Here is a 56943-nt window from a genome sequence, read left to right as displayed (position 1 = left end):
TAGCCGTTCACCATCGGTCGACGTCCGCTATGATTCTTCGGATCTACATCCTCAGACCTGTGGCCCATGAATCCATTCACTGTCCCCTGCCCTGTTTGTCATGAATAGCCCGCGTCGGCGTGAAAGCCGCGAGCCCAGTCAGGTGCAGCGCCTGTTTCGGCGATTGGGGCGTGAGTGGTTGTGGATAAGTCTAGTGCTATTGCCACTGACTGCCCTGTTGTCGTATCGCGCGCAGATTAGTCTGCACGATACGTCAGCGGTTTGGAGCGCGTTGCTTTCCGTGGGATGGGTGGCGGTTGTCCTCGGTTTGCTGCCGTGGCGTCCGCGATGGGCGATCTGGGTAACGCTGGGCGGGGTGGCGGGTGTGCTGCTCACCAGCGCCGCACTGGCGGAAGTTCGACACTGGTGGTCACCAACGCCGGCAGCGCTTGGCATATTGTTCGGCTACCTGGTCTGGAACTGGCGGCGCCTGAGCGTGGTGCTGACGTACTTTGGCTGGGAGCTGGCACGGCTGGATCGCGAGCCGAAAGTATTCCCGGAACGGCGCCGCGCGCAATTCACCAGCGCTGACCAACTGCAGGGCCAGATCATGGCACTGGAGCAAGCCATGAGCCGCACGCGCGATACCCGGCGCTTCATTGCCGACGGTCTGGAGTACCTGCCGGTGGCGACGCTGATCAGCGATCCCAAGGGACAGATCCTGCTGGGTAATCGCAAGGCCCGCGTATTGTTCGATGACCCACTGGTCGGTGACGACGTTGTCGAGCAACTGGCCCGCCTCGGTTACCCGGAGTTGTCCACAGAACCACGCCCGGCGCTGTCCGACCTGGCGCTGCTGGAGTTTCGCGATCACAAGGAACGCAGCCTGCGTCTGGAGCGCGCGGCTTTGCTGCCGGTGGATGGCGATACCCCCATCGGCTGGCTGCTGAGCCTCACCGACCTGAGTGCCGAACGCGCCGCCGAAGAACAGCGTGGGGTCTTGTTGCGGTTTCTTTCCCACGACCTGCGCGCCCCACATTCAGCGATTTTGGCCCTGCTCGATGTGCATCGCCATCAAGCCGGAGCGGACTCACCGCTGTTCGAACAGATCGAACGCCAGGTACGCCGCGCGCTGGAATTGACCGATGGTTTCGTGTTGCTGGCCCGTGCGGAATCCGAGGCTTACCAGTTTCAACCCAGTCTGTTCGCGATGCTGGTGCTGGACGTGCTGGATCAGGCGCTGCCCATTGCCCAGCAGAAAAGCATCAAACTGTTGCACGCAATGGATGAGCAATCCCAGGAACGCCTGATCAGCGCGGATCAAGGCCTGTTGACCCGGGCCTTGTTCAACCTGTTGGAAAACGCCATCAAGTACAGCCCGGCAGGCACCACGATCCGGTTGGGCGTCAGTTGCCAAGGCGAGTGGCTGTGCTGTGAATTGACCGATCAGGGCAAAGGCATTGCCGCCGAGGAACTGCCGAATCTGTTCACTCAATACCGACGGTTTTCATCGGCGCAGGGAATTGATGGCGTCGGTCTGGGGCTGTCGATGGTCAAGGCAGTGATCGATCATCATGGCGGTCGCATCGAGTGCCATAGCATCGTCGATGAAGGCACTACGTTCCGGCTGCAGCTACCGTTGATGGCCGAGTGAACAGGCACAAAAAAACCGGCTATATCAGCCGGTTTCTTTACTTCCGAAAAAAACTTATGCACCTTTCACGGTGTTTTATGAGCTTGAGAAATATATAAGTAAATCAACAAGTTAATTTCAATATTCAGGCTTTTTCTACAAAACCGTACACAGGTTATCCACAAATCTCAGACAGCTACCTGATCATTCGCGGCAGGTGCCTGCGGCGCCGGTGGCAGCGAACCCATTTCGCGCTGAGTCTGTTCATTCCAGGCCTGTACCCGGTCGTTCAGATCGGCAATGGCGCGAGGTCCAGTGCCTTCGGCGTACATCGGCTGACCGATGACCACGGTGATCACACCCGGCTTCTTGCCCCAGCCGATTTTCGGCCAGAACTTGCCGGCATTGTGTGCAATCGGCAGGACCGGAAGCGCCGCATTCACCGCCAAGGCGCTGCCACTGCGCGAGAACTTGCCAATAGTGCCGTGGGGAACGCGGGTGCCTTCCGGGAAGATTAATACCCAGACGTTGTCCTTGAGCAGCTCATCGCCTTTGGCTGCGACTTGCTTGAGTGCGGCTTTCGGGTTGTCGCGGTCAATCGCGATCGGCCGCAGCATGGCCATGGCCCAGCCGAAGAACGGGACGTACAGCAATTCGCGCTTGAGCACCTGGCTCAAGGGCGAGAAATAAGCGGAGAGAAAGAACGTCTCCCAGGTGCTCTGATGGTTCGACTGAATCACGCAGGGCCGGTCCGGCACGTTTTCCGCACCTTTGATTTCGTAACGAATGCCGAGAAACACCTGGGTCAACCACAAGGCGCAACGGCACCAGTACACGTTGATAAAACGATAACGCGCCTTGAACGGCAGAAAGGGCGCGATAAAAAAGCTCAGGCTGCACCACAGCAAGGCAGTGGTGCCCAGCAGCAGGTAAAAGAGAAAAATTCTGATGGCCTGCAGTATCGACATGGCGACGTTTACCGTTACGGGCACTGCCCGACTGTTCAAGCGCACTCCCGATCAATCCCTGGTCAGGAACTTCAGAAGCACTCTAGTTGTGGATAAGTTCTGCGGCAATCGCCGCCAGATCGTCAAAAATCAGGGTGCCGACCGGAAGGGTCTTGCCCAGAGTTTTTTCGCCTTTCCCGGTCTTTACCAAAACGGGCTGTGAATCGACGGCTTTGGCGGCCTCCAGGTCACCAAGGCTGTCGCCGACGAACCAGACATTCGTCAGCGCCACGTCGTAATGCGCCGCGATGGTTTGCAACATCCCCGGTTTCGGCTTGCGACAGTCGCAACCTTCGTCCGGCCCGTGCGGGCAATACACGATCAGCCCGACTTCACCGCCCTGCTCCGCCACCAGCGCGCGCAAGCGCGCGTGCATGGCGTCGAGGGTGGCGAGGTCGTAGTAGCCGCGAGCAATGCCCGACTGGTTGGTGGCGACCGCCACCGTCCAGCCGGCCTTGCTCAACTGCGCAATCGCTGCGATCGAACCGGGCAGCGGAATCCACTCTTCCACCGACTTGATGTAAGCATCGGAGTCGTAATTGATCACACCGTCCCGATCGAGAATCAGCAGTTTCAACAGCAGTCCCTCAACCCAGCAGCGAAATGTCGGCAACCCCGAGGAACAGACCACGCAGGCGCGCCAGCAGCGCGTAGCGGTTGGCCCGGACCTTGGCGTCTTCGGCATTGACCATGACGGCGTCGAAGAACGCATCCACCGGCTCGCGCAATGCCGCCAGACGCGCCAGCGATTCGTTGTACTGACGCGCTGCGGCCATTGGCTGCACCGCCTGATCCGCTTGCTGGATCGCCGAATACAGCGAGAACTCGTTGGCGTTGTCGAAGTATTTGGCCTCGACCACGGTCGGCACCGAGCCTTCGACTTTGCTCAACAGGTTCGATACACGCTTGTTGACCGCCGCCAGCGCCGCCGCTTCCGGCAGTTTGCGGAAGGCCTGCACCGCTTGCACACGCTGGTCGAAGTCCAGCGCCGAACCCGGCTTCAGGGCACGGACCGACAGGTAGGTGGCGACATCCACGCCTTCGTCCTCGTAACGCGCACGCAGACGGTCGAAGATGAACTCCAGCACCGAATCGGCCAGACCGGCAGCCTTGACCTTGGCGCCGAACGCAGTCACGGCGAAGGCCACGGCGTCGTTCAAGTCCAGATCCAGTTGTTTCTCGATCAGGATGCGCAGCACACCCAGCGCCGCACGGCGCAGGGCATACGGGTCTTTGCTGCCGGTTGGCAGCATGCCGATACCGAAGATACCGACCAGCGTGTCGAGTTTGTCGGCGATAGCGACAGCGGCACCGGTCAGGGTGGCCGGCAGTTCAGCACCGGCACCGCGTGGCATGTACTGCTCGTTCAGCGCCAGCGCGACATCTTCCGGCTCGCCGTCATTGAGCGCGTAGTAGTAACCGGCGACACCTTGCATCTCCGGGAACTCGCCGACCATTTCGGTGGCCAGGTCGCATTTCGACAGCAAGCCGGCACGGGCCGCCCACGAAGCGTTGCCGCCGATGCGCGCGGCAATGTACGCCGCGAGTTTTGAAACGCGCTCGGCCTTGTCGTAGACGCTGCCGAGTTTTTCCTGGAACACCACGTTCTGCAGGCGCAGGTTGAACTCTTCGAGTTTCTGCTTCTTGTCTTGCTTGAAGAAGAACTCGGCGTCGGTCAGACGTGGGCGAACCACTTTCTCGTTACCGGCGATGATCTGCTGCGGGTCTTTGCTTTCGATGTTGGCCACGGTGATGAAACGCGGCAGCAACTTGCCCTCGGCATCCAGCAGGCAGAAGTACTTCTGGTTGTCCTGCATGGTGGTGATCAGTGCTTCCTGCGGCACGTCGAGGAAACGTTCCTCGAACGAGCACACCAGCGGCACCGGCCATTCAACCAGCGCGGTCACTTCGTCGAGCAGCGCCGGCGGCACGATTGCAGTGCCTTCCTGACGGGTCGCCAGTTCTTCGGTGCGCTTGCTGATGATCTCGCGACGCTCGTTGGCGTCGGCCAATACATAAGCGGCACGCAGGTCGGCCAGGTAGCTCGACGGCGAGCCGATGCGCACGTTTTGTGGATGGTGGAAACGGTGACCACGGGAGTCGCGGCCCGCTTTCTGCGCAAGGATGGTGCAGTCGATGACCTGGTCACCGAGCAGCATCACCAGCCATTGGGTCGGACGCACGAACTCTTCCTTGCGCGCACCCCAACGCATGCGTTTCGGGATCGGCAGGTCGTTCAGCGAATCTTCGACGATGGTCGGCAGCAGGCTCGCGGTCGGCTTGCCGGCGATGTTCTGGCTGTAGCGCAGTTTCGGACCGCTCTGGTCGATTTCGCTCAGCTCGACGCCGCACTTCTTGGCAAAGCCCAGGGCGGCCTGAGTCGGGTTGCCTTCAGCGTCGAAGGCGGCCTGACGTGGCGGGCCGTCGAGGTTGATGCTGCGATCCGGCTGCTGGGTGGCCAGCGCGGTGATCAGCACGGCCAGGCGACGCGGCGCAGCGTAGACGGTTTTGCTTTCGTAGCTCAGGCCGGCAGCTTGCAGGCCCTTGTCGATACCGGCGAGGAACGCTTCAGCCAGGGTGTTCAGGGCTTTTGGCGGCAGTTCTTCAGTGCCCAGTTCAACCAGAAAATCTTGAGCACTCATTGTGCAGCCTCCAGCTTGGCCAGTACTTCGTCACGCAGGTCCGGGGTCGCCATCGGGAAGCCCAGCTTGGCGCGCGCCAGCAGGTAGGCTTGCGCAACGGAACGCGCCAGGGTGCGAACGCGCAGAATGTATTGCTGACGCGCGGTCACCGAGATCGCCCGGCGCGCATCCAGCAGGTTGAAGGTGTGCGAGGCCTTCAGGACCATTTCGTAGCTTGGCAACGGCAGCGGCTGGTCGAGTTCGATCAGGCGCTTGGCTTCGCTTTCATAGAAGTCGAACAGTTCGAACAGTTTGTCGACGTTGGCGTGTTCGAAGTTGTAGGTGGACTGCTCCACTTCGTTCTGGTGGAACACGTCGCCGTAGGTCACTTTGCCGAACGGACCGTCAGCCCAGACCAGGTCGTAGACCGAATCCACGCCCTGCAGGTACATGGCCAGACGTTCCAGACCGTAAGTGATCTCGCCGGTCACCGGGTAGCACTCGATGCCGCCAGCCTGCTGGAAGTAAGTGAACTGAGTCACTTCCATGCCGTTGAGCCAGACTTCCCAGCCCAGACCCCAGGCGCCGAGGGTCGGCGATTCCCAGTTATCTTCGACGAAGCGAATGTCGTGGACCAGCGGGTCCAGGCCGACATGCTTGAGCGAGCCCAGGTACAGTTCCTGGAAATTGTCCGGGTTCGGCTTCAGCACCACCTGGAACTGATAGTAGTGCTGCAGACGGTTCGGGTTTTCCCCGTAGCGGCCGTCAGTCGGGCGGCGGCTTGGCTGCACGTACGCGGCGTTCCAGGTTTCCGGGCCGATGGCGCGCAGGAAGGTCGCGGTGTGGAAAGTGCCGGCGCCTACTTCCATATCGTAGGGCTGAAGTACCACACAACCTTGCTCGGCCCAGTATTGCTGGAGCGCGAGGATCAAGTCTTGGAAGGTACGCACGGCTGGCGTAGGCTGGCTCACGAAATTCACCTGTTTCTTGGGCTGCGATTTAAAGAGCGGGAGTATACCCGATTCAGTCGCACCTCCACCCCCTGGAGCCTTATGCCACGCTGCTTTTGGTGTACCGAAGATCCGCTGTACATGGCTTATCACGATCAGGAGTGGGGCACGCCGCTACGCGATGCGCAGGGTTTGTTCGAGTTGCTTTTGCTCGAAGGGTTCCAGGCCGGGCTGTCGTGGATCACCGTGTTGCGCAAACGCGAGCGCTACCGCGAGGTGTTGTACGGCTTCGATGTGCAGCGTGTGGCGCAGATGAGCGACGCCGAAATCGCTGAATTGATGCTCGATCCGGGGATCATCCGCAACCGTCTCAAACTCAATGCCGCCCGGCGCAATGCCCAGGCCTGGCTGGCGCTGGAAGACCCGGTGGCGTTTCTCTGGTCGTTTGTCGGCGATCGCCCGATCATCAATCATTTCAAGGATCGCAGCGAAGTCCCGGCGATCACGGCCGAAGCGCTGGCAATGAGCAAGGCCCTGAAAAAGGCCGGTTTCACCTTCGTCGGCCCGACCATTTGCTACGCGTTGATGCAGGCCTCGGGCATGGTCATGGATCACACTCAGGACTGCGACCGCTACGCGCAGTTGGTCAACGGCGGTTAGAATGGCCGCCTCGCGCACAGCACAAGATCAGGAGTGACCTGTGGAAAAGTTTAAAGGCGCCTTGCTGGTAGGCGCTCTGCGGCTGTTTGCCCTGCTGCCATGGCGGGCCGTGCAGGCCGTGGGTTCGGCGATCGGCTGGATCATGTGGAAAACCCCCAACCGTTCCCGCGACGTGGTGCGGATCAACCTTTCCAAATGTTTTCCACAGATGGATCCGGCCGAACGTGAGCGTCTGGTCGGCCAGAGCCTGAAAGACATCGGCAAATCCCTGACCGAAAGCGCCTGCGCCTGGATCTGGCCGGCCCAGCGTTCAATCGATCTGGTACGCGAAGTCGAAGGCCTCGACATCCTCAAGGAGGCGCTGGCCTCGGGCAAAGGCGTGGTCGGCATCACCAGCCACCTGGGCAACTGGGAAGTGCTCAACCACTTCTATTGCAGCCAGTGCAAACCGATCATTTTCTACCGCCCGCCGAAGCTCAAGGCGGTGGATGAATTACTGCGCAAGCAACGCGTGCAGCTGGGCAACAAGGTCGCTGCCTCCACCAAGGAAGGCATTCTCAGCGTCATCAAGGAAGTGCGCAAAGGTGGTGCAGTGGGCATTCCGGCTGACCCGGAACCGGCCGAATCCGCCGGGATTTTCGTGCCGTTCTTCGCCACCCAGGCGCTGACCAGCAAATTCGTGCCGAACATGCTCGCCGGCGGCAAAGCGGTCGGCGTGTTCCTGCACGCCCTGCGTCTGCCGGACGGTTCCGGCTACAAAGTGATCCTCGAGGCGGCGCCGGAAGCCATGTACAGCACCGATACCGAGGAGTCCTGTGCAGCGATGAGCAAAGTCGTTGAACGCTACGTTGCCGCGTATCCAAGCCAATACATGTGGAGCATGAAGCGCTTCAAAAAACGTCCACCGGGCGAAGCGCGCTGGTACTGAGCAAGTTGGCACACTCTGTGGATAACCTGCAGGAGCTGCCGCAGGCTGCGATCTTTTGATCTTGCTCCTTCAGTTATCCACAACCGTTCATCAAAGGGCGCAACAAGATGTCCGAACAGCGCAAATCCTTCCGCATCAAGATCACCCACGACAGCTTCGGTGAATGCCTGGGGCAGACGCGCAATCTGTCGGCCACCGGCGTGTATGTGCAGCATCCGCGTCTGGCGTCATTGCCCAAGGGGGCAGTGGTTTATGGCCAGGTGCAGGATTTGCCCACCGGCGCGCCACGGGTGCGAATGGAAGTGGTGACGGTGGATGCCGAGGGCATCGGCCTGCGATATCTCTAACTTATTGCGCCTGGCGGTCGAGCTTCTTCAGAAACACGGTCATTTCCTTCTCCGCCTGCTTGTCGCCATGGGCGCGGGCGGCTTCCAGACCTTGCTCCCACGCCTGCCGCGCGGCGGCGAGATCGCCCAGTGCAAGCTGGGCCTTACCCAATAGCTTCCACGCCGCCGAGTACTTCGGATCGAAGCCGACGCAGCGCTGAAAATGTTCGGCAGCCTTGGCGTTCTCTCCCAGATCCAGATAACCCTTGCCCAGGCCGAAGCGCAGCAATGAGTTATCCACACCCTTGGCGAGCATTTTTTCCAGGGATTCGAGCATGGGTGGAGTCCTTTTCTAGTGCGTCAGAAAGATCTGCGGTGCCGCCATCGCTGGCAAGCCAGCTCCCACAAGGATCTCGGGTGCACATCACATGTGTGAACAACCGAAAAACCTGTGGGAGCTGGCTTGCCAGCGATGGGGCCAATGAAGGCACCGCTCATTCAGGATCAGAAAAAGCTCAGACCCACATGAAACAGCTTCTCCACATCGCGGATATGCTTTTTATCCACAAGGAACAGAATCACATGGTCACCCGTTTCGATCACCGTATCGTCGTGGGCGATGATCACTTCTTCGTTGCGGATGATCGCACCGATCGTGCTGCCCGGCGGCAGGCCGATTTTCTCGATCGGCCGGCCGATGACCTTGCTCGACTTCGCATCGCCGTGGGCAATCGCCTCGATGGCTTCCGCCGCACCCCGACGCAGTGAGTGCACGCTGACGATATCGCCACGCCGTACGTGAGCGAGCAAAGTGCCGATGGTCGCCAGTTGCGGACTGATGGCGATGTCGATGTCGCCACCCTGGATCAGGTCGACGTACGCCGGGTTGTTGATGATCGTCATCACCTTCTTCGCCCCCAGCCGTTTGGCCAGCAGTGACGACATGATGTTGGCTTCGTCATCGTTGGTCAGCGCGAGGAAGATGTCGGCGTCGGCAATGTTCTCCTCCAGCAGCAGGTCACGGTCCGACGCACTGCCCTGCAACACCACGGTGCTGTCGAGGGTGTCGGAGAGATAGCGGCAGCGTGCCGGGTTCATCTCGATGATCTTTACCTGATAGCGGCTTTCGATGGCCTCGGCCAGACGCTCGCCGATCTGCCCGCCACCGGCAATCACGATGCGCTTGTAGGTTTCGTCGAGACGGCGCATTTCGCTCATCACCGCGCGAATATTCTCACGGGCGGCGATGAAGAAAACTTCGTCATCGGCCTCGATCACCGTATCGCCCTGCGGCAGGATCGGCCGGTCACGGCGGAAAATCGCCGCGACCCGCGTCTCCACATTCGGCATGTGCTCGCGCAACTGGCGCAGTTGTTGACCCACCAGCGGTCCGCCGTAATAGGCGCGCACCGCCACCAGTTGCGCCTGGCCTTCGGCGAAATCGATCACTTGCAGCGCGCCCGGATGCTGGATCAGGCGCTTGATGTAGTTGGTCACCACTTGCTCGGGGCTGATCAGCACGTCGACCGGAATCGCTTCATTCTGGAACAGCTGTTCTTCGCGATTGAGGTAGGACGCTTCGCGCACCCGGGCGATCTTGGTCGGGGTGTGGAACAGCGTGTGCGCGACCTGGCAGGCGACCATGTTGGTCTCGTCACTGTTGGTCACCGCCACGAGCATGTCGGCATCGTCGGCGCCAGCCTGACGCAGCACCGACGGCAGCGAGCCGCGGCCCTGAATGGTGCGGATGTCGAGACGGTCGCCGAGGTCGCGCAGGCGTTCGCCGTCGGTGTCGACCACGGTGATGTCGTTGGCTTCGCTCGCCAGGTGTTCGGCCAGCGAACCGCCGACCTGCCCCGCACCGAGGATGATGATTTTCATCCAGTCACTCCGTTGAATCCGTTTAGCCGCGCGCGGCAGCGATCTTGATCAGCTTGGCGTAGTAGAACCCGTCATGCCCGCCCTGCTGGGCCAGCAATTGGCGACCGTGGGGCTGCTTGATCCCGGCGGTGGTCGCCAGATCCAGTTCGCGGGCACCCGGCGTGCGCTCGAGAAACGCGGCGATGACGTCGGTGTTCTCGGTTGGCAAGGTCGAGCAAGTGGCGTAGAGCAAAATGCCGCCGACTTCGAGGGTTTTCCACAGGGTGTCGAGCAGCTCGCCTTGCAGTTGCGCGAGGGCGGCGATGTCGTCGGCCTGACGGGTCAGCTTGATGTCCGGATGGCGGCGGATCACGCCGGTGGCCGAGCACGGCGCGTCGAGCAGGATGCGCTGGAACGGCTTGCCGTCCCACCATGCTGCGGTATCGCGTCCGTCAGCGGCGATCAGTTCGGCGCTCAGGCCCAGCCGATCAAGGTTCTCCTTTACGCGCACCAGACGTTTGGCTTCCAGATCCACGGCCACCACACCGGCCAGCGCCGGTTCGGCTTCGAGGATGTGGCAGGTTTTGCCACCGGGGGCGCAGCAGGCGTCGAGCACCCGTTGGCCCGGCGCCAGATCGAGCAGATCGGCGGCCAGTTGCGCGGCTTCGTCCTGCACGCTGATCCAGCCTGCGGCAAAACCCGGCAGGCTGCGCACGTCGGTGGCGGCTTCGAGGACGATGCCGTCGCGGCTGTAAACACACGGCGTGGCAGCGATGCCAGCGTCGCTGAGCATGCCGAGGTAGGCGTCGCGGCTGTGATGCCGGCGGTTGACCCGTAGGATCATCGGCGGATGCGCGTTGTTCGCGGCGCAGATCGCTTCCCACTGTTCTGGCCAGAAGGCTTTCAGGGATTTTTGCAGCCAGCGCGGGTGGGCGGTGCGCACCACCGGGTCGCGCTCAAGTTCCGCGAAAATCGTCTCGCTTTCGCGCTGGGCGTTGCGCAGCACGGCGTTGAGCAACCCCTTGGCCCACGGCTTTTTCAGCTTGTCGGCGCAACCGACGGTTTCGCCGATCGCCGCGTGCGGCGGCACGCGGGTGTAGAGCAATTGATAGAGACCGACCAGTAGCAGCGCCTCGACATCGGCGTCGGCAGCCTTGAACGGCTTCTGCAAAAGCTTTTCCGCCAGTGCCGACAGCCGTGGCTGCCAGCGCGCAGTGCCGAACGCCAGATCCTGGGTGAAACCGCGATCACGGTCTTCGACCTTGTCCAGTTGCGTTGGCAGGGAGCTGTTCAACGACGCCTTGCCACTGAGCACGGCGGCGAGTGCCTTGGCGGCGGCCAGACGCGGGTTCATTGCGCGGCCACCGCAGCACCCAACACAGTGCCGACGGCAAATTTCTCGCGGCGGCTGTTGAACAGATCGGCGAAGTTCAGCGCCTTGCCGCCGGGCAGTTGCAGGCGGGTCAGGCACAACGCCTGCTCACCGCAGGCGACGATCAGGCCGTCCTTGCTGGCGCTGAGGATTTCACCCGGTGCGCCTTTGCCCTCAGCCAGCGTCGCGGCCAATACCTTCAGCGCTTCGCCGTTGAGGGTGCTGTGGGTAATCGGCCATGGGTTGAAAGCACGCACCAGACGCTCCAGCTCAAGCGCCGGACGACTCCAGTCGAGACGCGCTTCGTCTTTGTTCAGTTTGTGGGCATAAGTGGCGAGCTTGTCGTTCTGCACTTCGCCTTCGAGGGTTCCGGCAGCCAGACCGGCAATCGCCTGGACCACGGCGGGCGGGCCCATTTCGGCGAGGCGGTCGTGCAGCGTGCCGCCGGTGTCGTTGGCGCTGATCGGGGTCACGACCTTGAGCAGCATCGGTCCGGTGTCGAGGCCCGCTTCCATACGCATCACGGTTACGCCGCTTTCGGCATCACCGTGTTCCACGGCGCGCTGGATCGGCGCCGCACCGCGCCAGCGTGGCAGCAGCGAAGCGTGGCTGTTGATGCAGCCCAGGCGCGGAATATCCAGCACCGCTTGCGGCAGAATCAGGCCGTAGGCGACCACCACCATCAAGTCCGGCTTCAGTGCGGCGAGTTCTGCCTGAGCCTCAGCGTTGCGCAGGGTCGGCGGCTGCAACACCTGGATATTATTTTCCTGCGCCAACTGCTTAACCGGGCTCGGCATCAGTTTTTGCCCACGACCGGCCGGACGATCCGGTTGGGTGTAGACCGCAACGATCTCGTAAGGGCTGTTCAGCAGGGCCTTGAGATGTTCGGCGGCGAATTCCGGGGTGCCGGCAAAAACGATGCGCAGTGGCTCAGTCATGAAAGGAGTCTCATAAAAAGAAAAAGGCTTGCCGCAGCAAGCCTTTGAAGAGGGGCATCAAGCGTTCTGGCGGTGCAGCTTTTCCAGTTTCTTCTTGATCCGGTCGCGTTTGAGCGTGGACAGGTAATCGACGAACAACTTGCCATTGAGGTGGTCGCACTCGTGCTGGATGCACACCGCGAGCAAGCCTTCGGCGATCAGTTCGTAAGGCTGGCCATCGCGGTCCAGTGCCTTGATTTTGACCTTCTGCGGGCGGTCGACGTTTTCGTAGAAACCCGGCACCGACAGGCAGCCTTCCTGGTATTGATCCATCTCGTCGGTCAGCGATTCGAACTCGGGGTTGATGAACACCCGGGGTTCGGTGCGGTCTTCGGAAAGGTCCATCACGACGATACGTTTGTGCACGTTGACCTGGGTCGCGGCGAGGCCGATGCCCGGCGCTTCATACATTGTTTCAAACATGTCATCGACCAACTGACGCACTTCGTCGTCCACTACAGCCACAGGCTTGGCGATAGTACGCAGACGCGGGTCCGGGAATTCGAGGATGTTTAAAATGGCCATAGGCTGATTGCTGCACGTATTGAGTAAAGTCGGGTCGATGGCCTGGCAGGTCCGAAGATGCAGGCTACCGTTGTGAAGCGTAGCTAATGCAATTTGCAGTAGCGAGCCACGGGGGCTCTGACGGTTCACGCGAACGCACATGATAAAGGGATTCGCTGCATGAGGAAAACACTACTCGCCCTGCTGCTTCTGGCTACGGCCGCGGCTGCGCAAGGGCAAGTGCAACTCAGGGATGGTTTTCCACAGCAATACACGGTGGTTTCGGGAGACACCCTCTGGGACATTTCCGGCAAATACCTGCGCGAGCCCTGGCAATGGCCACAGCTGTGGCGGGCCAATCCGCAAATTGAAAACCCCAACCTGATCTACCCCGGCGACACGCTGACGCTCAGTTACGTCAACGGCCAGCCGCAACTGACCCTCAAGCGCGGCGAGTCACGGGGCACCATCAAGCTGTCGCCACGCATCCGCACCAGCCCGGTGGCCGAGGCCATTCCGAGCATTCCGCTGAAATCGATCAACAGCTTTCTGCTGAGCAACCGCATCGTCGACAAGGTCGAGGACTTCGACAAGGCGCCGTACATCGTCGCCGGCGATGCCGAGCGCGTATTGAGCGGCACCGGTGACCGAATCTTCGCTCGCGGGCATTTCGACCCGAACCAGCCGGTGTACGGCATCTTCCGCCAGGGCAAGGTCTATACCGACCCGCAGACCAAGGAGTTCCTGGGGATCAACGCCGACGATATCGGTGGCGGTGAAATCGTCGCCACCGAAGGCGACGTCGCCACCCTCGCCCTGCAACGCACCACTCAGGAAGTGCGTCTGGGCGACCGCCTGTTCAGCGGCGAAGAGCGCTCGGTCAATTCGACCTTCATGCCCAGCGCCCCGAGCACCCACATCAATGGACTGATCATCGACGTGCCGCGCGGCGTTACGCAGATCGGCGTAATGGACGTGGTCACCCTGAACAAGGGCAGGCGCGACGGCCTCGCCGAAGGCAATGTGCTGGTGGTGATGAAAACCGGGGAAACCGTGCGTGACCGGATCACCGGCCAGCCGCTGAAAATTCCTGACGAACGGGCCGGTCTGCTGATGGTGTTCCGCACCTACGACAAGCTCAGTTACGGCCTCGTACTCAACGCATCACGCTCGTTGGCGGTGCTCGACAAGGTGCGAAATCCTTAGCAGGCTTAACAAGTTACCAACAGAGTTATCCACAGCTTGTTCCGAATGGTTCGGGACTTATAACGATCAAGGATGATCCATGATGCTGTCTGCCAGTACCTCCATTTCCCCTGCGGAACTGGAAGCGCGTCTGCGCCTGCACCGCTTGCCGGAAATCGGCCCGAAACGTTTTGCCAAGCTGCTTGAAGCCTTCGGTTCGGCGTCAAAAGCCATCAGTGCGCCGGGCAGTGCCTGGCGTGCGCTGGGTTTGCCGGCGGCGTGCAGTGACGCTCGGCGCAGTTGCGAAGTGCGTGATGGCGCGAGCCATGCGTTGCGCTGGCTAGAGCAGCCGCAGCAGCATGTGCTGATGTGGGATCAAGCAGATTACCCGGCGCTGCTGGCGCAGATTCCCGACCCGCCACCGCTGTTGTTTGTGGCCGGCGATCCGCTGATTCTGGAAAAACCGCAACTGGCGATGGTTGGCAGTCGCCGCGCTTCACGTCCGGGCATGGACACCGCCGCAGCGTTTTCCCGTAGCCTGGCCGGGGCCGGTTTTGTCATCACCAGTGGTCTGGCGCTGGGTATCGATGCGGCGGCTCATCAAGCGGCGCTGGACGTCGGCGGACAAACCGTCGGCGTGCTTGGCACGGGACTGGAAAAATTTTATCCACAGCGCAATCGACGCCTTGCCGATGCAATGATCGCCTCTGGCAGCGCGGTGCTTTCAGAGTTTCCCCTGGATGCCGGCCCGACGGCGAGCAATTTTCCCCGACGCAACCGGATCATCAGCGGTCTGTCCCTTGGCGTGCTGGTGGTCGAGGCCAGTGTCGCCAGCGGTTCGCTGATCACCGCGCGACTGGCGGCGGAACAGGGTCGCGAGGTCTATGCGATTCCTGGCTCGATTCACCACCCCGGCGCGCGTGGTTGTCACCAGTTGATCCGCGACGGTGCGGTGCTGGTGGAAACCATCGAACACATCCTCGAAGCCCTGCGCGGCTGGCAGCAGCTGCCTTTATCCACAGAGATGCCGGAGGCCGGACACCCGTTGCTTACCTTGCTGCATGCAGCGCCGCACACCAGTGAGGCTTTGGCCGACAGCTGTGGCTGGACGTTGCCCAAAGTGCTGGCGGCGCTGACCGAACTGGAAATGGACGGCCGTGCGGTGTGTGAAAACGGTCGCTGGCTGGCCAGGACACGCTAGGTTTTACAGGGAAGATCGGTAAACTGCGCAAAACCTGTTTGCGGAGAGTTTTTTCATGGTTAACAGTTGGCGTGTGCAACAAGCCGCACGAGAGATTCGCGCCGGGGCGGTGATTGCCTATCCAACCGAAGCCGTCTGGGGGCTGGGTTGCGACCCGTGGAACGAAGAGGCAGTGGATCGGCTGCTGGCGATCAAGAACCGTTCGGTGGACAAGGGCCTGATCCTGGTCGCTGACAATATCCGTCAGTTCGACTTCCTGTTCGAAGATTTCCCGCAAGAATGGATCGACCGCATGGCCAGCACCTGGCCGGGGCCGAACACCTGGCTGGTGCCGCATCAGAACCTGTTGCCGGAATGGGTGACGGGCGTGCATGACACTGTGGCTTTGCGGGTCAGCGATCATCCGCAGGTGCGGGATCTGTGCTCGATGGTCGGGCCGTTGATCTCGACTTCGGCCAACCCGCAGGGGCGGCCGGCGGCGCGCACGCGGTTGCGCGTCGAGCAGTATTTCCGTGGGCAGATCGATCTGATCCTCGGCGGCCAACTGGGGGGGCGCAAGAACCCCAGCGTGATCCGCGATCTGGCAACCGGCAAGGTCATTCGTCCCGACTGATCCTGCGTCGAAAACCTTTACCGTAAGTCTTCCTCGCCTGAATGGCGAGGAAGACTACGCGTGCCTGCGATTCATCCTGCAATGACGCTGTTTTCCATGTCGGAAAAGTCGCCAAGTGTCCGTATTCATTGATATTTCCCACCTGATTATCAGATTTTCTGGCGTGGCGGAATTGCCAAAAGCAACCATCCTTTCCCTGCACTTGAAACACTTCGATAAGTTAAGGTCTGCGGAGAAAGAATGGACACTACGAATTTGCAACTCACGGATTACCTGCGGGCGCTTCAGGTGACGTTGAAAAGTCACCATGACGGGTGTCGCATCGTGACGCTTGAGGCGGGGGCGGATACTCAGGAGTTCGACCGGTTTATCGATCGACAATTTCGGCTTCGGCTACAGCATTACATGCTGACTTCACGGGCGCGGATGCTCGAAACCAGACTGGCGATAAAGTCGCGCAGTACTCACTTTCTGCTGTATCGCCACGATCAACTGCTGGCGGTATTGAGGGCGACTCCGGCACCGTTCGAATGGGTATCGCTGGCGCAGCAACACGTTTCTCCCACGGCGGCGCTGTCGCGCCATGTCGAATTCAGCCGCTTGATCTCCTACACCCCCCATCAGCTACCCATCGCGGTCAATGGTTTGTTGGCAGCCGCTACCGAATGGGCCATCAAACGCGGCTATAAGGGCGTGACCGCGTTGTGCAGATCGCAACAGTTGCGCTTTTACCAGCGTTTCGGGCTGATGCCGATCGCCTCCAACGCGCTGCACATCGAACAGCGCGCACGCGGCGATTACTGGGTGGTGTCAGCCGAATGGCGGCAAATCCTTGCGGCGGTTCAACCGCCGGATCACGCGACGGTTGGCCATTTGGTGCAGAAACCGTTGGAGTGTCATCTGCCGAGGTGTTGAACGCGTTCGAACGGTGTTGCCAGCCAGGGCGTTACAACCCTGACTGGCAAGCCACCGAAGGTGGATCAGGGCAGCAGGATGGTCGAGCCGGTGGTGCGTCGCGCCGACAGTTCGGTCTGCGCCTTCGCCGCATCAGCCAGTGGATAGCGCTGGCTGATGTCAACCTTGAGCTTACCGCTGATGATCATCTCGAACAGTTCGTCGGCCATGCGCTGCAGGTTCTCGGCGTTGTTGGCGTAGGTCGCCAGGGTTGGCCGGGTCACGTACAGCGAACCCTTGGCCGCGAGAATCCCCAGATTGACCCCGTCCACTGCACCGGAGGCGTTGCCGAAACTCACCACCAGTCCGCGCGGCGAGACGCTGTCGAGCGAGGTCAGCCAGGTGTCCTTGCCGACGCCGTCGTACACCACCGGGACTTTCTGGCCATTGGTCAGCTCCAGCACCCGCTCTGCCACGTTTTCGTGGCTGTAATCGATGGTCGCCCAGGCGCCGTTGGCCTTGGCCAGTTCGGCTTTTTCCTTCGAGCTGACCGTACCGATCAGTTTCACGCCCAGAGCTTTGGCCCATTGGCAGGCCAGCGAACCGACACCCCCGGCAGCGGCGTGGAACAGTATGGTTTCGCCGCCCTTGAGTTCATAGGTCTGGCGCAGCAGATACTGCACGGTGAGGCCCTTGAGCATGACCCCGGCAGCGGTCTCGAAGCTGATCTCGTCGGGCAGCTTCACCAGATTGGCTTCGGGCAGGGTGTGCAAATCGCTGTAGGCACCCAACGGGCCGCTGCCGTAGGCGACGCGGTCGCCGACCTTGAACCGGGTGACGTCGCTGCCCACCGCATCGACGATGCCGGCACCCTCCGCGCCCAGGCCGGACGGCAAGGCTGGCGGGGCATACAGACCGCTGCGGTAATAGGTGTCGATGAAGTTCAGGCCGATCGCCTTGTTGGCCACCCGGACCTGATTCGGGCCGGGCGCGGCGGGCTGGTAGTCAACATACTCGAGCACTTCGGGACCGCCATGGGCACGGAACTGGATACGCTTTGCCATCTGCCTGCTCTCCTTGGGTCGTTTGTAAGCCCCCTATCCAACTCCCCTGCTTGATCTTCGTCAACTGCGGCACGCTTGCCTGCGGTGTTATGCTACGCGCCCATTTGCGCCGCCCCCTGCCTGCGGGGCGTGCGCGTAGTTATGCCCGATTCAAGGTGAAGCCATGACGACCCGCACCGACGCCGTAAAGGCCTATCTGCTCGACCTGCAAGACCGCATCTGCGCCGCGCTGGAAACCGAGGACGGCGGTACGCGCTTCGTTGAAGACGCCTGGAGCCGGCCTGCCGGTGGTGGCGGCCGCACCCGCGTGATCGAGAACGGTGCGGTAATCGAAAAGGGTGGCGTCAACTTTTCCCACGTGTTCGGCAGCGGTCTGCCGCCGTCGGCCAGCGCCCATCGTCCGGAACTGGCCGGTCGCGGTTTCGAAGCCCTCGGCGTGTCGCTGGTGATTCACCCGCACAATCCACATGTGCCAACGTCCCACGCTAACGTGCGCTTTTTCATCGCCGAGAAGGAAGGTGAAGAACCCGTCTGGTGGTTCGGCGGCGGCTTCGACCTGACCCCGTATTACGGCAACGAAGAAGACTGCATCCACTGGCACCGCGTCGCCGAGCAAGCCTGCGCGCCGTTCGGGGCGGACGTCTATCCGCGTTACAAGGCGTGGTGCGACACCTACTTCCACATCAAGCATCGCCACGAACCGCGGGGCATCGGCGGCCTGTTTTTCGATGACCTTAACGAGTGGGACTTCGACACCAGTTTCGCCTTCATGCGCGCCATCGGTGACGCCTACATCGACGCTTACCTGCCGATCGTGCAGCGCCGCAAGCACGAGGCGTTCAGCGCCAAACAGCGTGAATTCCAGGAATTCCGCCGTGGCCGTTACGTCGAGTTCAACCTGGTTTACGACCGTGGCACGCTGTTCGGCCTGCAATCGGGCGGGCGTACCGAGTCGATTCTCATGTCGCTGCCGCCGCAAGTGCGCTGGGCCTATGACTTCAAAGCCGAGCCCGGCAGCGAGGAAGCGCGCCTGACCGACTACTTCCTGCAAGACCGCGACTGGTTGGCCCAGGCCTGAGGACTGTTGATGGATCGTTACGTCGTATTCGGTAACCCGATCGGCCACAGCAAGTCGCCGATGATTCACAAACTGTTCGCCGAACAGACCGGGCAGCGCCTGGACTACACCACCCTGCTGGCGCCGCTGGACGGCTTCAGTGCCTGCGCCACGGCGTTCTTCCAGGAAGGTCGTGGCGCCAACGTCACCGTGCCGTTCAAGGAAGAGGCCTATCGTCTGGCGAACAGCCTGACCGCCCGTGCACAACGCGCTGGTGCGGTGAACACGTTGAGCAAACTGGCCGACGGTTCGCTGCTGGGCGACAACACCGACGGCGCCGGTCTGGTGCGTGACCTGACGGTGAATGCCGGGTTCAGCCTGACCGGTAAACGTATTTTGTTGCTCGGCGCTGGCGGCGCGGTGCGCGGCGCGCTGGAGCCATTGCTGGCGGAAAAACCGGCATCGGTGATCATCGCCAATCGGACGGTGGACAAAGCCGAGCTGCTGGCGGAGTTGTTCTGTGATCTGGGGCCAGTGTCGGCCAGTGGTTTCGACTGGTTGCAGGAGCCGGTGGACGTGATCATCAATGCCACCTCCGCCAGCCTCACCGGCGACGTGCCGCCGATTGCAGCAAGCTTGATCGAGCCGGGCCAGACCCTGTGCTACGACATGATGTACGGCAAGGAACCGACCGCGTTCTGCCGTTGGGCCAGCGAGCATGGCGCGGCGGTGTCGATGGATGGTCTGGGGATGCTGGCTGAACAGGCTGCCGAGGCGTTTTTCCTGTGGCGCGGGGTGCGTCCGGATACGGCGCCGGTATTGGCCGAGCTACGCCGCCAGTTGGCGCAATAACAGAGTCTTTGTGGCGAGCAAGCTTGCTCCCGCTCGGGTGCGAAGCGCCCGCAACCGGCTTTGGGCTGCTGCGCAGCCAGCGGGAGCAAGCTCCCTCGCCACAGAGGTCTGGTATGGCCGGCAGGTCAGTCCTCAAACCGGATCGGGCATTTCTCCGGCCCTTCCAGCTTGCGCAATTCCTCCACCACCTGCGGCCGCGCCCGGCGCAGGGTCAGGCTGCGATCCTGACGCAGCAGGCGCCGCGCCTCCTGATGCAGCATTTCCACTCCCGAGTAATCGATGAAGTTGATCTGCTGCGCTTCGATCACCACCCGCGTGCCGTGCAGCCGCTGCAGGCGCACTTGCAGGTAATGGCTGGCGCCAAAGAAGATCGAGCCGCCGACCCGCAGCACGTCCTCCTCACCCTCGCGCCAATGCTGCACTCGCGGTTGCGAGGTGCGCTTGAGGTAGAAGAACAGCGACGCCAGCACTCCGGCATAGATTGCTGTCTGCAATTCCAGCAGCAGCGTAGCGAGGCAGGTCAGCGCCATGACCACGAACTCGGCGCGGCTGACTCGAAGCAATGAGCGGATCCCGCGATGATCCACCAAACCCCAGGCAATCAGCAGAATGCTCCCGGCCATGGCGGGAATGGGAATGTGCGAAATCAGCCCGGCGCCGAAAATCGCGAACAGCGCGACCCAGATCGCCGAAAACACCCCGGCCAGCGGCGAGCAGGCACCCGCTTCGTAACTCAGGCCCGAGCGGGTGAACGAGCCGGCTGACAGCGATCCGGAAAAGAACGCCCCGACGATGTTCGACAAACCCTGCGCGCGGACTTCCTGATTGGCATCGAGCAACTGCTGCGAACGCGCGGCAATCGAACGGGCAATCGACAGACTGGTGACCAGCCCGAGCATGCCCACCGCCACCGCGCTCGGCAGCAAGCGCAGGATCAGGTCCAGATCCAGTGGCAAGCCACTGAACGGCGGCAAGCGCCCGACAAAGGCGCTGACCCGATGTACATGGCTGAACATTGATGGCCACAGCCACACCAGCAGGCTGGCCAACACCAACGTAATCAACAACGTCGGCCAGCGTGGCAGCAGTTGTTTCAGCACCACGCCAACCACCACGGTGGCCAGGCCGAGCAGCAAAGAGGCTTTATCCACAGCCCTGAGGTGGTTCAACAAATCCATCAGACTGGCCAGCGCAGTGGCTTTGGCCGGCAGATCCAGCCCCAGCAGATTGGGTAACTGGCCGATGGCAATCACGACTGCCGCGCCGAGGGTGAAACCGAGCACCACTGAATGCGAGACAAAATTCACCAAAGCGCCGAAGCGCAGCAACCCCAGCAGCCACTGAAAAATTCCCGCAAGGAAGGTCAGCAGCAGAATCAGCGTGATGTAGTCCTGCGACGCGGGCACGGCCAAGGGACTGACGCTGGCGTAAAGCACAATCGAGATCGCTGCGGTTGGGCCGCAAATCAGATGCCACGACGAACCCCACAGACAGGCGATCAGCACCGGGATGATCGCGGCGTAGAGGCCGTATTCCGGGGGCAGGCCGGCGATCAGCGCGTAGGCAATTGACTGCGGTAGCGCGAGAATGGCACCGCTGAGGCCAACGACCAGATCCCGGCCGACGCTGGCGCGGGTTTGCCGCGGCAGCCAGGTCAGGAAGGGGAAAAGTGAGTGGCGACTGGGCAGGGCCATGGGTCCTCGCGGTTGGGGTTTCAGGTAAAGCCTAACAGGACAGTACGGTCATTGTGGTGAGGGGATTTATCCCCGATGGGCTGCGAAGCAGCCCTGAATCCACTAGTCGCGGTAGATCTGACATACCGTGAATTCAGATTTAAGGGCCGCTTTGCGGCCCATCGGGGATAAATCCCCTCACTACAAGAAGCGGGTTGGACTGGATCAGAGTTTGGCCTTCACCGCTGGCAAAGCATCCTTGCCGTCCACGGTCTTCACCCCCTCCAGCCACTTGTCCAGCACCGCCGGATTGGCCTTGATCCATGCCTTCACCGCATCGGCATTGCTGACTTTCTTGTTCACCACCTCGGCCATGATGCTGTTCTCCATGTCCTGAGTGAACGACAGGTTGGTCAGCAACTTGCCCACGTTCGGGCAAGCCTCGGCGTAGCCCTTGCGCGTCAGGGTGTAGACGCTGCCGGTGTCGCCGAAATACTTCTCGCCGCCCTTGAGGTAATGCATCTTCAGCTGCACGTTCATCGGGTGCGGGGTCCAGCCGAGGAAGGTGACGAATTTCTGCTTCTTCACGGCCCGCGAGACTTCGGCGAGCATCGCTTGTTCGCTGGATTCGATCAGCTTCCACTGACCAAGGTTGAAGTCGTTTTTCTTGATGATTTCCTGCAGCGAAATGTTCGCGGGCGCGCCGGAACCGATGCCGTAGATTTTCTTGTCGAATTTGTCCGCGTATTGGTTCAGGTCGGCAAAGTTATGCACACCGGCGTCCCACACGTAATCCGGAACAGCGAGGGTGAACTCGGTGCCGTCGAGGTTCTTCGCCAGTTGCGTGACGTCACCGGTGGCGACGAACTTGTCGTAGAAGCCCTGCTGCGCCGGCATCCAGTTGCCGAGAAAGACATCCACCTGGCCGTCCTTCAGACCGCCGAATGTGATCGGTACCGCGAGGGTGTCGACCTTGGCCTTGTAGCCCATGCCGTCCAGCAGAAACCCGGTGATGGCGTTGGTCGCGGCGATGTCACTCCAACCCGGGTCGGCCATTTTCACCGTTTCGCAGCTTTGCTCGGCAAATGCCGACGCGCTGCCCAGAGCCAGCAGGCCTATCGTCAGTGCTGTGGATAACTTGCGCATGGACTTCCCCTTACATTATTGGTTTTGGCAGGGTTGTGGATAACGAGCCTTGCGTTCCAGATCGTCGAGGTCGATGTGGTTGCGCATGTACTGCTGACTGGCGTCCACCAGCGGCTGGTGATCCCAGCTCTTCAGCTTGCCGATGGTCAGGGCGTCGGCGACAAAACGACGACGGCGCTGGCTGGCGAGGACCTCGCGGTGAATGGCCGGCATGTCCCATTTGGCCCGCGCTTCGGCGAGAAAATCGTCGAACAGTTGGCGATGTTGCGGCGACTGGCTGAGCTCTTCGAGTTCACGCGGGTCGTTGTGCACATCGAAGAGTAGGCACGGGTCGTTTTCACTGTAGATAAATTTGTACGCGCCACGACGAATCATCATCAGCGGGCTGACCGTGCCTTCGGCCATGTATTCGCCGAACACTTCGTCATGCCCGCCCTGCCCTTGCAGATGCGGCACCAGGGAGCGGCCGTCCAGCGGCAGATTCGGTTCCAGGCTGCCGCCGGCCAGTTCGACGAAGGTCGGTAACAGGTCGGCAGTGGAGACGGCAGATGTGACACGGCCCGGTTTGAACTGACCGGGTGCACTTATCAACAGGGGCACGCGAGCGGCCATTTCGAACCAATGCATTTTGTACCAGAGGCCCTTTTCTCCCAGCATGTCGCCATGGTCGCCGGAGAAGACGATGACAGTGTCTTCCATCAGCCTACAATCTTCGAGGGTTTTCAGGAGTTTGCCGACGTTGGCGTCGATATAGCTGCAAGCACCGAAATATGCGCGTCGCGCGTCGCGGATTTTATCCACAGGCAATGGCTTGTCCCACAGGTCGTAGACCTTGAGCAGGCGTTGCGAATGTGGATCGAGGGAATGTGGATCCGGCGTCGTCGGAAGCGGGATATCCGCGTCGTCGTACAAATCCCAGAACGCCTTGGGAATGGTGTACGGGTCATGTGGGTGCGTCATCGACACGGTCAGGCAGAACGGTTGGTCGCCGTCCTCGCGGATGTGATCGAACAGGTATTGCTGGGCCTTGAACACCACCTCTTCGTCGAAGTCGAGCTGATTGGTGCGCACGCACGGCCCGGCCTGCAATACCGACGACATGTTGTGATACCAGCTCGGGCGCACGTCCGGTTCGTCCCAGTTCACCGCCCAGCCGTAGTCGGCCGGGTAGATGTCGCTGGTCAGACGCTCTTCGTAGCCGTGCAATTGGTCCGGGCCGCAGAAATGCATCTTGCCCGACAGCGCGGTGCGATAGCCGAGACGGCGCAGGTAGTGGGCGTAAGTCGGAATGTCAGCGGGGAAATCGGCGGCGTTGTCGTAGGCGCCGATCTTGCTCGGCAGCTGGCCGCTGACCAGGGTGAAACGCGACGGCGCGCACAGCGGGCTGTTGCAGTAAGCGGCATCGAATACCACGCCCTGGGCGGCGAGGCGCGAAAGATTCGGCAGTTTGATCGGCGACGGGCCGTAGATCGGCAACATTGGCGCGGCCATTTGATCGGCCATGATGAAAAGAATGTTCTTGCGCTTCATGTGATCGCGGCATTCCATAGTGAATAGTTATGCGACATTGCTGCGATCGAGCATGGAGTCCATGCTCTGTCGGGTAAAGCCCGCGCCGGACAATGACTAGGATAAGCACAGCTTATGTATGAAGCCCTCGGCAATTTGTCTCTCGACCTGTTGCGCGCTTTCGAAGCGGCGGCCCGTCACCGCAGTTTTACTGCGGCGGCGGTTGAGCTGGGCACCACGCAGCCAGCGATCAGCCAGCAGATCAAGCGTCTGGAAGAACAGCTGGGAGCACGACTGTTTGACCGGATCTATCGCGGTATTGAACTGACCGAAGGCGGCGCGATCCTGTTCGAGCAGGTTCAGCTCGGTTTGCAGCATATTGACGCAGGATTGAGTGCGATCAGCACGCAGCAACAACACGAGGTATTGCAGGTCGCCACCGATTTCGCCTTCGCCGCCTATTGGCTGATGCCGCGCCTGCACCGCTTCCATGAAGCCAATCCGAACGTCGATGTCAGCCTGGTCACCAGCGAGCGCAGCCACAACATGCTGCGCACCGACATCGATGTCGCGATCCTGTTTGGTGACGGGCGCTTCAAACAGGGCGAAAGCCATTGGCTGTTCAGCGAAGAAGTGTTCCCGGTGTGCAGCCCGCAACTGCTCAAGGAGCGCGCCCTGCCTTTGCCTGCCCAGGCGTTGCTGGAGTTTCCGCTGCTGCATCTGCGCGGGGAAAACAGCAGCAACTGGTTTGACTGGAGCGGGCTGTTTCGCGAACTGGGCATCAGCACCCCGCCGGCACCGGGGCAATTGCGCTTCGACAACTACACGCTGTTGATTCAAGCGGCGATTGGCGGCCAAGGCGTGGCCATCGGCTGGCGCCACCTTGTGGATAACTTGCTGAGCCAAGGCTTGCTGTGTCGGCCGATCGCCGAGACCACGTTGTCGCGCCTGGGTTATTACGTGGTGCTGCCGCAACGCAAACGCCGGGGCGCGTTGATTCAGCAGTTTGTCGACTGGTTGATGGCCGAGCAGGCCAGCAGCGCCGAATCCCTTGCCGGGGTGGCGCTGCCGTCGATTGCGGTTTGAACATCAAAAACAACTCTCTGTAGGAGCTGCCGCAGGCTGCGATCTTTTACGTATCCGACGTCGCCACAAAATTCACATGCTGCCCGACATGCAGGTTCAGCCGCAGCTCATCGGCAATCCCCACCGCGACCCGGTTCAGCCGCTCCAGCGGCTCCGCCAGCCCTGGCTCAAGATTGCCGCCGACCTGGCTGAAATGCTCGATGGTCAGCCCCGCCACGCCATGAGGTGCGTTCACCAGCGTCCACTGCAGCGGACTGCTCTGCAGGGCTTCGCGGATTTCTTCGGCGGCGTGGCGTTGCAGGCCGTCGTCCAGTTCCGGCTCGTCGAGCACGGCAAAATTCCCCACCAGAAACAGCCGTGAAACATTGGCCGCTTGCAGGCCGTCGACCAGCGCATCGACCGCCAGCACTTGTTCCACCGGCCCGAGCACCACGGACCTTTCCACATGGTCGCTGCTGAACGGCAAGCCCGGCGCGTCCAGCAGACAGATCACTGCCGAGCTGCCCGCTACGCTTTGCTTGACCCGCTCGGCATCGAACAAATCGCCGCTTTTGGTGCGCAGGCCGGGACGTGGCGCGAGTACGTTCAAATCGTCGAGAATCGTGATGACTTCGTGCTGGCGTCGCAGCAACTCAGCCATCAACGCACCGCCCAGGCTGGCCATGGCACCATAGAGCACCACTTTCACCGTCGGGGTTTCGGCATTTTTCATGGCTGATCCTTTTTATAATCCCTTGTATGGCGTGTGACATATGGGCACCGCCCAGGGTTCGAACCGATTTGCGAGGGTTTCAGATGCCAGCGATCAAGGGCTACCACGCCCACATCTATTTCGATGCCGACACCATCGATCAGGCACGCGCGTTGTGTGAGCAAGCCGCGCAGTCGTTTCCATTGAAGATGGGCCGCGTTCATGAACGCCCGGTCGGCCCGCACCCTGACTGGAGCTGCCAGTTGGCCTTCGGCCCGCAGATGATCGGCGAGGTATTGCCGTGGCTGGCACTCAATCGCAAGGGCCTGGTGGTGTTCCTTCACCCCGACACCGGCGACGATTTGCTCGATCACACCGAGCACGCGATCTGGATGGGCGCGATGCGGCCGCTGGACCTGTCTGTTTTCCGGTCAACGAAAGGTAGCTGAAAGGTTGCCCGATTAGGATCGCCGCCACTACCGGCAACAGACCGGTTGGCCGATGCGTGTGATCGCTCGCACGACAGGCCCAATTAACAACAACAATGGTGATTCTGATGTCCTCTGTAGCCCGCCTCCTCGCTGAAACTCCGCCCGTACGTCTCGTGCTTCCCGTTCTGCGCTGATCCCCTGCGATCCGCTCACTCAATTAGCCGCGCTACGCCTGGAGTAATCCCATGCTGACTTTCCTTGGCTTCGCCATGGTCATCACGTTCATGTTCCTGATCATGACCAAGCGCCTGTCTGCGCTGATCGCCCTGATCATCATCCCGATCCTGTTCGCCCTGTTCGGTGGTTTCGCGCCGAAGATCGGCCCGATGATGCTCGAAGGTATTACCAAGCTTGCGCCGACCGGCGTGATGCTGATGTTCGCCATTCTGTACTTCGCCCTGATGATCGACTCCGGCCTGTTTGACCCGGCCGTGCGCAAGATCCTCAAACTGGTCAAGGGCGACCCGCTGAAAGTTTCGGTCGGTACCGCCGTGCTGGCGCTCGTCGTCTCCCTCGATGGTGACGGCGCGACCACTTACATGATCTGCGTGGCCGCCATGCTGCCGCTGTACAGCCGCATCGGCATGAGCCCGCGGATCATGGCCGGTCTGATCATCCTCGCCGGTGGCGTGATGAACATGACCCCGTGGGGTGGCCCGACCGCCCGCGCCGCCAGTGCGCTGCATGTGGACCCGTCGGACATCTTCGTGCCGATGATCCCGGCGATGGCCGCCGGTGTGGTGGCGATCCTGATCATTGCCTACTTCTACGGCAAACGTGAACGTGCGCGTCTGGGCGAGTTGCACCTGATCGGCGACGAGATCGATCACAGCGAAATCAGCGTCTCGCAGTTCCCCGATGCCCGCCGTCCGAAGCTGATCTGGTTCAACGGCCTGCTGACCCTGGCGCTGATGTGCACCCTGATCGCCGGCCTGCTGCCGCTGCCGGTGCTGTTCATGGTGGCGTTCAGCATCGCGATGATCGTCAACTACCCGTGCCTGCAAATGCAGAAGGACCGCGTGGCGGCCCACGCCGGCAGCGTGCTGTCGGTGGTCAGTCTGATTTTCGCTGCGGGTATCTTCACCGGTATCCTGTCCGGAACCGGCATGGTCGACGCCATGTCGAAAAGTCTGCTGGCGGTGATCCCGGACTTCCTCGGGCCCTATCTCGCGGTAATCACGGCGCTGGTGAGCATGCCGTTCACGTTCTTCATGTCGAACGACGCGTTCTACTACGGCGTGTTGCCGGTGCTCTCCGAAGCGGCCAGCCATTACGGCATCACCGCAGTGGAAATGGCACGTGCCTCGATCGTCGGTCAGCCCGTCCACTTGCTCAGCCCGCTGGTACCGTCGACGTACCTGCTGGTGGCGCTGGCCGGTATCGAGTTCGGTGACCACCAGCGTTTCACCCTGAAGTGGGCAGTGCTGGTCTGCCTGTGCATACTGGTGGCCGCCTTGCTGCTGGGGACATTCCCGCTGTTCAGCACGATGTAACGGCATTCACTCACCATGACGCCAGCTGCTTGCTGGCGTCATGGTTTAACACTCGCTCAAAGGAATACACATGGATTGGCTGACCAACCCCGAAATCTGGGTTGCCTTCTTTACTCTGACCGCCCTGGAAATCGTCCTGGGTATCGATAACATCATCATGATTTCGATCCTGGTCAGCCGCATGCCCAAGCACATGCAGCAGCGCACACGGATCTTCGGCCTGGGTCTGGCGATGATCACGCGGATCCTGTTGCTGCTGTCGATCACCTGGGTCATGCGCCTCACCGCCGACCTGTTCGTGGTGTTCGGCCAGGGCATTTCCGGGCGCGACCTGATCCTGTTCTTCGGTGGCCTGTTCCTGCTGTGGAAGAGCTCGCAAGAGATGTACCACGCGCTCGAAGGCGAAGACGAAAGCGGCGACGAGCCTTCGGGCAAGGGCGGTAATTTCCTCTATACCATCATCCAGATCGCGATCATCGACATCGTGTTCTCGCTGGATTCGGTGATCACCGCCGTCGGCATGGTCTCCCATGTGCCGGTGATGGTCGCGGCAATCGTCGTCGCCGTGCTGGTGATGATGGCGGCCTCGGGCAAGATCAGCGAATTTATCGACAAGCACCCGTCGCTGAAGATGCTGGCGCTGTCGTTCCTGCTGGTGGTCGGTACCGTACTGATCGCCGAAGCGTTCGATGTGCATGTGCCAAAAGGCTACGTGTACTTCGCCATGGCGTTCTCGCTGGCGGTGGAAGCGATCAACATCAAGATGCGCACCGCGATCGCCAGGAAGAAAAAACAGCAGGACCCGGTGAAGCTGCGCAAGGATGTGCCGGGGCAGTAATCCGGTAGTCCGATAGCAATACAAAACCTGTGGGAGCTGGCTTGCCAGACGCCCACAGGTTTTTTTGTTCCAGCGGATTTTGAACTCGTACCCAAACCCTGTGGGAGCTGGCTTGCCAGCGATAGTGGCGTGTCAGGCAACATCAATGTCGCCAGTGCTGCCGTCATCGCTGGCGAGCCAGCTCCCACAGGGATTTGGGGTGATTGCGCGGGGTATGAATAAAGCTGTTTTCATGACACTTTTGTTTCAATCCGCACTTTAGCTGTGCAATGCTGGCGCCCAGTCCGTTAGCCGACTACAGCTTAAGTACAAGACGTAGAAACCGCGCGGTGCCGTCCACTTGCCCCTCTGGGGCGCTGCTACTACAGGGGGTCTGCATGCTCACCCTGCTCAATTTGCTGTCTGCCGTGGCCCTGCTGATCTGGGGCACGCACATCGTCCGAACCGGCATCCTGCGGGTGTACGGCACCAATCTGCGGCATGTGATCGGCCAGAACATGTCCAGACGCTGGCTCGCGTTCGTCGCCGGCATCGTCGTCACCGCGATGGTGCAGAGCAGCAACGCCACGGCCATGCTCGTCACTTCATTTGTCGGTCAGGGCCTGATGGCGCTGACCCCGGCGCTGGCGACCATGCTTGGTGCCGACGTTGGTACCGCGCTGATGGCGCGGGTGCTGACCTTTGACTTGTCGTGGCTGTCGCCGTTGCTGATTTTCCTCGGGGTGATTTTCTTTCTGTCGCGCAAACAGACGCGCCTCGGGCAGATGGGCCGGGTCAGCATCGGTCTGGGGCTGATTATTCTCGCCCTGCAACTGATCGTCGAAGCTGCCGCGCCGATCACCCACGCCCAAGGTGTGAAGGTGATCTTCGCTTCGCTGACCGGCGACATCCTCCTCGACGCCCTGGTTGGTGCGTTGTTCGCGATGATTTCCTATTCCAGCCTCGCCGCTGTGCTGCTGACCGCGACGCTGGCCGGCGCCAGCGTGATCAGCCTGCCTGTGGCGATCGGCCTGGTGATCGGCGCCAACATCGGCAGTGGCGTGCTGGCGTTCATGAGCACCAGCATGCAGAACGCAGCAGGCCGACAAGTGGCGCTGGGCAGCCTGCTTTACAAGCTGATCGGTCTGCTGCTGATCATCCCGGTGCTCGATCCGCTGGTGCACTGGATGGACGGGCTCGACTTCAGCCCGCAGGAAATGGTCATCGGATTTCACCTGCTCTATAACACCGCGCGCTGCCTGATCCTGCTGCCCAGCGTCGCCCCGATGGCGCGGCTGTGCGCCTGGTTGCTGCCGGAGCGCCCGGAAGTCAACGGCACCGCCAAGCCGCGTCACCTTGATTTGACGGCACTGTCGACACCTAGCCTGGCGCTGGCCAACGCGGCCCGCGAGACTCTGCGCATGGGCGATCTGATCGACAACATGCTCGACGCGATGCTCGATGTGTTGCGTGGCAAGCAGACCGCCGTGACCCAGGAGATGCGTCGTCTGACCGATGACGTCGAAGCGCTGTACAGCGCGATCAAGCTGTACCTGGCGCAAATGCCCCGCGAAGATCTCGGCGAGCAGGACAGTCGGCGCTGGGCGGAGACCATCGAACTGGCGATCAACCTGAAACTGGCCAGCGACTTGATTGAACGCATGCTGCGCAAGGTGCAGCAGCAGAAGACTTCCCAGCGTCGGTCGTTTTCCGAAGAAGGCCTGGAGGATCTGGCCGGGTTGCATCAGCAACTGATCGCCAACTTGCGCCTGGGCCTGTCGGTGTTCCTCAGCGGTGACAAGGAAAGCGCCCGTCAGCTGTTGCGCGAGAAACGTCGCTTTCGCGCACAGGAACGGCGTCTGGCCCACGCCCATGTCAGCCGTTTGCAACGTAAGATCGTGCAGAGTCTGGAAACCAGTTCGCTGCACCTGGAGCTGATTGCGGATATGAAGCGCTTGAATTCGCTGTTCTGCAGCAGTGCTTATGTGGTGCTGGAAACGGCGGATACCGGGGCGCTGGAAGCAGACGATATGGTAGACATTACGCATTCGCCTTGAACGTCTGGGGCTGGGGTCAGTCAGTAACTCAGAGTTCAGCTTCACGGACGCCTTCGCTGGCAAGCCAGCTCCCACAGGGTTTTGTGAGCGCCGCAAATCCTTGTGGGAGCTGGCTTGCCAGCGATGGAGCCCTGACTGACGACACGGATCTCCAAATCAGCCGTACGGAAGCCTGTTATGCGTTGCCTGTTGTTCGCCTGTCTGTTGCTCGGTTCCCTGCCCGCCTTCGCCGTTGATCGCTTCCAGGTCGAAGGCTATGCGCTGCCCAACGGATTACAGCTGTTGCTCAAACCCGGCACTGAACGCGGGCATGTGGCGATTCGTCTGGTGGTCGGCGTCGGCCTCGACGATTTCGATTGCGATGAAAAAGAGCTGCCGCACTTGCTCGAGCACCTGTTGTTCAGCGGTGTCGATGCCACTGGCGAAGGTGGCCTTGAAGAGCGCATGCAGGCGTTGGGCGGTGAGTGGAACGCGTTCACCAGCAACGCCGACACCACGTTCGTCATCGAAGCCCCGGCGAAGAATCAGCGCAAAGTGCTCGACTTGCTGCTCGGTCTGCTGACCCAGACCCGCATTGACGACAATGCGATCAACGCCGCCAAGCGCGTAGTCGAGCGCGAGGACGGCGGCCATTACACGCGCCTGCAACGCTTTCTCGACCGCCAGGACCTGGGCCACACCGCCAGCAATCAACTGGCGGTGGAGCTGGGCCTGAAATGCCCGCAACGCGCCGAGGTCGGGCACCTGACCCAGGAGCAACTGGAGAAGGTGCGCAAGACCTGGTACGCGCCGAACAACATGACGCTGATCGTCGTCGGTGAACTCGACAAACTGCTGCCGGCCTATCTGGAACGCACCTGGGGCGCGCTCGAAGCGGTGGACCCGGCCGAACACCGCGAACTGCCGGATATCCGCACCAGCGCCGCCCATGAGCGCACCCTCACCCGTGGCTTCATCGGCGACAGCGCCAAGTTGCACTGGCTGGTGCCGGAGCCGATGCTTGACGATCAGTACGACGAGACCTTCGACATCCTCAAGGACTACCTCGACTGGGCACTGTACCGGCAGATTCGCCTGAACCATGGCTTGTCCTATGGGCCGTGGGCCGAGCGCGAAGTGTTCGGCGGGGTCGGTTTCATGAGCCTCAATGCCGATGTCGATCGCGATGATCTCGTCGAGGCCAGACAGGTGCTGGAAGACCTCAAGGCCGATTTGCTGAAAAACGGCCTCGACCCCGACACCTTCGCCCGGATCAAACAGGCCGCCATCGCCCACCAGGCCTGGGCGGTACAGGGCAACAGCGCCATGGCGGACTACTACTGGAGCGCGCTCGGCGACTACGAGGACGGGCGCTTTGCCAACCCCGCCCGCGAGTTGCAAGGCGTGACCCTGGAAACGGCGAACAAGGCCATGCGCGAGTTGCTGTTGCAGCCGGGGTATCTGCGGATCGAAAAGCCGTTGCTCAGTGATGATGAAGTTTTGTGGCTGATTGCCGGTGGTCTCGGGGTTCTGCTGTTGATCCTGATCGGCTGGCGTCTGCATCACCGCCGAAAACCCGCCGAACACTGACCCTGTGGGAGCGAGCCTGCTCGCGAAGGCGTCGTGTCAGTGGATGCAATGTTGTATGACCCACCGCATTCGCGAGCAGGCTCGCTCCCACAGGGGGCTGCGTGATTTTACTGACCGGGAGCCTCGCCACATCGCCCGGCGGGCGGTACTCTGTCGAGGTTTTTTCCCATTCAGTCGTGAACCGCCCACATGCCGAAAATACCCCAGCTGATCCAGCGCATCCTCGAATTGATGAAGCGCTATCCCGGGGTCATTGCGCTCGGCGGTTTCATCTCCGGGGTCGGCAGTTTCATTCTGGTTGATCGCCAGCAAGGGCTGGCGAGCTGGATCACCATCATCATGCTGCTCAGCTGGATCTGGCTGATGCTGGAAAACACCCTGACCGGGCTGTTCACGCGCATCTTCAAGCGGGAAATCCCCCAGCCGCTGCTGCGTTACGCGACGCAGATGATCCACCAGGAAAGTCTGTTTTTCGTCCTGCCGTTCTTCTTCATCACAACTACGTGGAACAGCGGCCAACTGATCTTCACCGGCCTGCTGTGCATCGCCGCGCTGATCTCGATTGTCGATCCGCTCTATTACAAATGGCTGGCGCCACGGCGCTGGGCGTTTCTCGCGTTGCATACCCTGACCCTGTTCGCCGCCCTGCTCACCGCGCTGCCGGTGATCATGCACCTGACCACCGCGCAGAGTTTCAAATGGGCACTGGGTACGGCGGTGGTGCTGTCGTTCCCGAGTCTGGCGTCGATCTTCCCGATCCGCACCGTGCGCAACGCGTTGGCCATTCTGTGCATCACCGTCGGTATCGGCGCGGTCGGCTGGACCCTGCGCTCGTGGGTGCCGCCGGCGACGTTGTGGATGACCGACGTGGCGATCAGCACGCAGTTGCAGGACCGCACGCCTGGCGCCAGCCTCGACGAGGTCAGCGCCGAGCAGATCCGCAACGGCGGTCTCTACGCCTACACCGCAATCAACGCGCCGCGCGGGCTGGATGAACGCATCTACCATGTGTGGCAGTTCGACGGCAAAGAGGTCGATCGCATCGCCCTCGACATCCACGGCGGGCGCAAGGAAGGCTACCGGGCCTGGACGCACAAGCAGAACTTTCCCGGCAACCCGGCGGGCAAGTGGCAGGTGCGGGTGCTGACTGAAGACGGTCAGGTGATCGGCGTGCTGCGTTTCAAAGTGACAGACAGCACAGCGATCAAAGAAAAGTAATCCGGTTCGTGCTATTACGTTAGTTCGCTTAATAGCCGAACAAGCACGGAGCTTATGATCAGCAGCTCAATGAGCGGTAATGCCCAGCTGGACACGTCAATCAGCCCTGCCCGCCTGCGGGTTTCCGGGGACTGGACGCTTGCCCATTACGCCGAGCTCAAGCACCTGACCGAACGACTGACCGGCCAGTACGACGCCAACACCGTGGTCGACCTCAACAGCCTCGGTGCCCTCGACACTGCGGGCGCTTCGTTGCTGGTGGAGCTGCTCGGTTCCGAGCGTCTGGGCCGCTCCGCCGAACACCCCGACTGTACGATTTCCCAGGCTGACCGCGCGCTGCTGCAAACGGTGTATCGCTCGCTGACCGACTTCTGTGTGCCGATCAAGGAGCCGGAAGTCAGCGTCAGCGTGCAACTGTTGACCCGCATCGGGCGCGCGGTGGAAACGGTCTGGCAGGATACCCTGCAAGTGCTGGGTTTCATTGGCCTGATCCTCGAAACCATTGCCCGCAATCTGCTGCGGCCCAAGCGCTGGCGCATCACCCCCGTCGTCGCCCACATCGAACAGACCGGCCTCGACGCCGCGCCGATTGTGGCGCTGCTGACCTTTCTGGTGGGCGCGGTGGTGGCGTTTCTCGGTGCCACGGTGCTGGCCAGTTTCGGTGCGACGATCTTTACCGTCGATTTGGTGGGTTTCTCCTTTTTGCGCGAGTTCGGTGTGCTGCTCACGGCAATCCTGATGGCCGGACGCACCGCCAGCGCGTTTACCGCGCAGATCGGTTCGATGAAGGCTAACGAAGAGATCGACGCAATCCGCACCCTCGGCCTCGATCCGATGGAGCTGCTGGTAGTGCCGCGGGTATTGGCGATGCTGGTGGCGCTGCCGATGCTGACGTTTCTGGCGATGCTCTGCGGGATCATTGGTGGCGGCGTGGTGTGCGCGGTGTCGCTGGGGATTTCGCCGGCGATGTTCCTCTCGCTGTTGCAGAGCGACATCGGCATTCAGCACTTTCTGGTTGGTCTGGTCAAAGCGCCGGTGTTTGCCTTCCTGATTGCGACCATTGGTTGCCTGGAAGGCTTCAAGGTCAGTGGCAGCGCCGAATCGGTCGGCGCGCACACCACGTCCGCCGTGGTGCAGTCGATTTTCGTGGTGATCGTGCTCGACGCGGTGGCTGCGCTGTTCTTCATGGAGATGGGCTGGTGAGTCGTTTACCCCGCGCGCCCTCGGAGGCGGTGATCGAAGTCCGTGGCCTGTGCAATCGCTTTGGCAGCCAGAGTGTGCACGAGAATCTCGATCTGGATTTGTACAAGGGCGAAATCCTCGCCGTGGTCGGCGGTTCCGGCAGCGGCAAATCGGTGCTGCTGCGCAGCATTGTCGGCCTGCGCCGGCCCAGCGAAGGCAACGTAAAGGTGTTCGGGCAGAACCTGCCGAGCCTGTCCGAGCATGAGCGCTCACTGGTCGAGCGGCGTTTCGGCGTGCTGTTCCAGAAAGGCGCGCTGTTTTCCTCGCTGACGGTGACCGAGAACGTCGCCCTGCCGCTGATCGAACACGCCGGTCTGAGCCGCAACGACGCCGAGCACCTGGCGGCGGTGAAGCTGGCGCTGGCCGGGCTGCCGCTGTCGGCGGCGGACAAATACCCGGCGTCGCTGTCCGGCGGGATGATCAAGCGCGCTGCGCTGGCCCGGGCTCTGGCGCTGGATCCGGACATCCTGTTTCTCGACGAGCCCACCGCCGGCCTCGATCCGATTGGCGCGGCGCAGTTCGATCAACTGATCCTGACCCTGCGCGATGCGCTGGGCCTGAGCGTGTTTCTGGTGACCCACGACCTCGACACGCTCTACACCATCACCGACCGTGTGGCGGTGCTGGCGCAGAAGAAGGTACTGGTCGCCGGTCCGATCGACGTGGTCTCGGAAACCGATGACGGGTGGGTTCACGAATACTTCCACGGCCCGCGTGGCCGCTCGGCGCTGGACGCCGCCAAATTGCTCAACGAGGTCTGACATGGAAACCCGAGCCCATCATGTGTTGATCGGCCTGTTCGCCGTAATTGTCGTGGCGGGCGCCCTGCTCTTCGGTCTGTGGCTGGCCAAGTCCAGCGTCGACAGCGAGTTCAAGGATTATGAAATCGTCTTCAATGAGGCGGTCAGCGGTCTGTCCAAGGGCAGCCCCGTGCAGTACAGCGGGATCAAGGTCGGTGACGTGGTCAGCTTGCGCCTCGACCCGAAAGACCCGCGCCGGGTGCTGGCGCGGATTCGTCTGGGTGGTGACACCCCGGTCAAGGAAGACACCCAGGCCAAACTGGCGCTGGCCGGGATCACCGGCACTTCGATCATCCAGCTCAGCGGCGGCACCCCGGAGAGTCCGAAACTGCGCGGACACGACGGCGAATTGCCGACCATCGTCGCGTCGCCCTCGCCCATTTCCCGGCTGCTTAACGACAGCAACGACCTGATGACCGGGGTCACCGCCCTGTTGAACAATGCCAACCAGATGTTTTCCCCGGAGAACGTCGAGCGCGTCAGCAACACCCTGGCGCATCTGGAACAGACCACCGGTTCGATCAACGATCAGCGCGGCGACTTGCGTCAGGCCATGCAGCAACTGGCGAGCGTCGGCAAACAAGCCGGCAGCATGCTCGAGCAAACCTCGGCACTGATGCGCAACGCCAACGGCCTGCTCAACGATCAGGGCAAGCAGGCGCTGGGCAGTGCCGAGCAGGCGATGAAGTCGCTGGAGCAAAGCAGCGCCACCATCAACGGCCTGCTGAGCAAGAACCAGAACTCGCTCGACAACGGTATGCAGGGCCTCAATGGCCTGGCGCCGGCGATCCGCGAACTGCGCGAAACCCTGACCTCGCTGCGTGGCATTTCCCAACGCCTTGAGGCCAACCCCAGCGGCTACCTGCTGGGCAGTGACAAGAACAAGGAATTCACCCCATGAAGCTGACTCACTTCGCCTTCCTCGCCAGTTTTACCCTGCTCTCGGCGTGTTCGATCCTGCCCAAGGCCGAACCTTCGGATGTCTATCGCCTGCCCGCCGCGCAAGCGCCCGCCCCGGCCAGTTCGGCGGCGACCCAGCACTGGTCGCTGCGCCTGAACAAATTGCAGGCCAGCGAAGCGCTGAACCGGCCGAACATCGCGGTGATTCCACAGGGTGACGTGATCAGCAGCTACAAAGCCTCGCGCTGGAGCGATCCGGCGCCGGTGCTGGTGCGTAATCGGCTGCTCGATGGTTTTGCCCGCGATGGTCGGGTGACATTGCTCAGCACCGATGACAGCAACTTCGCTGCGGATCTGGAACTGGGCGGCAGCTTGCAGGCGTTTCAGACCGAGTATCAGGGCAATCAGGCCAGCGTCGTGGTGCGCGTCGATGCGTTGTTGGTGCGCGGCTATGACCAGAAGATTCTCGCCAGTCGGCGCTTTGAAGAGCGCCAACCGCTGAGCGATGTGCAGGTGCCGGCGGTGGTGGCAGGGTTTGGACAGGCCAGTGATCGGCTGACGGCCAAGGTTGTTGCGTGGGCGGTAGATCAAGGCCAGAAAGTCGCCCTTCAGAGACCCTGATCGATCAACATTGCTTTTGTGGCGAGGGAGCTTGCTCCCGCTGGGCTGCGTAGCAGCCCCATCTTTCAGGGCCGCTTCGCGCCCCGGCGGGAGCAAGCTCCCTCGCCACAGAGAAATTGGTCGCCCGAAGCCCTTGTGGGTCAGCCGAAGAACCAGTAGCAGACGCCGATGGCGCCGAGTACGCCGGCCAGTTCGGCCAGCAGCGCGCATCCAACGGCGTGCCTTGCGCGCTGGATCCCCACCGCACCGAAATACACCGCCAGCACATAGAACGTGGTTTCGGTACTGCCCTGCACCGTCGCCGCCACCAGCGCCGGGAAGCTGTCGACGCCGGAGGTCTTCATGGTCTCGATCAGCATCGCCCGGGCGGCGCTGCCGGAGAACGGTTTGACCATCGCCGTCGGCAGCGCGTCGACAAAGCGCGTGTCCCAACCGGCCCACTGCACCAGATGGCGGATGCCGTCCAGGCCAAAGTCCAGCGCTCCGGATGCGCGCAGTACGCCAATCGCACAGAGCATCGCCACCAGATACGGCAGCAGGTTCCTGGCGACGTCGAAGCCCTCCTTCGCGCCCTCGACAAACGCCTCGTAGACCTTGACCTTGCGTAATGCGCCGATCACCAGGAACAGCATGATCAGGCCGAACAGCGTCAGGTTGCCAAGGATCGACGACAGCCCGGCCAGCGCCGTGGCCGACATCGTCGCCAGCAGCGCCATGAAGCCGCCGAGGATCAGCGCGCCGGGAATCAGATAAGCCAGCACCACCGGGTCCCAGATGCGCAGGCGTTGCATGAACGCCACCGAAAGGAAGCCGACAATAGTCGAGCAACTGGTCGCCAGCAGAATCGGCAGGAATACCAGGGTCGGATCCGGTGCACCTTGCTGGGCGCGGTACATGAAGATGGTCACCGGCAACAGGGTCAGGGACGAGGCGTTGAGTACCAGGAACAGGATCTGCGCGTTGCTGGCGATGGTCGCGCTGGGGTTGAGCTCCTGCAGCGCTTTCATGGCCTTGAGGCCGATCGGTGTGGCGGCGTTGTCCAGGCCCAGGCCGTTGGCGGCGAAGTTCAGGGTAATCAGACCGAGCGCCGGGTGCCCCGCCGGGACTTCCGGCATCAGCCGCAGGAACAGCGGCCCGAGGACTTTGGCCAGCCATTCGACGATCCCGGCCTTCTCGGCGATGCGCAGAAAGCCCAGCCACAGGGTCAGCGTGCCGAACAGCAGGACCATGACCTCGACCGAGAGTTTGGCCATGGCAAAAATGCTTTCCACCATCGCTGCGAAAATCCCGGCGTTGCCGCCGACCAGCCACTGCACCAGCGCAGATATTGCTGCCACGACGAAGAAGCCAAGCCACAGGCCATTAAGCATCAGTCAAATCCCCCGGAAGATGCGGCGAATGATAGCGGGGTCGCCAGAAACGACAAACCCCGGATTGCGCCGGGGTTTGTCGGTAAGGCTTGCCTCAATCACCTGTAGGAGCTGCCGAAGGCTGCGATCTTTAAAAGCAAGATCAAAATATCGCAGCCTGCGGCAGCTCCTACAGAGGTTCAGCGATCAGTTCTTGGAGATTTCGCCAGCCGGCAGTTTTTCCTTGCTGCGCCAGTGCGGCAGGGAGTTCCAGTAGCGCTGGCCCTTGGCGTCGTCGTACATGCCTTCCCAACGTGCGATAACCAGTACCGCCAGAGCGTTGCCGATCACGTTCAGTGCGGTACGGGCCATGTCCATGATGCGGTCGACACCGGCGATGAAGGCCAGGCCTTCCAGCGGGATACCAACGCTGCCCAGGGTCGCCAGCAGCACCACGAAGGACACGCCCGGTACGCCGGCGATGCCTTTGGAGGTGACCATCAGAGTCAGCACCAGCAGCAGTTGCTGGCTGATCGACAGGTCGATGCCGTACAGCTGGGCAATGAAGATCGCTGCGATCGACTGGTACAGGGTCGAACCGTCGAGGTTGAACGAGTAACCGGTCGGCACCACGAAGGAGCAGATGGCTTTCGGTGCGCCATAGGCTTCCATCTTCTCGATGACGCGTGGCAGCACGGTTTCCGAGGAGGCGGTGGAGTACGCCAGGACCAGCTCATCCTTGAAGATGCGCATCAGCTTGATCACCGAGAAGCCGAACAGCTTGGCGATCAGGCCCAGCACCACGAAAGCGAAGAAAGCGATGGCGACGTAAACCAGGATCACCAGCTTGGCCAGCGGCAGCAGCGAGGCGAAACCGAAGTTGGCCACGGTCACCGCGATCAGGGCGAAAACGCCGATCGGGGCGTAGTTCATGATCATGTGGGTGACTTTGAACATGCTTTCCGAGACGCCCTGGAACATCTTCACCAGCGGCTCGCGCAGATCCGACTGCAGGCTCGACAGACCGAGACCGAACAGTACGGAGAAGAAAATGATCGGCAGCATTTCGCCGCGGGCCATGGCCGCGAAGATGTTCGACGGGATCAGGTTGAGGATGGTCTCGATGAACGCGTGTTCATGTTGTACTTCGGCGGCGGTCGCCTGGTACTTGGAGATATCCACGGTGCCCAGGGTGCTCATGTCGATGCCGGCACCCGGGTGGAACAGGTTGGCCAGCAGCAGGCCAACGATGATCGCGATGGTGGTGACGACTTCGAAGTAGATGATGGTCTTCAGGCCGATACGCCCGAGTTTCTTGGCGTCGCCCACGCCGGCGATGCCGACGATCAGGGAGGAGATGACGATCGGAATCACGATCATCTTGATCAGACGGATAAAGATATCGCCTGCCGGTTGCAGGACGTTGCTGATCCACCAGGCTTTTTCGGCACTGAAGTGGTTGAGCAACGCACCAATTGCAATCCCTAAAACCAGACCGATGAGGATCTGCCAGGCGAGGCTGAGTTTTGCCTTCTTCATTATCTTTACCCTTACTTGCGTTTGACTCAGGCACATGCAGCAACTGGAACGCTCTTTAGCGGAAAAGTCTGTGCATCTGCCTCCGTATAAGGTGCCCCGAAGCGCGTATTTACGGCTCTTCGGCAGGCGAAAAAAGGCGCAACTATTCCGATGCAAGGTTGCGCCGTCTAATGCCGTAAACGCCTACCCTATGCCGAATCGGCATGAGATTTTTTAAATGAAACTGACGTCCCAAGCGGTTCGATTACGACATTTCAGCCGGCATAAGTGCCGTGAACCCGCCATTTCAGCTTAGGTTGGTTGTTTTTTGAACGAGTGAATTCATCGAAAAATTCAGGAAAAAGCCTACATTTGCAGACTAGAAGTCCCACAGTTTAAAGGGGCTCTTTCTCGATATACGGTCGCCAGGAAACACGGCGAAATGTTTTCGCGCGCAGTCTGAACCATAAAAAGGCGAGCAGGACGCTCTGGATCAATGTTTTGTATCGCGCAAAGCTCAGCGCAAGTCCGTCGAACCGCTGAGGGTCGGCGAACCTGCGTCGCAGCTTTTACCCTGACCCGGCCCTCGCGCAGGCACTCCCTGTACCCGTAGGTCACTCCGACCCTGCAACAGTCAGAACGTCCCGGCCCCTTGGTCATGCGCCGACCTTCCTCGGGCAGGCGCAATAAAGGGCAGCGGGGCGCTGCCCTCATGTTCGAATCAGTACCAGTTCGGATCTTTCTTCAGCGTTTCCATCAACAGGTTCTGCATGCCCTGATCCGGTTTGCCGAGGAAGCGGTAAGTGGCATGTCGCGTTGGCGACTTGTCGGCCGGCAGTCCTTCGGGCACATCGACGAGCATGGCGTAGGCATCTTTTTTGTCGAAGCTGAAAGCCACGATCAAGCGGTGGTTGAGGCACTTGTCTGCGGATTCGCAGAGCGGCCCGACCAGATACTTGTCGCCATCTTCGGTCACGGCATTCATCTGCTGCTCTGGCGTACCGGACAGGTTCATCACCCATTCCGGGAGGCGCTCTTCATGCTTCACAACGCCTTGCCAGGTTTCCCGGTATTGCGGGTCGGAGCTGAGCAGCTCGTTGACCCGCGCCTGGCCATCATTGGCCGCGATCGCCATGGCACTACCGCCCAGAAGCAGGGCGGCTGCCAGTGTCTTTAACGCAATCATCGTTAACCTCGGCCGCGACGGCCAAAGAAGAAGGAAGCGATGAACATCACCAAGAACACGACAAAGAGAATCTTGGCGATACCCGTGGCGGTGCCCGCGATACCACCGAAGCCCAGGACGGCGGCGATGATGGCAATGATCAAGAATGTAATTGCCCAACTCAACATGGTGATTCTCCTTACTTCTCTATTTAGGGATATTGCGTGTCCCGGCGCCAGGCGCCCGAATTCGTTGGTTTGTCAGAAAACCCAGCGCTCTTCACGTGGCAGTTGATCCAGCGGCTGCGGCTGATCGACGTCCATCATGCGCATCGAAGCGCTTTCGGCCTGACTGCTGCTAACGGCACTGAAGTGCGTCTGCGTGCTGTGTTTAATCGAGATCAGCGGCTCAGGCTTCTGGCTGTTTTCCCAGCTCAGGTATTGCTGGCAGGCGATCAGGGTGATCAACAGTGCAAGCACGCCAAACAGGCCTTGCTGGATATGCAGTGGCGAGATACGCACTTGGGCGGCACGTTGGCGAGTCATCCTGGGTTCCTCACTCTTATTCGGTTGGGGCAGTGGAATCTGCCCGGGCTGAATGAGTTATTGCAGGCTGCATGCCAGGTTTTTCATTGAAAAATATTCAATAAAATCAAGAGCTTACAAGTAGTTAAAATTCAGCGACGGACGCATCCTGCACGATGGGTCGTCTACGGTCGTGCGGAATGCACGATTATTTCGTAGGAGATTTCATTCTTATGGAATTGAGAGCACGTCCTGGATGTCAGAAATGTACGCGGGGTTACCCCTGCGAATCGGTGATTGTTTAAAAACTCAACAAAATCAATGGATTGGCCGTTAAGGCAGGAGAGAGCTACCCTCCTATGGCTCGCATCGTTCAGAATCAACCATGCAACTTGCCCGATTTTTCCGGGACTAACCCAAGATCAATCACTATGGAGCGTAGGAAAAATGGAATCTGCCACTGAGCATCAAGGCCGCATTCTGCTGGTGGACGATGAGTCCGCCATCCTGCGAACCTTTCGTTACTGCCTCGAGGACGAAGGTTATACAGTGGCCACCGCCAACAGCGCGGCTCAGGCCGAGGCATTGTTGCAACGTCAGGTGTTTGACCTGTGCTTCCTTGATTTGCGTCTGGGTGAAGACAACGGTCTCGACGTACTGGCGCAGATGCGCATTCAGGCGCCATGGATGCGCGTGGTCATTGTCACCGCCCACTCGGCGGTTGATACCGCGGTGGATGCGATCCAGGCGGGCGCCGCCGATTATCTGGTCAAACCCTGCAGCCCCGACCAGTTGCGTCTGGCCACCGCCAAGCAACTGGAAGTGCGTCAGCTCTCGGCGCGTCTGGAAGCCCTCGAAGGCGAGATCCGCAAACCCAAGGACGGCCTCGACTCCCACAGCCCGGCGATGAAAGTCGTGCTGGAAACTGCGCGGCAGGTCGCTGGTACCGACGCCAACATCCTTATTCTCGGCGAATCCGGCACAGGTAAGGGCGAACTGGCCCGGGCCATTCACGGCTGGAGCAAGCGCGAGAAGAAATCCTGCGTGACCATCAACTGCCCGTCGTTGACTGCGGAACTGATGGAGAGCGAGCTGTTCGGCCACAGTCGCGGTGCGTTCACCGGGGCCAGTGAAAGCACCTTGGGGCGGGTCAATCAAGCAGACGGCGGCACGCTGTTTCTTGATGAGATCGGCGATTTTCCGCTGACTTTGCAACCAAAGTTGCTGCGTTTTATTCAGGACAAGGAATACGAGCGGGTAGGGGATCCAGTGACCCGCCGCGCCGATGTGCGGATTCTCGCCGCGACCAACCTCAATCTTGAGGACATGGTGCGCGACGGGCGCTTCCGTGAAGACCTGTTGTATCGCCTCAATGTGATCACCCTGCATCTGCCGCCATTGCGCGAACGTGCCGAGGACATCCTGACCCTGGCCGACCGCTTCCTCGCGCGTTTCGTCAAAGAGTACGCGCGGCCGGCACGGGGCTTCAGTGACGAGGCGCGCGAGGCGTTGCTGGGTTATCGCTGGCCGGGCAACATCCGCGAGCTGCGCAACGTAGTGGAGCGGGCCAGCATCATCTGCCCGCAGGAGCGCGTGGAAATCAGCCACCTCGGCATGGCCGAGCAACCGGCGAACAACGCACCGCGAGTCGGTGCCGCGCTGAGCCTCGATGAACTGGAAAAAGCCCACATCGGCGCGGTGCTGGCAACGGCAGGCACCCTTGATCAGGCGGCGAAAACCTTGGGCATCGACGCGTCGACCCTGTATCGCAAGCGCAAGCAGTACAACCTGTGAGCGCCCGACGATGAAACTGGCGATGAAGTTGCGCACTCGCTTGTTTCTGAGCATCTCTGCGCTGATCACGGTCGCCTTGCTCGGGCTGTTGCTCGGGCTGGTCAGCGTGATGCAGATGGCCGGTACTCAGGAAGCAACGATCCGCAGCAACTTCGTGACCCTCGACCTGGGGCTCAAACTGCGCCAGACCCTCGGCGATCAACTGGTGCTGATGCTGGCCGAAAAGCCCGACCCCGTCGCGTTCGAAGCGTCAAAGCAGCATTACCTGCAATTGCTGGATGAAGGCATTTCGCAGGAGGCAGAGGGCGATGGCCGACAGTACGGGTTTACCCAGGCCAAGGCTGACTACCTGAGTTTTCTCCAGGCGTTCGAGATGTCGCGTGATCCGGGCAATGTGCTCAGTGGTAACAGCGACCTCAGGGAGCGCTTCAACACCTTGCGCAACGGTTTGATTACCGAGCACAAGCACGCGCTGGACAACATCAACGCAGTGCAGCATGACGCCCGGGAAAGGGCACTGCTGGTCTCCGGTCTGCTCGGGCTGGTGGGATTGGCGGTGCTGATTATCGGCTTCGTCACCGCGCACGCCATTGCCCGGCGTTTTGGCGCGCCCATCGAGGCGCTGGCCAAAGCGGCGGACAACATCGGCCAAGGCAATTTCGAAGTGACGCTGCCGATTTCCTCGGCGATGGAAATGAACCAGCTGACCAAGCGCTTCGGGCTTATGGCCGAGGCGCTGCGCGAGCATCAGGCGACCAACGTCGACGAATTGCTGGCCGGTCAGCAACGCCTGCAGGCGGTGCTCGACAGCATCGACGACGGCTTGTTGATGATCGACCGTGAAGGGCATCTGGAACACCTCAATCCAGTGGCTCAGCGTCAGTTGGGTTGGGACAGTGACCGTCTCGGCCAAGGCCTGGGCACTGCGCTCGAGCGCCCGGAGCTCGACGCGCAACTGCAACTGGTGCTGCGCGGCGGTACCCTTGAGCGCGCCCCGGAAGATTTGAGCATCGAGGTCGATGGCGAATCGCGCTTGCTGACCTACAGTTTGACCCCGGTCAGTCACATCCAGGGGCATATTCTGGGTGCGGTGATGGTGCTGCACGATGTCACCGAGCAACGCGCCTTCGAGCGCGTGCGCAGCGAGTTCGTGCTGCGCGCCTCCCATGAGCTGCGTACGCCGGTCACCGGCATGCACATGGCGTTCGGCCTGTTTCGCGAACGTGCGAAGTTCCCCCCGGAGTCACGCGAGGCGGACCTGCTCGACACGGTCAACGAAGAGATGCAGCGCTTGATGCAGTTGATCAACGACTTGCTCAACTTCTCGCGCTATCAGAACGGCTTGCAGAAACTCACTCTGGCGCCGTGCTCCATCGAAGATTTGCTGGAGCAGGCGCAGTCGCGCTTCGCCGATTGCGCTGCGGGCAAAGGCATTGCCCTGAGCGTCGAAGTGCAAGGGCCGTTGCCGCGTCTGCAGGCCGATCAGGCACAGCTTGAGCGGGTACTCGACAACCTGATCGACAACGCTCTGCGCCATACCGCCCGCGACGGCCAGATTCGTCTGCAGGCGCGGCGGCATGGCGAACGGGTGATCATCAGCGTCGAAGACAACGGCGAAGGCATTGCCTACGGTCAGCAGGGGCGGATTTTCGAGCCGTTTGTGCAGGTCGGGCGCAAGAAGGGTGGCGCCGGGCTGGGTCTGGCGCTGTGCAAGGAAATCGTCCAGCTGCATGGCGGGCGGATGGGCGTCTATTCGCGGCCGGGGCAGGGCACGCAGTTCTACATGGCGCTGGCGGTCTAGGCTTCGTCGTCCAGCCGGCGCCCGGTGAGGCGCCGTCCCCGGGTGATCAGTTCGATGAACTGCACCGCACTCAGGGCTTGGGCAAACAGCCAGCCCTGACCGAACTTGACCCCCTCACTGCTGAGAAACACGGCTTGCGCTTCGTGCTCGATGCCTTCGGCAATCACTTTCAACTCCAGAGCCTGCGCCATGTGAATGATGTGCGGCGCAACGCCGCTGCTGGCCGCATCATGGCCGAGCGCGTCGATGAAGGCCTTGTCGATCTTCAGGCAATCCACTGGCAGCGTCTGCAGGTAGGCGAGGCTGCAATAACCGGTACCGAAGTCATCGATCAGCACTTGATGGCCTACATCGCGCAAGGCTTGCAGGTTCTCCCGCGCCACCACCACGTCGATCAGTCCGCGCTCGGTGACTTCAAAGGCTATCTGTCGCGCGGCGACCCGGTGCAGCGTCAGCAGCCTGGCCATGACCTGGCCGATGCGCGGCACCATCACGTCGCAGGCGGCGAGGTTGACCGAAATGTACAGCTGCGGATTGGCGCGCAGCACCGGTCCCAGTTGTTCCAGCAGCCGTTGCAGGACAAAGTCTGTCATCTGCCGGATCTGCCCGGTGTTTTCCGCCAATGGAATGAACAGGTCGGGACTGGTCAGCGTGCCGTCCGGGCGACGCCAGCGCAGCAGGGCTTCGGCGCCTACGCAATTGCGGCTATCGAGATCGAAGATCGGCTGATACAACACTTGCAGCTCGCCACGTCGAATGGCGCCCTGGAGTTCGGCGTCCAGTGACTGGCGCTGGCGCACCAGCAAAAACACAAAGAATCCGACAAACGCTCCCAGCAGCAGGCAGATCGGCACCATCCACCACCAGACGCTGGGAATATGCATGCCGCTGCGCGGGGTGATCAGCACCAACTGGTATTCCGGATTGTTGGTTGGCATGCGGTAGATCAGCCGTGACTGGGTGACTTGCAGGGGCGCGCGGCTTTTGGGTGGCCACGCTTCGGTTGGTGGCCACGTCTGCGCGGTGCCCAGCACCGGAATCGCCCGTTTGCCGTGGTCCAGCACCACCAGCAGGCTGCTGTCCGGCGGCAGATCGACCATGTCGGTCAAATGCCCGCGTGATGTCGCCACGCGAAAATTGCCGCGCCCGAGCATCAGCGCCGCGCGGTTTTCATCCGGTTCGGTGGTGGTGTTGAGCCAGTAACTGTAGGTCGGTCCTTTGATATCCGGTGCGCGAACCACCGACAGTCCTTCCTGACGGGGCCGGTTGGAGCATATCCGCGCACCATCCATGTAGGCCGCTTCATAGACGAAGCGATAGTTGAAGGTGACCTGTTGCAGGGTGGCGATCATTTCCTCATCGCAACTGCGCAGCGGCTGCGCTTCGAGGTCATCGAGACTTTCGCGCAATTGCCCGAACAGCTGCTCAAGGCGTGCCAGAAAACGCTCGCCCTGGGTGTTCATTTCCTGGCTTTCGTTCTGTTCAATCTGGCGCATGGCGACGAACATTCCGCCGGCTATCAGCAATGCAACACTGAAGACAGCCGCGATCATCGCCAAAAACCACGGGCGATAAAACCAGCTACGCAGCGTCGCTCGGGTAGCAACCATCATGGAATATCCGAAGAATTACCAATGAGTTATAGCTGCTGATTTCGTTTTCGCCCTGACCGTCGGGCGGGCGTCATTATTTTGTCTGATTGAGGACCTGCAACAACGCTGCCGTTTGTGCGTCCGGTGTGCCGTCGAAGCGTGAAGGGCGAAAGTGCATCTGGAACGCTGCCAGGACATGGCGGGTCGCTACGTCCAGCTCGCCGGTCTGCGGAGTGTCATAACCGAAGCGCGCCAGTTGCGCCTGGAACCAGCTGATGCTCGGCAGTTCGGCGTTGAACTGCAGCTGTTGCCGGGCCACCGCTTGTTCGTTGGGCCATACGCCCAGGCCTTCGGCGGCCAGACGTTTCCATGGGAACAAGGGACCCGGGTCGAGTTTGCGCAGGGGCGCGATGTCGCTGTGGCCAATGATATGGCGCTGGCTGATGCCCTGGCGCTGGCTGATGTCCTTGAGCAGGACGATAAGCGATTGAATCTGCGCTTCGCTGTACGGGTACCAGAGGCGCCCGGTCGGCGTGTCCTTGAAGCCCGGATTGACGATTTCGATGCCGATCGAGCTGGAGTTTAGCCAGGTACGGCCCTGCCACTGGCTCTCGCCGGCGTGCCAGGCGCGCTGGTTTTCATCCATCAGTTTGTAGATGGTACCGCCTTTGTCGTCGCCGATCAGATAGTGGCTGCTGACTTCGCCGTGGGTCAGCAGTTGCAGCGAGCGGGCGAGGGAAGCGGAGGTGTAGTGCACGATCACGAATTGCACGCGGCTGTCGTGATTGGCCGAAGGGTGGCTGGTGTCATAACGCGGGCCGCTGGCACAACCGGCCAGAACGAGCAGCGACGCGAGGAGGGCGAAAAATTTCATGGCAGAAGGCAGTACACGCAAGACAATAATGCAACAGTGTAACGTACTGCCTTGCCTATCGACGCCTGACGGGCCGATTTAAACAAAATGGAACAACTTGCTCAGCCCAGTTCGACTCGGTTCCGTCCGCCGTTTTTCGCCCGGTACAGCGCCTGATCGGCTCTTTTAAGCACCAGATCGCTGTGTTCTCCCGGCTTGAACGACGCCAGTCCCATGGAAATGGTGATCGTCACCCGTTCACCCTTGAAGTGAAACGGGCACGCTTCGATGGCCGCTCGCAGGGTTTCCAGCAATTTGGCGCCGACGGTCGGCGTGGTGGCTGGCAGCAGCAGAACGAATTCCTCTCCGCCGAAACGAGCAATGAAATCCGCCCCACGCAGACGTTTGCGCAGCACCGTGGCGATGATTTTCAATACCTTGTCGCCCGCCAGATGGCCGTAGTTGTCGTTGATGCGCTTGAAATGATCGAGGTCGAGCATCGCCAGGCTCAAGGTGTTGCCGTGTTGTTGCCATTGCCTGATCTCGTGTTCCAGCCGTTCGCTCCAGGCAGCGCGGTTGGGCAGGCCGGTCAACGGGTCAATCAGGGCTTTCTGTCGCTGTTCTTCCAGATGTTCGCGAAAGCCCAGGGCTTCCTGCTCCATGTGCGCCACACGTTCGGCCAGGCCTTTGAGACGTGCTGCCACTTCCTGCTCGCGGGCATCGCGTTGTTGCTGATGCTGGTCCATGGTACCGAGCAGGCCTTCGAGATGGTTCTCCAGCACTCGCTTGAGATCATCCAGATCGGCCGCTTCCTGCACGCTGGTCTGCAAGCCGTCGACTTGCTCGCGAATCTGCGTGTCCATTGCCCGGGCTGCCGAGCTGTTGTCGGCATGGCCCTCGCTGGCGGCCTGCAAATTGCTCTGGAATGCTTCGAGGCGTTCGTTGAGCCGCTGCAGATAGGCTTCGAATTCGTGTTGGCCGCTGTCGGTGATTGCCAGCATCAAGGTGGCAAGGTCGTCGAGAATGGGCAGGAGTTCGTACCAGTTCAGGCCATTTTTCAAGCGATCACGCATGGCCTCGGCTTGCGGGCGATGGCGCTCTGGCAAGGTCAGATCGTCGAGCAGCCCGATCAGCGTGTCTTCGATGTGTTTGGCCACCGAGCTGTAGGAAGGCTCCGGCGAATCGGGCAGGGCGTAAAGAATGTCTTGCTCGGGCTGCTCCGGATCGATGGCAGCCAAGGCTTGGGCAATCGGGGCAGGCAGGGGCAGGCTGTCGAGGAGCAAGGGGGCCGGGGCGTCGCCCGGGTGGATCAACTCGTCAGGGTTGATCGCCGCTATGAAGGCTGGTGGCGCAAGCGGCGGGGCCAGAGGTTCGAGGGGCGGTTTGAGTTCAGGCAGTGGTTCGGGCGCCGTCTCGATGGCAATGACCGGCGGCACAAATGACACCACGGACGATTCGGCCTGCGGTTGCGCTGCAGGTGCCTGTTGAGGGCTTGCCTCTGCCGGTTGCAATAGAGGCGCGGCGCTGACCGGTGCCGGAGTCGGTTCGCCTGTTGGCGTCTGTGCGGGCTCGACATCAGGTTCAGTGTTGGCTGATGGCGGCGCTGGTATTGGCGCAGGCGCTTGAGGTTGCTCCGGGCCCTGCGTCCCTGGCGTTTCTTCGGCTTCGCGATTGCCAAACAGGCGTTGCAGAAGGCCCGGGCGTTCTGGCGCGGGTGGGGTTTCCAGCTGGCTCAACGCTTTGCCCTGCAAACCGCTGAGTTCGCTCAGCAGCAGCGGCATTTCCCGCGCCTGGCCGACCCGACTGTCCAGTTGCTTGGCGAATTTCTTCAGCGGCTGGGCGACTTCCCGCGGCAGTGGCAACGCTTGCAGTTGGGTAACCAGTGCGGTCAACGCGGTGCTGACCTGATCAATGCGGGTTTCGCGGCGCTGCTCGGAGTCGAGTACGGCTTTCTCCAGGCGCGGCAGCAGGGCGGCGAGACCAGCATCCATGTCGTCGGTGCGCACCACGTCGCGCATCTCTTTCATGCACTGATCAACGACCTTGTCGGTGCCTTCAGCGGCCAGCGTACTGCGTACCAGACCGCGGCGCAGCAAGTCGAGACGGGCGGCCCAGCGCCGTTCGAGCTTGTCCTGCTGTTCGATACTTTTGAGGTACTTCTCTTTCCAGCGCTGGGCGTCGTCGCTCATTCAGGGGTTCCGCGAGGGGCAGGACTCAACGCGGGCAATGCATCGGCCGTGAGCGAACCCGGCAGACGAATCTCTACCGCGACCGGCAGGTGATCGGAAATGGGTTGGGCCAGCACTTCGACCTTTTCCAGAGTCAGGGTCGGGCTGAGCAAAATATGATCCAGGCAACGTTGCGGCCGCCAGCTGGGAAACGTGGCTTGCATCTGCGGGGCCAGCAGGCCGAGATCGCGTAACGGTGACTGTTGTAGCAGATCGCTGGCATGGGTGTTCATGTCGCCCATCAATACCTGGTGCTTGTAGCCACCGATCAGGTCCCGAATGTAGGCCAGTTGCAGGCTGCGCACCCGGGCGCCGAGGGCCAGGTGCATCATCACCACCACCAGCGCTTCCGGGCCTTCGCCAAAGCGCAGCAGGATTGCGCCGCGACCTTTCGGGCCCGGCAGCGGATGGTCTTCGATCGCCCACGGCTTCAGTCGACTGAGCACGCCATTGCTGTGCTGGGCCAGCCGGCCGAGGTTGCGATTGAGTTGTTGATACCAGTAAGGGAAGGCGCCGAGGTGGGCCAGGTGTTCGACCTGATTGACGTAGCCTGAGCGCAGGCTGCCGCCATCGGCTTCCTGCAGGGCGACCAGGTCGAAGTCGCCAAGCAGGTCGCCGATCTTCTGCAGATTGCCTGAGCGCCCCGTGTGCGGCAGCAGGTGCTGCCAGCTGCGGGTCAGGTAATGCCGATAGCGTTCGGTGCTGATGCCGACCTGGATGTTGAAGCTGAGCAAGCGCAGACGATGGTCTGCGGGCAAGCCCGTGGACTCCAGGTGATGCTCGTTGACCTGCGGATCATGCAGGCCAACGATGCGTTCGGTGCCCCAGCGGCGCATGGCAATGACCGCGCTTAGTTGGCAGCTGCCTTGTTGGCCGCTCGCTCTTTGGCGACCAGTTGATCAGCCAGCTTCAAGGCTTCTTCCGCACCACCGGCAGAGCCGATGTCGAAGCGGTATTTGCCGTTGACGATCATGGTTGGCACGCCAGTGATTTCATATTTCTTGGCCAGCTCACGCGCCTTGACGATCTGCCCTTTGATCGCGAACGAGTCAAAGGTGGCGAGGAACTTGTCCTTGTCCACGCCTTGTGTGGCGAGGAAGTCAGCCATGTCGTTCTTGTCGGTCAGCTTCTTGTGTTCTTTCTGGATCGCATTGAATACCGCAGCGTGAACCTTGTGCTCGACGCCCATTGCTTCCAGGGTCAGGAACATTTGACCGTGAGCATCCCACGGGCCACCGAACATGGCAGGAATGCGTACGAAGTTGACATCGGACGGCAGTTTTTCAACCCAGGGATTGATCACCGGCTCGAACGCGTAGCAATGCGGGCAGCCGTACCAGAACAGCTCCACGACTTCGATCTTGCCAGGCTCTGCCACCGGCACCGGGTTGGCCAGTTCGACATAAGGGGCAGCGGGTGCTTCGGCGGCCTGGGCGGTCACGCCGAAAAGGCTGGCAGCGACGAGAGCGGCGCTGATGATCAGATTACGCATGCTTTACTCCTGGACAATTTTGGTCGCCTCGCGCGACCTGTTTTCAGACAGATCCTGGCGGGCATGAGTTCTGTAGTGTAACGGTAGCGGCCACAAAAAAGGGCGGCCAAAGCCACCCTTTTTATACTTGTTGCGACGGATTAATCGAGCGTTAACGTTGCAGGAGATGTCCATCACCGGTAACGCTCGATGCAGGGCGGTTAGTGCAGGCCCTGAATGTAGCTGGCGACCGCAGCAATGTCTTCGTCGCTGAGTTTGCGTGCGATGGTGCGCATCGGCATGGAATCGCCGTCGTTGGCGCGACCGCCTTCTTCCTTGCGGAAGTCGGTCAGCTGTTTGGCGACGTATTGAGCGTGTTGGCCTCCCAGGTGCGGGAAGCCGGCGGCGGCATTGCCGGCACCCTTCGGCGAGTGGCAGCCGGTGCAGGCTGGCAGGCCTTTGTCCAGGTTGCCGCCACGGAACAGGGCTTCACCACGGGCGACGATTTTTGGATCGGCGGCGCCGACGCTGCCCTTCTGACTGGCAAAGTAAGCGGCGATATCGGCCAGGTCCTGATCGCTCAGGTTGGTCAGCAGACCGGTCATTTCCAGAACCTGGCGTTTGCCCGACTTGATGTCGTGCAACTGCTTGTCGAGGTAGCGTTCACCTTGACCGGCCAGTTTCGGGAAGTTGGGTGCCATGCTGTTCCCGTCCGGGCCATGGCAGGCTCCGCACACGGCAGCTTTTGCCTGGCCGGCTGCTGCATCACCTGCAGCATGGGCGATGCCGGATATTCCCACGGTCAACAGCAGACTCACGATCAATTTGTTCATCAGCTAATCCAACTACGGCTAAGGGTTAAGAGTTATGGACCGGGTTTACTCTCGCTCATCCAAAGGATGATGGCCTGGTAATCCTCGGCACTGCAGTCCATGCACAAACCACGCGGCGGCATCGCCTTGAAACCCTGGGTCACGTGTTGCACCAGCGTCTCCATACCTTTCGCCAACCTCGGCGTCCAAGCTGCCTGATCGCCTCTTTCGGGCGCCATGGGTAGTTGGCCGGAATGACAGGCACCACAAACACGGTTGTACACGGCTTCCGGTTCCTGTGTAGCCTGTGCGCCGTAAAGCGGTATCAGGACTCCGGCAGCCAGCAGCCATTTCGTCATAAAACGACCTTTTCAGGGTTGAGAGCGTTCTGCGTTCTGATGCGCAATCAAGGTCTTTGGCTCTCGTGAACTTCATCCTTCGCTGGGACAAAGCACACACAAAATCTGCGGCATTATATACTGGCGTCACTGAAACGGAAGCGACACCGCGTTCCGCGCCCAATCCCGGCGCCGCCCACATCGGAAATCCCATGCAACTCAAGAATCCCATCCTCGGCCTGTGCCAACAGTCCACGTTCATGCTCAGTGCCGCCAAAGTCGATCAATGCCCTGACGACGAAGGCTTCGAAGTGGCGTTCGCCGGTCGTTCCAACGCCGGTAAATCCAGCGCGCTGAACACCCTGACTCACGCCAGCCTGGCGCGCACCTCGAAAACCCCAGGTCGCACACAGCTGTTGAACTTCTTCAAGCTAGACGATGAACGGCGTCTGGTCGACCTGCCGGGCTACGGTTATGCAAAAGTACCGATCCCGCTCAAGCAACACTGGCAGCGTCACCTCGAGGCGTACCTCGGTGGCCGGGAGAGTTTGAAGGGATTGATTCTGATGATGGACATCCGTCATCCAATGACCGACTTCGACCTGTTGATGCTCGACTGGGCCGTCGCCGCCGGCATGCCGATGCACATTCTGCTGACCAAGGCCGACAAGCTGACCTACGGCGCCGCCAAGAACACGCTGCTCAAGGTGCAGTCGGAAATCCGCAAGGGCTGGGGGGATCTGGTGACGATCCAGCTGTTCTCCGCGCCCAAACGCATGGGCCTGGAAGAGGCCTACACTGTGTTGGCAGGCTGGATGGAACTGGCAGACAAGGGCGCTGAAGTACCAGCTGAATAATCGGATTGTGGAAAATTGGTTGTAGTGCGGTCAGGCAAGGCAAAAGCGTTACTAAAAAGCGGAGTTTAGGGGACCTAAATGAGCATTTTTAGTAACGCTTTTAACGCAGCATGACCGCGCTACAGCCGATTTTGGGGCAAAAAAAGCCCCGGACTTCATATGGGGAGGGAGAAGTTCCGGGGTTTAAGTTCCGAACCGCTAGGGCGGGGTTCAGATATCTGCCAACACTTAACACAACATAGGAGCATCGAAGGGCTTCACCAGCCATTCAGTATCTCTGAGTAGTGAGTTGTCAGATTAGTTCAGATTTTTTTCAAAAAGCTTTGGAATAACCCCAAGCGCGATTCGAAATAAGGCCATTTCGGGCGTTTGCCGCGACAGTGTGTCGCGGCAAACGCCCGGTCCAGACGCCTTAGTGCGCCTCATCCCAGTTGTTGCCGACGCCGACTTCCACCAGCAACGGTACGTCCAGTTTCGCCGCTTCGCTCATATGCAGGCGAATTTCCTGACTCACCTGCTCAACCAGATCCTCGCGAACCTCCAGCACCAGTTCGTCGTGTACCTGCAGGATGACCTTGGCGTCCAGCCCGGACGCTGTCAGCCAGTTATCCACCGCCACCATGGCTTTCTTGATGATGTCGGCGGCGGTGCCTTGCATCGGCGCATTGATCGCCGTGCGTTCGGCGGCGGCGCGTTCCTGCGGCTTGTTCGAGTTGATTTCCGGCAGGTACAGGCGTCGACCGAAGAAGGTCTCGACGTAACCCTGATCCGCCGCCTGCTTACGGGTGCGCTCCATGTATTCGCGCACACCGGGGTAGCGGGCAAAGTAGGTGTCGATGTAGGCCTTGGCGGTCTTGGTGTCGACGCCGATGTCCTTGCCGAGCTTCTGCGCGCCCATGCCATAGATCAGGCCGAAGTTGATCGCCTTGGCACCTCGGCGCTGGTCGGAGGTCACTTCGTTGAGCTCGACCTTGAACACTTCGGCAGCGGTGGCGGTGTGCACGTCCAGATTGTTGCGGAAGGCGTTCATCAAGCCCTCGTCCTTGGACAAGTGGGCCATGATCCGCAGTTCGATTTGCGAATAGTCCGCCGCCAGCAACTTGTAGCCTTTCGGCGCGACGAACGCCTGACGAATGCGGCGGCCTTCAGCGGTGCGCACCGGAATGTTCTGCAGGTTCGGATCGCTGGAAGACAAGCGTCCGGTGGACGCCACAGCCTGATGGTACGACGTGTGGATACGTCCGGTGCGCGGGTTGATCTGCTCCGGCAGGCGGTCGGTATAGGTGCTTTTCAGCTTGCTCATGGAGCGATGCTCCATCAGCACTTTCGGCAGTCGATGATCGTCTTCGGCGAGTTTCGCCAGCACTTCCTCGGCGGTCGATGGTTGGCCCTTGGCGGTTTTCTTCAAAACCGGCAGGCCGAGTTTTTCGTAGAGGATCACGCCCAGCTGCTTCGGCGAGCCGAGGTTGAACTCTTCCCCGGCGATCTCGAACGCTTCGCGCTCCAGTGCGACCATCTTGTTGCCCAGCTCGATGCTCTGGATGCCGAGCAGTTCGGCGTCGACGAACGCACCCTGACGCTCGATCCGCGCCAGCACCGGTACCAGCGGGATTTCGATGTCGGTCAGCACGCTGGCCAGGCTCGGGATCGCGCTGAGCTTTTCAAACAGGGTCTGGTGCAGGCGCAGCGTAATGTCGGCGTCTTCGGCGGCATACGGGCCGGCCTGCTCCAGAGCGATCTGGTCGAAGGTCAACTGCTTGGCGCCTTTGCCGGCGATGTCCTGGAAACTCACGGTGGTGTGATCCAGGTACTTCTGCGCAAGGCTGTCCATGTCGTGGCGGGTGGCGGTGGAATTGAGCACGTAGGACTCAAGCATGGTGTCGAAAGCGATGCCGCGCACGGTGATGCCTTCGTTCTGATCGCCGCCGATGGCGCAGTTGGCCAGAATGTTCATGTCGAACTTGGCGTGCTGGCCGACCTTGAGTTTGTTCGGGTCTTCCAGGATCGGCTTCAGCGCGCGCAGCACAGTGTCGCGATCCAGTTGCTCGGGCACGCCGATGTAGGAATGGGTCAGCGGGATGTACGCCGCTTCGTTGGCCTGAACCGCGAACGACAGACCGACCAATTGCGCCTGTTGCGCGTCGATACCGGTGGTTTCGGTGTCGAAGGCGAACAGCTTGGCGTTGTTCAGTTTTTCCAGCCAGACATCGAAACGCGCCTGATCGAGGATGGTTTCATACGCGGCTTCAGCGGGGGCGACGGGCGCTTCGACTGTCGTCGCGCTGAACAGATCGCCCGCCGGCGCAGGCTCGGCGGTCGCGCTCAGCTCCTGGCGCTTGGCGTCGCGATCGAGGTCATTCAGCCAGCTCTTGAATTCCAGCAGGGTGTACAGCTCGTAGAGCTTGGCCGGGTCTTCCGGGCCCATTTGCAGATCATCGAGGCCAATATCCAGCGGTACGTCGACCTTGATCGTTGCCAGCTGATAGGAGAGGAAGGCCATCTCCTTGTGCTCTTCAAGCTTGGCCGGCAGGGTCTTGGCCCCGCGAATCGGCAAGGTCGGCACGATGTCGAGGTTTGCATAAAGCTCGGTGAGGCCGCCGTTAACGCCGACCAGCAGGCCGGACGCGGTCTTCGGGCCGATGCCGGGAACGCCCGGGATGTTGTCGGAAGAATCGCCCATCAGCGCCAGATAATCGATGATCTGCTCCGGAGCGACGCCGAATTTCTCCTTTACGCCCTCAACGTCCATCGAGCTACCGGACATGGTGTTGACCAAGGTAATGTGGCCGTCGACCAATTGCGCCATGTCCTTGTCGCCGGTGGAAATGATCACCGGGCGAGCGGCTGCCGCGCTGCTGCGGGCCAGGGTGCCGATCACGTCGTCTGCCTCGACGCCCTCCACGCACAACAGCGGGAAGCCGAGAGCAATCACGCTCTGGTGCAGCGGCTCGATCTGCACGCGCATATCGTCGGGCATGCTGGGGCGGTTGGCCTTGTATTCGGCGTACATCTCATCGCGAAACGTCCCGCCCTTGGCATCGAAAACCACGGCTAACGGGCTGTCCGGATACTGCTTGCGCAGACTCTTGAGCATGTTCAGCACACCTTTGACCGCACCGGTCGGCAGGCCTTTGGAGGTGGTCAGCGGTGGCAGTGCATGGAAAGCGCGGTACAGGTAAGACGAACCGTCCACCAGGACGAGGGGGGCTTGGCTCATGAGCAGAATCAACCTTTTCGGCGGGCCCGGCGCTAGAATAGCGGGACCGTTGACGACAAAGGGACAAGGTTATCATGCGTACGTTAAATCGCTTGCTGCTGGTCGGTTTGATTGCTGTCTCACCATTGGCCGCGATGGCGGCGGATGATGCGCCGTCGAAGGAGCCGGAAGTTACCATTAACACGCACACCGAGGGCGACAAGGTCATTCAGGAATACAGCCGCAGTGGCTTCGTTTATGCGATCAAGGTCACGCCGAAGGGCGGCAAACCGTATTTCCTGGTGCGCGCCGATGGTTCGGACGTGAACTACATCCGTTCCGACCAGCCGGATATGCTGATTCCGTCGTGGGAAATCTTTACCTGGAAGTAAGATTCCTGACTTTTTAATCGGCGCCGCTTGATCGCGGCGCCCGAACTGAGCAGTTTT

The 56943-nt window shown here is 60.9% G+C and carries 52 protein-coding genes; 25 read left to right on the top strand and 27 right to left on the bottom strand.

The features are described 5' to 3' along the window. Nucleotides 1-100: 100 nt before the first annotated feature. Entirely contained in the window at nt 101-1633 is a 1533-nt protein-coding gene (locus L6D63_RS22745) for a sensor histidine kinase (RefSeq protein WP_131671856.1), read from the top strand. A gap of 167 nt (nt 1634-1800) precedes the next feature. Here the strand turns inward: L6D63_RS22745 and L6D63_RS22740 are convergent, their stop codons facing one another. From L6D63_RS22740 to glyQ, 4 genes are all read right to left on the bottom strand, one after another. Beyond that, the gene (locus tag L6D63_RS22740) at nt 1801-2580 is read right to left on the bottom strand and encodes a lysophospholipid acyltransferase family protein (RefSeq protein ID WP_047297421.1); all 780 of its coding nucleotides are present in this window, start codon (nt 2578-2580) and stop codon (nt 1801-1803) included. 82 nt (nt 2581-2662) lie between these two features. After that, nucleotides 2663-3202: a D-glycero-beta-D-manno-heptose 1,7-bisphosphate 7-phosphatase gene (gene gmhB, locus L6D63_RS22735; protein WP_196302457.1), complete on the bottom strand. Its 540-nt coding sequence runs from the start codon at nt 3200-3202 to the stop codon at nt 2663-2665. Nucleotides 3203-3206: 4 nt separating this feature from the next. Next, entirely contained in the window at nt 3207-5261 is a 2055-nt protein-coding gene (gene glyS / locus L6D63_RS22730; protein WP_047297423.1) for a glycine--tRNA ligase subunit beta, read from the bottom strand. Beyond that, a complete protein-coding gene (gene glyQ / locus L6D63_RS22725; RefSeq protein ID WP_003187265.1) occupies nt 5258-6211 on the bottom strand; it encodes a glycine--tRNA ligase subunit alpha in 954 nt (317 codons plus the stop codon). Before glyQ ends, glyS begins: the two co-directional genes overlap by 4 nt. 81 nt (nt 6212-6292) lie before the next feature. Here glyQ and L6D63_RS22720 point away from each other — a divergent pair, with 81 nt between their 5' ends. From L6D63_RS22720 to L6D63_RS22710, 3 genes are all read left to right on the top strand, one after another. Further along, entirely contained in the window at nt 6293-6850 is a 558-nt protein-coding gene (locus tag L6D63_RS22720) for a DNA-3-methyladenine glycosylase I (RefSeq protein WP_047297424.1), read from the top strand. 40 nt (nt 6851-6890) lie between these two features. Next, entirely contained in the window at nt 6891-7778 is an 888-nt protein-coding gene (locus L6D63_RS22715; RefSeq protein ID WP_041073613.1) for a lysophospholipid acyltransferase, read from the top strand. Nucleotides 7779-7885: 107 nt separating this feature from the next. Beyond that, the gene (locus tag L6D63_RS22710; protein WP_007960749.1) at nt 7886-8125 is read left to right on the top strand and encodes a PilZ domain-containing protein; all 240 of its coding nucleotides are present in this window, start codon (nt 7886-7888) and stop codon (nt 8123-8125) included. A gap of 1 nt (nt 8126) precedes the next feature. Here the strand turns inward: L6D63_RS22710 and L6D63_RS22705 are convergent, their stop codons facing one another. The 5 genes from L6D63_RS22705 to def form a co-directional block, all read right to left on the bottom strand. Next, on the bottom strand, nt 8127-8441 hold the full coding sequence (locus L6D63_RS22705; protein ID WP_131671855.1) for a tetratricopeptide repeat protein: 315 nt from the start codon (nt 8439-8441) through the stop codon (nt 8127-8129). 167 nt (nt 8442-8608) lie between these two features. Further along, nucleotides 8609-9985, bottom strand: a complete 1377-nt coding sequence (trkA, locus tag L6D63_RS22700; protein WP_003220233.1) for a Trk system potassium transporter TrkA — start codon at nt 9983-9985, stop codon at nt 8609-8611. Nucleotides 9986-10007: 22 nt separating this feature from the next. Next, on the bottom strand, nt 10008-11318 hold the full coding sequence (gene rsmB, locus L6D63_RS22695; RefSeq protein WP_131671854.1) for a 16S rRNA (cytosine(967)-C(5))-methyltransferase RsmB: 1311 nt from the start codon (nt 11316-11318) through the stop codon (nt 10008-10010). Then, on the bottom strand, nt 11315-12274 hold the full coding sequence (fmt, locus tag L6D63_RS22690) for a methionyl-tRNA formyltransferase (RefSeq protein ID WP_131671853.1): 960 nt from the start codon (nt 12272-12274) through the stop codon (nt 11315-11317). The genes rsmB and fmt overlap by 4 nt, the downstream gene beginning before the upstream one ends. Before the next feature lie 57 nt (nt 12275-12331). Continuing rightward, a complete protein-coding gene (gene def, locus L6D63_RS22685) occupies nt 12332-12838 on the bottom strand; it encodes a peptide deformylase (protein ID WP_027610272.1) in 507 nt (168 codons plus the stop codon). Nucleotides 12839-12997: 159 nt separating this feature from the next. Here def and L6D63_RS22680 point away from each other — a divergent pair, with 159 nt between their 5' ends. From L6D63_RS22680 to L6D63_RS22665, 4 genes are all read left to right on the top strand, one after another. Beyond that, nucleotides 12998-14023, top strand: a complete 1026-nt coding sequence (locus L6D63_RS22680) for a LysM peptidoglycan-binding domain-containing protein (RefSeq protein WP_047297429.1) — start codon at nt 12998-13000, stop codon at nt 14021-14023. Nucleotides 14024-14102: 79 nt separating this feature from the next. Further along, nucleotides 14103-15203: a DNA-processing protein DprA gene (gene dprA / locus L6D63_RS22675; protein WP_131671852.1), complete on the top strand. Its 1101-nt coding sequence runs from the start codon at nt 14103-14105 to the stop codon at nt 15201-15203. Nucleotides 15204-15258: 55 nt separating this feature from the next. Next, complete coding sequence (gene tsaC / locus L6D63_RS22670) at nt 15259-15816, top strand: L-threonylcarbamoyladenylate synthase type 1 TsaC (protein ID WP_007962683.1); 558 nt, start codon at nt 15259-15261, stop codon at nt 15814-15816. Nucleotides 15817-16056: 240 nt separating this feature from the next. Next, a complete protein-coding gene (locus L6D63_RS22665) occupies nt 16057-16731 on the top strand; it encodes a hypothetical protein (protein WP_131671851.1) in 675 nt (224 codons plus the stop codon). 65 nt (nt 16732-16796) lie between these two features. Here L6D63_RS22665 and L6D63_RS22660 read toward each other — a convergent pair whose 3' ends face one another. Then, nucleotides 16797-17774, bottom strand: coding sequence for an NADPH:quinone reductase (locus L6D63_RS22660; protein ID WP_047297432.1), 978 nt, complete (start codon nt 17772-17774; stop codon nt 16797-16799). 163 nt (nt 17775-17937) lie between these two features. On the opposite strand from L6D63_RS22660, the gene hemF reads away from it, so the two are divergent. Next, entirely contained in the window at nt 17938-18852 is a 915-nt protein-coding gene (hemF, locus tag L6D63_RS22655; RefSeq protein WP_041073630.1) for an oxygen-dependent coproporphyrinogen oxidase, read from the top strand. 9 nt (nt 18853-18861) lie between these two features. Further along, complete coding sequence (aroE, locus tag L6D63_RS22650; RefSeq protein ID WP_047297433.1) at nt 18862-19683, top strand: shikimate dehydrogenase; 822 nt, start codon at nt 18862-18864, stop codon at nt 19681-19683. 125 nt (nt 19684-19808) lie between these two features. Here aroE and L6D63_RS22645 read toward each other — a convergent pair whose 3' ends face one another. The 3 genes from L6D63_RS22645 to betC all read right to left on the bottom strand — a co-directional run bounded on the left by L6D63_RS22645 (nt 19809) and on the right by betC (nt 24032). Further along, nucleotides 19809-21377 carry a SulP family inorganic anion transporter gene (locus L6D63_RS22645; protein WP_131671850.1) on the bottom strand — a complete coding sequence of 523 codons (1569 nt, stop codon included), beginning with the start codon at nt 21375-21377 and terminating at the stop codon, nt 19809-19811. A 204-nt stretch (nt 21378-21581) separates the two neighbouring features. Continuing rightward, nucleotides 21582-22502 (bottom strand): choline ABC transporter substrate-binding protein, encoded by a 921-nt coding sequence (gene choX / locus L6D63_RS22640; RefSeq protein WP_047297435.1) that lies wholly within the window; start codon nt 22500-22502, stop codon nt 21582-21584. A 15-nt stretch (nt 22503-22517) separates the two neighbouring features. Beyond that, nucleotides 22518-24032, bottom strand: a complete 1515-nt coding sequence (betC, locus tag L6D63_RS22635) for a choline-sulfatase (protein WP_047297436.1) — start codon at nt 24030-24032, stop codon at nt 22518-22520. 114 nt (nt 24033-24146) lie between these two features. Between betC and L6D63_RS22630 the strand changes: the two genes are divergently transcribed. After that, on the top strand, nt 24147-25097 hold the full coding sequence (locus tag L6D63_RS22630; RefSeq protein WP_047297437.1) for a choline sulfate utilization transcriptional regulator: 951 nt from the start codon (nt 24147-24149) through the stop codon (nt 25095-25097). Nucleotides 25098-25143: 46 nt separating this feature from the next. Here L6D63_RS22630 and L6D63_RS22625 read toward each other — a convergent pair whose 3' ends face one another. Then, nucleotides 25144-25809 (bottom strand): NAD(P)-dependent oxidoreductase, encoded by a 666-nt coding sequence (locus tag L6D63_RS22625; protein ID WP_041073642.1) that lies wholly within the window; start codon nt 25807-25809, stop codon nt 25144-25146. Between the two features lie 83 nt (nt 25810-25892). On the opposite strand from L6D63_RS22625, the gene L6D63_RS22620 reads away from it, so the two are divergent. The 10 genes from L6D63_RS22620 (at nt 25893) to L6D63_RS22575 (ending at nt 36996) form a co-directional block, all read left to right on the top strand. Further along, the gene (locus L6D63_RS22620; RefSeq protein WP_047297438.1) at nt 25893-26237 is read left to right on the top strand and encodes a DOPA 4,5-dioxygenase family protein; all 345 of its coding nucleotides are present in this window, start codon (nt 25893-25895) and stop codon (nt 26235-26237) included. Between the two features lie 227 nt (nt 26238-26464). Continuing rightward, nucleotides 26465-27772 carry a CitMHS family transporter gene (locus tag L6D63_RS22615; protein ID WP_041073646.1) on the top strand — a complete coding sequence of 436 codons (1308 nt, stop codon included), beginning with the start codon at nt 26465-26467 and terminating at the stop codon, nt 27770-27772. Nucleotides 27773-27842: 70 nt separating this feature from the next. Then, nucleotides 27843-28610, top strand: coding sequence for a TerC family protein (locus L6D63_RS22610; RefSeq protein WP_047297439.1), 768 nt, complete (start codon nt 27843-27845; stop codon nt 28608-28610). A gap of 377 nt (nt 28611-28987) precedes the next feature. Beyond that, on the top strand, nt 28988-30646 hold the full coding sequence (locus L6D63_RS22605) for a Na/Pi cotransporter family protein (protein ID WP_047297440.1): 1659 nt from the start codon (nt 28988-28990) through the stop codon (nt 30644-30646). Between the two features lie 177 nt (nt 30647-30823). Next, nucleotides 30824-32215, top strand: coding sequence for a M16 family metallopeptidase (locus tag L6D63_RS22600; protein ID WP_095667917.1), 1392 nt, complete (start codon nt 30824-30826; stop codon nt 32213-32215). A 189-nt stretch (nt 32216-32404) separates the two neighbouring features. Further along, the gene (locus tag L6D63_RS22595) at nt 32405-33433 is read left to right on the top strand and encodes a DUF5924 family protein (RefSeq protein ID WP_047297442.1); all 1029 of its coding nucleotides are present in this window, start codon (nt 32405-32407) and stop codon (nt 33431-33433) included. 54 nt (nt 33434-33487) lie between these two features. After that, nucleotides 33488-34636, top strand: coding sequence for an ABC transporter permease (locus L6D63_RS22590; protein WP_131671849.1), 1149 nt, complete (start codon nt 33488-33490; stop codon nt 34634-34636). After that, on the top strand, nt 34633-35436 hold the full coding sequence (locus L6D63_RS22585) for an ABC transporter ATP-binding protein (protein WP_047297444.1): 804 nt from the start codon (nt 34633-34635) through the stop codon (nt 35434-35436). The genes L6D63_RS22590 and L6D63_RS22585 overlap by 4 nt, the downstream gene beginning before the upstream one ends. Nucleotide 35437: 1 nt before the next feature. Beyond that, a complete protein-coding gene (locus L6D63_RS22580) occupies nt 35438-36376 on the top strand; it encodes an MlaD family protein (protein WP_095667914.1) in 939 nt (312 codons plus the stop codon). Continuing rightward, complete coding sequence (locus tag L6D63_RS22575; RefSeq protein WP_047297446.1) at nt 36373-36996, top strand: ABC-type transport auxiliary lipoprotein family protein; 624 nt, start codon at nt 36373-36375, stop codon at nt 36994-36996. Before L6D63_RS22580 ends, L6D63_RS22575 begins: the two co-directional genes overlap by 4 nt. A 140-nt stretch (nt 36997-37136) precedes the next feature. Here L6D63_RS22575 and L6D63_RS22570 read toward each other — a convergent pair whose 3' ends face one another. The 5 genes from L6D63_RS22570 to L6D63_RS22550 all read right to left on the bottom strand — a co-directional run bounded on the left by L6D63_RS22570 (nt 37137) and on the right by L6D63_RS22550 (nt 41573). Then, nucleotides 37137-38366, bottom strand: coding sequence for a nucleoside recognition domain-containing protein (locus L6D63_RS22570; protein ID WP_041073662.1), 1230 nt, complete (start codon nt 38364-38366; stop codon nt 37137-37139). Between the two features lie 186 nt (nt 38367-38552). Further along, a complete protein-coding gene (gltP, locus tag L6D63_RS22565; RefSeq protein WP_047297447.1) occupies nt 38553-39884 on the bottom strand; it encodes a glutamate/aspartate:proton symporter GltP in 1332 nt (443 codons plus the stop codon). 700 nt (nt 39885-40584) lie between these two features. Beyond that, complete coding sequence (locus tag L6D63_RS22560) at nt 40585-41049, bottom strand: inhibitor of vertebrate lysozyme family protein (RefSeq protein ID WP_047297448.1); 465 nt, start codon at nt 41047-41049, stop codon at nt 40585-40587. 2 nt (nt 41050-41051) lie between these two features. Beyond that, a complete protein-coding gene (locus L6D63_RS22555) occupies nt 41052-41216 on the bottom strand; it encodes a DUF1328 domain-containing protein (RefSeq protein WP_003177151.1) in 165 nt (54 codons plus the stop codon). A gap of 72 nt (nt 41217-41288) precedes the next feature. After that, entirely contained in the window at nt 41289-41573 is a 285-nt protein-coding gene (locus L6D63_RS22550) for a hypothetical protein (protein WP_095667911.1), read from the bottom strand. A 426-nt stretch (nt 41574-41999) separates the two neighbouring features. Here L6D63_RS22550 and algB point away from each other — a divergent pair, with 426 nt between their 5' ends. After that, entirely contained in the window at nt 42000-43346 is a 1347-nt protein-coding gene (algB, locus tag L6D63_RS22545) for a sigma-54-dependent response regulator transcription factor AlgB (RefSeq protein ID WP_047297450.1), read from the top strand. A 10-nt stretch (nt 43347-43356) separates the two neighbouring features. Continuing rightward, a complete protein-coding gene (locus tag L6D63_RS22540) occupies nt 43357-45147 on the top strand; it encodes a KinB sensor domain-containing domain (protein ID WP_041073672.1) in 1791 nt (596 codons plus the stop codon). Here L6D63_RS22540 and L6D63_RS22535 read toward each other — a convergent pair. From L6D63_RS22535 to L6D63_RS22505, 7 genes are all read right to left on the bottom strand, one after another. Further along, nucleotides 45144-46757: an EAL domain-containing protein gene (locus L6D63_RS22535; protein ID WP_179295003.1), complete on the bottom strand. Its 1614-nt coding sequence runs from the start codon at nt 46755-46757 to the stop codon at nt 45144-45146. The two genes, L6D63_RS22540 and L6D63_RS22535, sit on opposite strands and share 4 nt — an antisense overlap. Nucleotides 46758-46833: 76 nt before the next feature. Next, nucleotides 46834-47613: an N-acetylmuramoyl-L-alanine amidase gene (locus L6D63_RS22530; protein ID WP_131671848.1), complete on the bottom strand. Its 780-nt coding sequence runs from the start codon at nt 47611-47613 to the stop codon at nt 46834-46836. A 101-nt stretch (nt 47614-47714) separates the two neighbouring features. Then, nucleotides 47715-49781 carry a GGDEF domain-containing protein gene (locus tag L6D63_RS22525; RefSeq protein WP_131671847.1) on the bottom strand — a complete coding sequence of 689 codons (2067 nt, stop codon included), beginning with the start codon at nt 49779-49781 and terminating at the stop codon, nt 47715-47717. Continuing rightward, on the bottom strand, nt 49778-50656 hold the full coding sequence (locus tag L6D63_RS22520) for an endonuclease/exonuclease/phosphatase family protein (RefSeq protein WP_047297455.1): 879 nt from the start codon (nt 50654-50656) through the stop codon (nt 49778-49780). The genes L6D63_RS22525 and L6D63_RS22520 overlap by 4 nt, the downstream gene beginning before the upstream one ends. Nucleotides 50657-50670: 14 nt before the next feature. Continuing rightward, nucleotides 50671-51312 carry a thiol:disulfide interchange protein DsbA/DsbL gene (locus L6D63_RS22515; protein ID WP_007962741.1) on the bottom strand — a complete coding sequence of 214 codons (642 nt, stop codon included), beginning with the start codon at nt 51310-51312 and terminating at the stop codon, nt 50671-50673. A 200-nt stretch (nt 51313-51512) separates the two neighbouring features. Further along, nucleotides 51513-52124, bottom strand: coding sequence for a c-type cytochrome (locus L6D63_RS22510; protein ID WP_047297456.1), 612 nt, complete (start codon nt 52122-52124; stop codon nt 51513-51515). Nucleotides 52125-52156: 32 nt separating this feature from the next. Then, nucleotides 52157-52462 carry a c-type cytochrome gene (locus L6D63_RS22505; RefSeq protein WP_047297457.1) on the bottom strand — a complete coding sequence of 102 codons (306 nt, stop codon included), beginning with the start codon at nt 52460-52462 and terminating at the stop codon, nt 52157-52159. A gap of 191 nt (nt 52463-52653) precedes the next feature. Between L6D63_RS22505 and yihA the strand changes: the two genes are divergently transcribed. After that, a complete protein-coding gene (gene yihA / locus L6D63_RS22500) occupies nt 52654-53298 on the top strand; it encodes a ribosome biogenesis GTP-binding protein YihA/YsxC (RefSeq protein WP_047297458.1) in 645 nt (214 codons plus the stop codon). Between the two features lie 412 nt (nt 53299-53710). Here the strand turns inward: yihA and polA are convergent, their stop codons facing one another. Beyond that, nucleotides 53711-56515: a DNA polymerase I gene (polA, locus tag L6D63_RS22495; RefSeq protein ID WP_131671846.1), complete on the bottom strand. Its 2805-nt coding sequence runs from the start codon at nt 56513-56515 to the stop codon at nt 53711-53713. A 74-nt stretch (nt 56516-56589) separates the two neighbouring features. On the opposite strand from polA, the gene L6D63_RS22490 reads away from it, so the two are divergent. Beyond that, on the top strand, nt 56590-56886 hold the full coding sequence (locus tag L6D63_RS22490) for a DUF2782 domain-containing protein (RefSeq protein WP_041073689.1): 297 nt from the start codon (nt 56590-56592) through the stop codon (nt 56884-56886). Nucleotides 56887-56943 lie beyond the last annotated feature (57 nt).

Source organism: Pseudomonas parakoreensis, from assembly GCF_021602155.1.
Taxonomy (GTDB): Bacteria; Pseudomonadota; Gammaproteobacteria; order Pseudomonadales; family Pseudomonadaceae; genus Aquipseudomonas; species Aquipseudomonas parakoreensis.
Note: the sequence above shows the minus strand (reverse complement) of the source record. Positions and strands in the feature narration are given on the sequence as shown.

What these genes read in the sequence shown, in the direction of transcription:
- tsaC (WP_007962683.1), top strand. Translation starts at nt 15,259, where the DNA reads ATGGTTAACAGTTGGCGTGTGCAACAAGCCGCACGAGAGATTCGCGCC.
- L6D63_RS22530 (WP_131671848.1), bottom strand. Translation starts at nt 47,613, where the DNA reads ATGAAATTTTTCGCCCTCCTCGCGTCGCTGCTCGTTCTGGCCGGTTGT.
- choX (WP_047297435.1), bottom strand. Translation starts at nt 22,502, where the DNA reads ATGCGCAAGTTATCCACAGCACTGACGATAGGCCTGCTGGCTCTGGGC.
- def (WP_027610272.1), bottom strand. Translation starts at nt 12,838, where the DNA reads ATGGCCATTTTAAACATCCTCGAATTCCCGGACCCGCGTCTGCGTACT.
- trkA (WP_003220233.1), bottom strand. Translation starts at nt 9,985, where the DNA reads ATGAAAATCATCATCCTCGGTGCGGGGCAGGTCGGCGGTTCGCTGGCC.
- algB (WP_047297450.1), top strand. Translation starts at nt 42,000, where the DNA reads ATGGAATCTGCCACTGAGCATCAAGGCCGCATTCTGCTGGTGGACGAT.
- L6D63_RS22610 (WP_047297439.1), top strand. Translation starts at nt 27,843, where the DNA reads ATGGATTGGCTGACCAACCCCGAAATCTGGGTTGCCTTCTTTACTCTG.
- L6D63_RS22570 (WP_041073662.1), bottom strand. Translation starts at nt 38,366, where the DNA reads ATGCTTAATGGCCTGTGGCTTGGCTTCTTCGTCGTGGCAGCAATATCT.
- L6D63_RS22515 (WP_007962741.1), bottom strand. Translation starts at nt 51,312, where the DNA reads ATGCGTAATCTGATCATCAGCGCCGCTCTCGTCGCTGCCAGCCTTTTC.
- L6D63_RS22510 (WP_047297456.1), bottom strand. Translation starts at nt 52,124, where the DNA reads ATGAACAAATTGATCGTGAGTCTGCTGTTGACCGTGGGAATATCCGGC.
- yihA (WP_047297458.1), top strand. Translation starts at nt 52,654, where the DNA reads ATGCAACTCAAGAATCCCATCCTCGGCCTGTGCCAACAGTCCACGTTC.
- L6D63_RS22605 (WP_047297440.1), top strand. Translation starts at nt 28,988, where the DNA reads ATGCTCACCCTGCTCAATTTGCTGTCTGCCGTGGCCCTGCTGATCTGG.
- L6D63_RS22745 (WP_131671856.1), top strand. Translation starts at nt 101, where the DNA reads ATGAATAGCCCGCGTCGGCGTGAAAGCCGCGAGCCCAGTCAGGTGCAG.
- L6D63_RS22620 (WP_047297438.1), top strand. Translation starts at nt 25,893, where the DNA reads ATGCCAGCGATCAAGGGCTACCACGCCCACATCTATTTCGATGCCGAC.
- L6D63_RS22535 (WP_179295003.1), bottom strand. Translation starts at nt 46,757, where the DNA reads ATGGTTGCTACCCGAGCGACGCTGCGTAGCTGGTTTTATCGCCCGTGG.
- gltP (WP_047297447.1), bottom strand. Translation starts at nt 39,884, where the DNA reads ATGAAGAAGGCAAAACTCAGCCTCGCCTGGCAGATCCTCATCGGTCTG.
- L6D63_RS22590 (WP_131671849.1), top strand. Translation starts at nt 33,488, where the DNA reads ATGATCAGCAGCTCAATGAGCGGTAATGCCCAGCTGGACACGTCAATC.
- L6D63_RS22595 (WP_047297442.1), top strand. Translation starts at nt 32,405, where the DNA reads ATGCCGAAAATACCCCAGCTGATCCAGCGCATCCTCGAATTGATGAAG.
- L6D63_RS22615 (WP_041073646.1), top strand. Translation starts at nt 26,465, where the DNA reads ATGCTGACTTTCCTTGGCTTCGCCATGGTCATCACGTTCATGTTCCTG.
- rsmB (WP_131671854.1), bottom strand. Translation starts at nt 11,318, where the DNA reads ATGAACCCGCGTCTGGCCGCCGCCAAGGCACTCGCCGCCGTGCTCAGT.
- L6D63_RS22705 (WP_131671855.1), bottom strand. Translation starts at nt 8,441, where the DNA reads ATGCTCGAATCCCTGGAAAAAATGCTCGCCAAGGGTGTGGATAACTCA.
- L6D63_RS22680 (WP_047297429.1), top strand. Translation starts at nt 12,998, where the DNA reads ATGAGGAAAACACTACTCGCCCTGCTGCTTCTGGCTACGGCCGCGGCT.
- dprA (WP_131671852.1), top strand. Translation starts at nt 14,103, where the DNA reads ATGATGCTGTCTGCCAGTACCTCCATTTCCCCTGCGGAACTGGAAGCG.
- L6D63_RS22505 (WP_047297457.1), bottom strand. Translation starts at nt 52,462, where the DNA reads ATGACGAAATGGCTGCTGGCTGCCGGAGTCCTGATACCGCTTTACGGC.
- L6D63_RS22575 (WP_047297446.1), top strand. Translation starts at nt 36,373, where the DNA reads ATGAAGCTGACTCACTTCGCCTTCCTCGCCAGTTTTACCCTGCTCTCG.
- L6D63_RS22625 (WP_041073642.1), bottom strand. Translation starts at nt 25,809, where the DNA reads ATGAAAAATGCCGAAACCCCGACGGTGAAAGTGGTGCTCTATGGTGCC.
- fmt (WP_131671853.1), bottom strand. Translation starts at nt 12,274, where the DNA reads ATGACTGAGCCACTGCGCATCGTTTTTGCCGGCACCCCGGAATTCGCC.
- L6D63_RS22600 (WP_095667917.1), top strand. Translation starts at nt 30,824, where the DNA reads ATGCGTTGCCTGTTGTTCGCCTGTCTGTTGCTCGGTTCCCTGCCCGCC.
- L6D63_RS22490 (WP_041073689.1), top strand. Translation starts at nt 56,590, where the DNA reads ATGCGTACGTTAAATCGCTTGCTGCTGGTCGGTTTGATTGCTGTCTCA.
- L6D63_RS22665 (WP_131671851.1), top strand. Translation starts at nt 16,057, where the DNA reads ATGGACACTACGAATTTGCAACTCACGGATTACCTGCGGGCGCTTCAG.
- aroE (WP_047297433.1), top strand. Translation starts at nt 18,862, where the DNA reads ATGGATCGTTACGTCGTATTCGGTAACCCGATCGGCCACAGCAAGTCG.
- L6D63_RS22520 (WP_047297455.1), bottom strand. Translation starts at nt 50,656, where the DNA reads ATGCGCCGCTGGGGCACCGAACGCATCGTTGGCCTGCATGATCCGCAG.
- hemF (WP_041073630.1), top strand. Translation starts at nt 17,938, where the DNA reads ATGACGACCCGCACCGACGCCGTAAAGGCCTATCTGCTCGACCTGCAA.
- L6D63_RS22645 (WP_131671850.1), bottom strand. Translation starts at nt 21,377, where the DNA reads ATGGCCCTGCCCAGTCGCCACTCACTTTTCCCCTTCCTGACCTGGCTG.
- L6D63_RS22660 (WP_047297432.1), bottom strand. Translation starts at nt 17,774, where the DNA reads ATGGCAAAGCGTATCCAGTTCCGTGCCCATGGCGGTCCCGAAGTGCTC.
- L6D63_RS22555 (WP_003177151.1), bottom strand. Translation starts at nt 41,216, where the DNA reads ATGTTGAGTTGGGCAATTACATTCTTGATCATTGCCATCATCGCCGCC.
- polA (WP_131671846.1), bottom strand. Translation starts at nt 56,515, where the DNA reads ATGAGCCAAGCCCCCCTCGTCCTGGTGGACGGTTCGTCTTACCTGTAC.
- L6D63_RS22550 (WP_095667911.1), bottom strand. Translation starts at nt 41,573, where the DNA reads ATGACTCGCCAACGTGCCGCCCAAGTGCGTATCTCGCCACTGCATATC.
- betC (WP_047297436.1), bottom strand. Translation starts at nt 24,032, where the DNA reads ATGAAGCGCAAGAACATTCTTTTCATCATGGCCGATCAAATGGCCGCG.
- L6D63_RS22525 (WP_131671847.1), bottom strand. Translation starts at nt 49,781, where the DNA reads ATGAGCGACGACGCCCAGCGCTGGAAAGAGAAGTACCTCAAAAGTATC.
- L6D63_RS22580 (WP_095667914.1), top strand. Translation starts at nt 35,438, where the DNA reads ATGGAAACCCGAGCCCATCATGTGTTGATCGGCCTGTTCGCCGTAATT.
- L6D63_RS22540 (WP_041073672.1), top strand. Translation starts at nt 43,357, where the DNA reads ATGAAACTGGCGATGAAGTTGCGCACTCGCTTGTTTCTGAGCATCTCT.
- glyS (WP_047297423.1), bottom strand. Translation starts at nt 5,261, where the DNA reads ATGAGTGCTCAAGATTTTCTGGTTGAACTGGGCACTGAAGAACTGCCG.
- L6D63_RS22560 (WP_047297448.1), bottom strand. Translation starts at nt 41,049, where the DNA reads ATGATTGCGTTAAAGACACTGGCAGCCGCCCTGCTTCTGGGCGGTAGT.
- L6D63_RS22720 (WP_047297424.1), top strand. Translation starts at nt 6,293, where the DNA reads ATGCCACGCTGCTTTTGGTGTACCGAAGATCCGCTGTACATGGCTTAT.
- L6D63_RS22630 (WP_047297437.1), top strand. Translation starts at nt 24,147, where the DNA reads ATGTATGAAGCCCTCGGCAATTTGTCTCTCGACCTGTTGCGCGCTTTC.
- L6D63_RS22710 (WP_007960749.1), top strand. Translation starts at nt 7,886, where the DNA reads ATGTCCGAACAGCGCAAATCCTTCCGCATCAAGATCACCCACGACAGC.
- L6D63_RS22740 (WP_047297421.1), bottom strand. Translation starts at nt 2,580, where the DNA reads ATGTCGATACTGCAGGCCATCAGAATTTTTCTCTTTTACCTGCTGCTG.